This window comes from Streptomyces sp. NPDC001568 (genome assembly GCF_042893755.1).
Classification (GTDB): domain Bacteria; phylum Actinomycetota; class Actinomycetes; order Streptomycetales; family Streptomycetaceae; genus Streptomyces.
In genome coordinates this window covers 125,076-180,897 of record NZ_JBIAVF010000002.1, presented here as the reverse complement: position 1 = coordinate 180,897, position 55,822 = coordinate 125,076, and the positions used below count along the sequence as shown (strand labels likewise).

Annotated in this window: 53 protein-coding genes and 2 pseudogenes (1 of these 55 running past the window's edge); 28 read left to right on the top strand and 27 right to left on the bottom strand. The window is 74.0% G+C overall.

Translation table 11 applies throughout. The features are described 5' to 3' along the window. On the bottom strand, positions 1-229 hold the 5' portion of the coding sequence (locus ACFY0I_RS03935; protein ID WP_388889756.1) for a hypothetical protein. 137 nt of this gene lie to the left of the window's left edge; 229 of the gene's 366 nt are visible here — the first part of the coding sequence; it begins with the start codon at positions 227-229; the stop codon falls past the left edge of the window. 146 nt (positions 230-375) lie between these two features. On the opposite strand from ACFY0I_RS03935, the gene ACFY0I_RS03930 reads away from it, so the two are divergent. Next, positions 376-717 carry a DUF5713 family protein gene (locus ACFY0I_RS03930; protein WP_388889754.1) on the top strand — a complete coding sequence of 114 codons (342 nt, stop codon included), beginning with the start codon at positions 376-378 and terminating at the stop codon, positions 715-717. Between the two features lie 45 nt (positions 718-762). Here the strand turns inward: ACFY0I_RS03930 and ACFY0I_RS03925 are convergent, their stop codons facing one another. The 3 genes from ACFY0I_RS03925 to ACFY0I_RS03915 form a co-directional block, all read right to left on the bottom strand. Beyond that, positions 763-1,116 (bottom strand): PRC-barrel domain-containing protein, encoded by a 354-nt coding sequence (locus ACFY0I_RS03925; RefSeq protein ID WP_388889751.1) that lies wholly within the window; start codon positions 1,114-1,116, stop codon positions 763-765. Between the two features lie 10 nt (positions 1,117-1,126). Next, positions 1,127-1,378: a hypothetical protein gene (locus ACFY0I_RS03920; protein WP_388889748.1), complete on the bottom strand. Its 252-nt coding sequence runs from the start codon at positions 1,376-1,378 to the stop codon at positions 1,127-1,129. A 214-nt stretch (positions 1,379-1,592) separates the two neighbouring features. Beyond that, the gene (locus tag ACFY0I_RS03915) at positions 1,593-2,660 is read right to left on the bottom strand and encodes an alkene reductase (RefSeq protein WP_388889746.1); all 1,068 of its coding nucleotides are present in this window, start codon (positions 2,658-2,660) and stop codon (positions 1,593-1,595) included. Between the two features lie 156 nt (positions 2,661-2,816). Here ACFY0I_RS03915 and ACFY0I_RS03910 point away from each other — a divergent pair, with 156 nt between their 5' ends. Both ACFY0I_RS03910 and ACFY0I_RS03905 read left to right on the top strand, forming a co-directional pair. Next, entirely contained in the window at positions 2,817-3,356 is a 540-nt protein-coding gene (locus ACFY0I_RS03910) for a MarR family winged helix-turn-helix transcriptional regulator (protein ID WP_388889743.1), read from the top strand. A 115-nt stretch (positions 3,357-3,471) separates the two neighbouring features. Next, positions 3,472-4,497, top strand: a complete 1,026-nt coding sequence (locus tag ACFY0I_RS03905) for a phytase (RefSeq protein WP_388889741.1) — start codon at positions 3,472-3,474, stop codon at positions 4,495-4,497. Positions 4,498-4,617: 120 nt separating this feature from the next. On the opposite strand, the gene ACFY0I_RS03900 is transcribed toward ACFY0I_RS03905, so the two are convergent. After that, positions 4,618-5,271 (bottom strand): response regulator, encoded by a 654-nt coding sequence (locus ACFY0I_RS03900; RefSeq protein ID WP_388889739.1) that lies wholly within the window; start codon positions 5,269-5,271, stop codon positions 4,618-4,620. A gap of 151 nt (positions 5,272-5,422) precedes the next feature. On the opposite strand from ACFY0I_RS03900, the gene ACFY0I_RS03895 reads away from it, so the two are divergent. The 4 genes from ACFY0I_RS03895 to ACFY0I_RS03880 all read left to right on the top strand — a co-directional run bounded on the left by ACFY0I_RS03895 (position 5,423) and on the right by ACFY0I_RS03880 (position 9,899). After that, positions 5,423-6,388, top strand: a complete 966-nt coding sequence (locus ACFY0I_RS03895; RefSeq protein WP_388889737.1) for an ABC transporter ATP-binding protein — start codon at positions 5,423-5,425, stop codon at positions 6,386-6,388. Positions 6,389-6,393: 5 nt separating this feature from the next. Continuing rightward, positions 6,394-7,218: an ABC transporter permease gene (locus tag ACFY0I_RS03890; RefSeq protein WP_388889734.1), complete on the top strand. Its 825-nt coding sequence runs from the start codon at positions 6,394-6,396 to the stop codon at positions 7,216-7,218. A gap of 102 nt (positions 7,219-7,320) precedes the next feature. Continuing rightward, positions 7,321-8,946: a sensor histidine kinase gene (locus tag ACFY0I_RS03885; RefSeq protein ID WP_388889731.1), complete on the top strand. Its 1,626-nt coding sequence runs from the start codon at positions 7,321-7,323 to the stop codon at positions 8,944-8,946. A gap of 335 nt (positions 8,947-9,281) precedes the next feature. Then, positions 9,282-9,899 (top strand): sortase domain-bontaining protein, encoded by a 618-nt coding sequence (locus ACFY0I_RS03880; protein WP_388889729.1) that lies wholly within the window; start codon positions 9,282-9,284, stop codon positions 9,897-9,899. 23 nt (positions 9,900-9,922) lie between these two features. Here the strand turns inward: ACFY0I_RS03880 and ACFY0I_RS03875 are convergent, their stop codons facing one another. The 3 genes from ACFY0I_RS03875 to ACFY0I_RS03865 all read right to left on the bottom strand — a co-directional run bounded on the left by ACFY0I_RS03875 (position 9,923) and on the right by ACFY0I_RS03865 (position 11,565). Next, positions 9,923-10,483: a helix-turn-helix domain-containing protein gene (locus tag ACFY0I_RS03875; protein WP_388889726.1), complete on the bottom strand. Its 561-nt coding sequence runs from the start codon at positions 10,481-10,483 to the stop codon at positions 9,923-9,925. Between the two features lie 180 nt (positions 10,484-10,663). Continuing rightward, positions 10,664-10,858 carry a hypothetical protein gene (locus tag ACFY0I_RS03870; protein WP_388889723.1) on the bottom strand — a complete coding sequence of 65 codons (195 nt, stop codon included), beginning with the start codon at positions 10,856-10,858 and terminating at the stop codon, positions 10,664-10,666. An 80-nt stretch (positions 10,859-10,938) separates the two neighbouring features. Continuing rightward, positions 10,939-11,565: a TetR/AcrR family transcriptional regulator gene (locus tag ACFY0I_RS03865; protein ID WP_388889720.1), complete on the bottom strand. Its 627-nt coding sequence runs from the start codon at positions 11,563-11,565 to the stop codon at positions 10,939-10,941. A gap of 123 nt (positions 11,566-11,688) precedes the next feature. On the opposite strand from ACFY0I_RS03865, the gene ACFY0I_RS03860 reads away from it, so the two are divergent. Further along, the gene (locus tag ACFY0I_RS03860) at positions 11,689-12,648 is read left to right on the top strand and encodes an alpha/beta fold hydrolase (protein WP_388889717.1); all 960 of its coding nucleotides are present in this window, start codon (positions 11,689-11,691) and stop codon (positions 12,646-12,648) included. A gap of 62 nt (positions 12,649-12,710) precedes the next feature. On the opposite strand, the gene ACFY0I_RS03855 is transcribed toward ACFY0I_RS03860, so the two are convergent. Continuing rightward, positions 12,711-12,938 carry a hypothetical protein gene (locus tag ACFY0I_RS03855; protein ID WP_385576832.1) on the bottom strand — a complete coding sequence of 76 codons (228 nt, stop codon included), beginning with the start codon at positions 12,936-12,938 and terminating at the stop codon, positions 12,711-12,713. Between the two features lie 149 nt (positions 12,939-13,087). Between ACFY0I_RS03855 and ACFY0I_RS03850 the strand changes: the two genes are divergently transcribed. Both ACFY0I_RS03850 and ACFY0I_RS03845 read left to right on the top strand, forming a co-directional pair. Beyond that, the gene (locus ACFY0I_RS03850; RefSeq protein WP_388889714.1) at positions 13,088-14,131 is read left to right on the top strand and encodes a helix-turn-helix transcriptional regulator; all 1,044 of its coding nucleotides are present in this window, start codon (positions 13,088-13,090) and stop codon (positions 14,129-14,131) included. 59 nt (positions 14,132-14,190) lie between these two features. After that, entirely contained in the window at positions 14,191-14,412 is a 222-nt protein-coding gene (locus tag ACFY0I_RS03845; RefSeq protein ID WP_388889711.1) for a hypothetical protein, read from the top strand. A gap of 40 nt (positions 14,413-14,452) precedes the next feature. Here ACFY0I_RS03845 and ACFY0I_RS03840 read toward each other — a convergent pair whose 3' ends face one another. From ACFY0I_RS03840 to ACFY0I_RS03815, 6 genes and pseudogenes are all read right to left on the bottom strand, one after another. Then, entirely contained in the window at positions 14,453-15,265 is an 813-nt protein-coding gene (locus tag ACFY0I_RS03840) for an ABC transporter permease (protein WP_388889709.1), read from the bottom strand. Positions 15,266-15,408: 143 nt separating this feature from the next. After that, positions 15,409-16,308: pseudogene (locus ACFY0I_RS03835) on the bottom strand (ATP-binding cassette domain-containing protein); the annotation flags it as partial. Positions 16,309-16,404: 96 nt separating this feature from the next. Further along, a complete protein-coding gene (locus tag ACFY0I_RS03830) occupies positions 16,405-16,827 on the bottom strand; it encodes a DUF2809 domain-containing protein (protein WP_388890647.1) in 423 nt (140 codons plus the stop codon). 59 nt (positions 16,828-16,886) lie between these two features. Further along, a complete protein-coding gene (locus ACFY0I_RS03825) occupies positions 16,887-17,252 on the bottom strand; it encodes a hypothetical protein (RefSeq protein ID WP_388889707.1) in 366 nt (121 codons plus the stop codon). Positions 17,253-17,411: 159 nt separating this feature from the next. Continuing rightward, a complete protein-coding gene (locus tag ACFY0I_RS03820) occupies positions 17,412-17,948 on the bottom strand; it encodes a hypothetical protein (RefSeq protein WP_388889704.1) in 537 nt (178 codons plus the stop codon). A gap of 96 nt (positions 17,949-18,044) precedes the next feature. Beyond that, positions 18,045-18,728: a GNAT family N-acetyltransferase gene (locus ACFY0I_RS03815; RefSeq protein ID WP_388889702.1), complete on the bottom strand. Its 684-nt coding sequence runs from the start codon at positions 18,726-18,728 to the stop codon at positions 18,045-18,047. 183 nt (positions 18,729-18,911) lie between these two features. Between ACFY0I_RS03815 and ACFY0I_RS03810 the strand changes: the two genes are divergently transcribed. Together ACFY0I_RS03810 and ACFY0I_RS03805 are read left to right on the top strand one after the other, a co-directional pair. After that, complete coding sequence (locus ACFY0I_RS03810) at positions 18,912-20,081, top strand: winged helix DNA-binding domain-containing protein (protein ID WP_388889699.1); 1,170 nt, start codon at positions 18,912-18,914, stop codon at positions 20,079-20,081. A gap of 141 nt (positions 20,082-20,222) precedes the next feature. Continuing rightward, a complete protein-coding gene (locus tag ACFY0I_RS03805) occupies positions 20,223-20,807 on the top strand; it encodes a uridine kinase (protein WP_388889697.1) in 585 nt (194 codons plus the stop codon). 193 nt (positions 20,808-21,000) lie between these two features. On the opposite strand, the gene ACFY0I_RS03800 is transcribed toward ACFY0I_RS03805, so the two are convergent. From ACFY0I_RS03800 to ACFY0I_RS03760, 9 genes and pseudogenes are all read right to left on the bottom strand, one after another. After that, on the bottom strand, positions 21,001-21,246 hold the full coding sequence (locus tag ACFY0I_RS03800; protein ID WP_388889694.1) for a hypothetical protein: 246 nt from the start codon (positions 21,244-21,246) through the stop codon (positions 21,001-21,003). Between the two features lie 174 nt (positions 21,247-21,420). Continuing rightward, a complete protein-coding gene (locus tag ACFY0I_RS03795) occupies positions 21,421-21,957 on the bottom strand; it encodes a DoxX family protein (RefSeq protein WP_388889691.1) in 537 nt (178 codons plus the stop codon). Between the two features lie 188 nt (positions 21,958-22,145). After that, entirely contained in the window at positions 22,146-23,012 is an 867-nt protein-coding gene (locus ACFY0I_RS03790; RefSeq protein WP_388889689.1) for a hypothetical protein, read from the bottom strand. Continuing rightward, the gene (locus ACFY0I_RS03785) at positions 23,009-23,371 is read right to left on the bottom strand and encodes a PadR family transcriptional regulator (protein ID WP_388889687.1); all 363 of its coding nucleotides are present in this window, start codon (positions 23,369-23,371) and stop codon (positions 23,009-23,011) included. The genes ACFY0I_RS03790 and ACFY0I_RS03785 overlap by 4 nt, the downstream gene beginning before the upstream one ends. 69 nt (positions 23,372-23,440) lie before the next feature. Beyond that, positions 23,441-25,999 (bottom strand): acyl-CoA reductase, encoded by a 2,559-nt coding sequence (locus ACFY0I_RS03780; RefSeq protein ID WP_388889684.1) that lies wholly within the window; start codon positions 25,997-25,999, stop codon positions 23,441-23,443. A gap of 2 nt (positions 26,000-26,001) precedes the next feature. Further along, positions 26,002-27,150: an acyl-protein synthase gene (locus tag ACFY0I_RS03775; RefSeq protein ID WP_388889681.1), complete on the bottom strand. Its 1,149-nt coding sequence runs from the start codon at positions 27,148-27,150 to the stop codon at positions 26,002-26,004. Further along, entirely contained in the window at positions 27,147-28,292 is a 1,146-nt protein-coding gene (locus ACFY0I_RS03770) for a GNAT family N-acetyltransferase (RefSeq protein ID WP_388889679.1), read from the bottom strand. The genes ACFY0I_RS03775 and ACFY0I_RS03770 overlap by 4 nt, the downstream gene beginning before the upstream one ends. A 67-nt stretch (positions 28,293-28,359) precedes the next feature. Further along, positions 28,360-29,640 carry a phenylacetate--CoA ligase family protein gene (locus tag ACFY0I_RS03765; protein ID WP_388890645.1) on the bottom strand — a complete coding sequence of 427 codons (1,281 nt, stop codon included), beginning with the start codon at positions 29,638-29,640 and terminating at the stop codon, positions 28,360-28,362. Between the two features lie 246 nt (positions 29,641-29,886). Further along, positions 29,887-30,249 (bottom strand): annotated as a pseudogene (locus tag ACFY0I_RS03760) (helix-turn-helix transcriptional regulator); the annotation flags it as partial. Between the two features lie 34 nt (positions 30,250-30,283). Here ACFY0I_RS03760 and ACFY0I_RS03755 point away from each other — a divergent pair. The 3 genes from ACFY0I_RS03755 (at position 30,284) to ACFY0I_RS03745 (ending at position 32,535) form a co-directional block, all read left to right on the top strand. Beyond that, entirely contained in the window at positions 30,284-31,327 is a 1,044-nt protein-coding gene (locus tag ACFY0I_RS03755) for an aminoglycoside phosphotransferase family protein (protein WP_388889676.1), read from the top strand. Between the two features lie 218 nt (positions 31,328-31,545). Beyond that, complete coding sequence (locus tag ACFY0I_RS03750) at positions 31,546-31,749, top strand: cold-shock protein (RefSeq protein ID WP_281208001.1); 204 nt, start codon at positions 31,546-31,548, stop codon at positions 31,747-31,749. A gap of 246 nt (positions 31,750-31,995) precedes the next feature. Further along, complete coding sequence (locus ACFY0I_RS03745; protein ID WP_388889673.1) at positions 31,996-32,535, top strand: 2'-5' RNA ligase family protein; 540 nt, start codon at positions 31,996-31,998, stop codon at positions 32,533-32,535. A 23-nt stretch (positions 32,536-32,558) separates the two neighbouring features. On the opposite strand, the gene ACFY0I_RS03740 is transcribed toward ACFY0I_RS03745, so the two are convergent. Next, positions 32,559-33,098: an EF-hand domain-containing protein gene (locus ACFY0I_RS03740; protein WP_388889667.1), complete on the bottom strand. Its 540-nt coding sequence runs from the start codon at positions 33,096-33,098 to the stop codon at positions 32,559-32,561. Between the two features lie 562 nt (positions 33,099-33,660). On the opposite strand from ACFY0I_RS03740, the gene cseB reads away from it, so the two are divergent. From cseB to ACFY0I_RS03720, 4 genes are all read left to right on the top strand, one after another. Beyond that, a complete protein-coding gene (gene cseB / locus ACFY0I_RS03735; protein WP_388890643.1) occupies positions 33,661-34,329 on the top strand; it encodes a two-component system response regulator CseB in 669 nt (222 codons plus the stop codon). A 5-nt stretch (positions 34,330-34,334) separates the two neighbouring features. Then, positions 34,335-35,588, top strand: a complete 1,254-nt coding sequence (locus ACFY0I_RS03730) for a sensor histidine kinase (RefSeq protein WP_388890640.1) — start codon at positions 34,335-34,337, stop codon at positions 35,586-35,588. A 210-nt stretch (positions 35,589-35,798) separates the two neighbouring features. Next, complete coding sequence (locus ACFY0I_RS03725) at positions 35,799-36,566, top strand: ABC transporter ATP-binding protein (RefSeq protein ID WP_388890637.1); 768 nt, start codon at positions 35,799-35,801, stop codon at positions 36,564-36,566. Between the two features lie 222 nt (positions 36,567-36,788). Beyond that, entirely contained in the window at positions 36,789-39,332 is a 2,544-nt protein-coding gene (locus ACFY0I_RS03720; protein WP_388889663.1) for an FtsX-like permease family protein, read from the top strand. A 111-nt stretch (positions 39,333-39,443) separates the two neighbouring features. On the opposite strand, the gene ACFY0I_RS03715 is transcribed toward ACFY0I_RS03720, so the two are convergent. Then, positions 39,444-40,286, bottom strand: coding sequence for a class I SAM-dependent methyltransferase (locus tag ACFY0I_RS03715; protein WP_388889660.1), 843 nt, complete (start codon positions 40,284-40,286; stop codon positions 39,444-39,446). Positions 40,287-40,665: 379 nt separating this feature from the next. Here ACFY0I_RS03715 and ACFY0I_RS03710 point away from each other — a divergent pair, with 379 nt between their 5' ends. Both ACFY0I_RS03710 and ACFY0I_RS03705 read left to right on the top strand, forming a co-directional pair. Continuing rightward, entirely contained in the window at positions 40,666-43,737 is a 3,072-nt protein-coding gene (locus ACFY0I_RS03710) for a LuxR C-terminal-related transcriptional regulator (protein WP_388889658.1), read from the top strand. Positions 43,738-43,940: 203 nt separating this feature from the next. Continuing rightward, entirely contained in the window at positions 43,941-44,534 is a 594-nt protein-coding gene (locus ACFY0I_RS03705) for an RICIN domain-containing protein (protein ID WP_388889655.1), read from the top strand. Between the two features lie 210 nt (positions 44,535-44,744). Here ACFY0I_RS03705 and ACFY0I_RS03700 read toward each other — a convergent pair whose 3' ends face one another. Next, positions 44,745-45,497 carry an NUDIX domain-containing protein gene (locus ACFY0I_RS03700; RefSeq protein ID WP_388889653.1) on the bottom strand — a complete coding sequence of 251 codons (753 nt, stop codon included), beginning with the start codon at positions 45,495-45,497 and terminating at the stop codon, positions 44,745-44,747. 277 nt (positions 45,498-45,774) lie between these two features. Between ACFY0I_RS03700 and ACFY0I_RS03695 the strand changes: the two genes are divergently transcribed. The 7 genes from ACFY0I_RS03695 (at position 45,775) to ACFY0I_RS03665 (ending at position 55,687) form a co-directional block, all read left to right on the top strand. Then, a complete protein-coding gene (locus ACFY0I_RS03695) occupies positions 45,775-47,796 on the top strand; it encodes a protein kinase (RefSeq protein ID WP_388889651.1) in 2,022 nt (673 codons plus the stop codon). Between the two features lie 38 nt (positions 47,797-47,834). Continuing rightward, complete coding sequence (locus tag ACFY0I_RS03690) at positions 47,835-50,330, top strand: PQQ-binding-like beta-propeller repeat protein (protein WP_388889648.1); 2,496 nt, start codon at positions 47,835-47,837, stop codon at positions 50,328-50,330. A gap of 113 nt (positions 50,331-50,443) precedes the next feature. Then, the gene (locus tag ACFY0I_RS03685; protein WP_388889646.1) at positions 50,444-52,609 is read left to right on the top strand and encodes a PQQ-binding-like beta-propeller repeat protein; all 2,166 of its coding nucleotides are present in this window, start codon (positions 50,444-50,446) and stop codon (positions 52,607-52,609) included. Between the two features lie 472 nt (positions 52,610-53,081). Next, positions 53,082-53,624: a type 1 glutamine amidotransferase domain-containing protein gene (locus ACFY0I_RS03680; RefSeq protein WP_388889644.1), complete on the top strand. Its 543-nt coding sequence runs from the start codon at positions 53,082-53,084 to the stop codon at positions 53,622-53,624. A 402-nt stretch (positions 53,625-54,026) separates the two neighbouring features. Then, positions 54,027-54,455: a hypothetical protein gene (locus tag ACFY0I_RS03675; protein ID WP_388889642.1), complete on the top strand. Its 429-nt coding sequence runs from the start codon at positions 54,027-54,029 to the stop codon at positions 54,453-54,455. 91 nt (positions 54,456-54,546) lie between these two features. Then, positions 54,547-55,089 (top strand): hypothetical protein, encoded by a 543-nt coding sequence (locus ACFY0I_RS03670; protein WP_388889640.1) that lies wholly within the window; start codon positions 54,547-54,549, stop codon positions 55,087-55,089. A 1-nt stretch (position 55,090) separates the two neighbouring features. Further along, positions 55,091-55,687 carry a hypothetical protein gene (locus tag ACFY0I_RS03665; protein ID WP_388889638.1) on the top strand — a complete coding sequence of 199 codons (597 nt, stop codon included), beginning with the start codon at positions 55,091-55,093 and terminating at the stop codon, positions 55,685-55,687. Positions 55,688-55,822: the final 135 nt, after the last annotated feature.

The following is a 55,822-nucleotide window of genomic DNA, read 5'->3' as shown; positions in this document are numbered from 1 at the left end:
TCGTGTGCAGGGCCGGACCGAGCGCCTCCGCGACCACCCGTGCCACCTCCCGGGGGGAGGCGTCGGCGGGCACCTTGATCGACGGGAGCATCTCGTTCAGCAGCTGCGAGGCGACCCCGGCGGTCGGTCCCGGGTCGTCGTCCTCTTCGCCGGCCTCGACCGCCCTGCGGATGTCCTGGGCCTCGGTCAGGATGCCGATCACTCGCTTGAGGACTTCAGCGCGTTCCATTCCCGCAGGGTAGCCCCGGGACGGCCGCCGGGGCAGGCCGCGTCCGGACGGTCGCGTGAGCTTCCCCGTGGAGATCGGGGCCCGGGCGTTGTCAGTGGGCTCGTGGATGATCGGCGCGTCGATTCTTCGAAGGGGACGGTGGCGCCATGCCGATCACGAACGAGCAGGTCACGAAGCACGCATTCCTGCGGTTGCTCTACACGGACTCGTACTACCCCGATCACGTCGTCGACAAGGGCAGGGCGATCCTGCTGCGGCTGTGCGAGCGCATCGAGTCCGCACCGCCCTCGGACCTGTCGGCCCTGTACGTGCTCACTCATGCCGCGACGGAGGAGTTCAACCTGCTGGAAGCGGATTTCGAGGAGGCCGGGAGCTGCATCGAGACGGTGGCGCGGGAGGAGATAGCCGAGGACTTCTGGCGCATCGCCGCGGCCTACGGGTTCCAGGACGCGGACATCGAGGAGCTGATCGCGACCCGCGACTGGTGAGGCTCGAGGCGTCCACCGCGTCGTCGACGGACGGAACGTGCGGCGTCAGCTGTGGGCCTGGCCGTAGTGGCGGGCGAATTCCTCCCGCTGGCCCGGGTCACCGTCGTACTTCGCGCGGTCGTACTCCGGCGCGTCCTTGATCTGCTCCTTGGTGCGGGCGACGTACACCACCTGCTCGGTGGTGTCGATCCGCCGGATCGTGCCCGCCGGCAACAGGACGTGCTTACCGAAGATCCACACCCCGGTGTCGACGACGAGGTACGAGGCCCCGACGTCCTCGGAGTGCTTGTCGATCTTCCCGATCGAGCCGTCGGTGGCCTCGACCTTGTAGCCGATCAGGTCGAGGCCCTGCTCGTGGCCCGCGTCCCGGTGGTAGCCCCAGATGTCCTGCGCGGTCATGGCTCCCGCCTCACTTCGCCTGCGTTCCCGGTCCGTCGCCCTTGCCCCGCCGGGGTCCCACCCAGCGCTTGCGGCCCGAGCCCGCGTCCTGTCCGGGCTGCGGCCGGTCGAGCCGGCTCGCCTCGTCCGTGTCGGCGGCGCGCGTGCGCTCGTCCTCGGGGGCGCGCGAGGGCTCGCCATCGGGGCGCCCGGAGCGCGGTGGGCGCGGGGCGTGGTGACCGTCGTGCGGTGGGACGCCTCCGGCGCCGCCCTGCTCTTCCATGGCTGCCTCCTGTGGTGTCCCCCCAGGTCTGCGGGCCCGCCTGAGGGGCGGCTGCCCGCCCGGCCCCCGGCGAAACCCCGCGACCTCATCGAGGGCCATGGCGTTACGGAACGCGACCGACGGGGTAGGTGCGGCGTACGGGGTGCGGCTCGGCCACCCAGGCTGCGACGGGGTCGCACCCCGGCCCCACCCTCCCCGAGTGATCCCCGACGGGTTACGGGCGCGCCGGGTAGTCCGTGTAGCCGCGGGCGTCGCCGCCGAAGAAGGTGGCCGGGTCCGGGGTGTTGTACGGGCCCTCCGTGCGCAGCCGGTCCGGCAGGTCCGGGTTGGCGAGGAAGAGGGCGCCGAAGGCCAGCAGGTCCGCGGTGCCGTCCTCGATCAGCCCGAGCGCACGGTGGTCGGTGGGCCCCTCGGTGGCAGGGTTCAGGACGAGCGGACCGCTGAACTGCTTGCGCAGCGCGAGGGTCGCCTCCCGGGCGTCGGGGCCGAACTCCATCACGTGCAGGTAGGCCAGGCCCAGCCCGTCGATCTCCTTGACCAGCGCTTCGTAGACCGGCTGCGGGTCGGGCTCGGAGATGTCGTTGTACGGGTTCCCGGGGGAGACGCGCAGCGCGGTGCGGTCGGCGCCGATCGCCGCGGCGACCGCCTTGACCACCTCGACGGCGAAGCGGACGCGGTTCTCGGTCGTGCCGCCCCACTCGTCCGTCCGCCGGTTCGATCCCGGGGCCAGGAACTGGTGGATCAGGTATCCGTTGGCCCCGTGCAGCTCGACGCCGTCGAATCCGGCCTCCACGGCGTTGCGGGCGGCCTCGGCGTAGTCGGCGATCGTCTCCCGCACCTCGGCGCCGGTCAGCTCGCGCGGCGTGACGAAGTCCTTGAGGCCCTCACCGGTGAACACCTGCCCCTGGGGTGCGATCGCGGAGGGTGCGACCGGTACCAGGCCGTCGGGCAGCAGGGACGGGTGGCCGATCCGGCCGGAGTGCATCAGCTGGGCGAAGATCCGGCCGCCGGCCGCGTGCACCGAGTCGGTGACCCGGCGCCAGGCGGCGATCTGCTCGGCATTGTGCAGGCCGGGGGTGAAGGGGTAGCCCTGCCCGACGACGGAGGGCTGGATCCCCTCCGAGATGAGCAGTCCGGCCGAGGCCCGCTGGGTGTAGTACTCGGCGAGGAGATCGGTCGCGAGGCCGCCCTGCGCCGCGCGGCTGCGGGTCATGGGAGCCAGGGCGATCCGGTTGGGAAGGGTGTCGCCCGCGATGCGTACCGAGTCGAAAGCGCTGGTCATGTTCGCCTCACATAATGATTGGTCGGCCAATAATCGGCTGTGGAAGCAGCGTACCGCATTACTTGGCCGGCCAAGGTAAAACTTCCGGGCCGGGTAAAGTTCATGGCGAAGGCCATGGACCGGACCCGCCGGTCCCGACCGAGGAGGAGCGCCGCCATGACCGCGGAAGCCGCTCAGGAACCGCGCGCCACCCCCGAGTGTTCGGTGCCCGGCGCCGTACTGGAGGGGCCGGTGAGTCACGCGATCAGCCGGGTGGCCCGCCTCCACCGGATCGCGGCGGGCCGGGTGCTGCGCGACCTGGGATTGCACCCGGGGCAGGAGTTCCTGATGATGCATCTGTGGGACAACGGCGCCGTCCGCCAGTCCGAGCTGATCAAGACGGTCGGCCTGGACCCGTCCACCGTGACCAAGATGCTCCAACGTCTGGAGCACGCCGGGCACGTACGCCGCCGCCCCGACCCCTCGGACCGGCGGGCCTCGCTGGTGGAGGCGACGGACAGCAGCTGTGGGCTGCTCGTCGAGGTCCGCCGGGCCTGGGGCGAGCTGGAACGCCAGACGCTGGACGGCCTCGACGGGGCCGAGCGCACCGAACTGGCCCGTCTGCTCGGCAAGGTGGAGACGACCCTGTGGGCGGAGGTCGCCCGCGGCGGCGGCGCCGAATGCGGCGCGGCGGGCGGAGAACCGGGCCTGTGCTGAGGTCCGTCCGGACCGACGGGCGGGCCGGGTGAGGCCGTTCAGCCGGCGTTCACGCCGTGGCCGCAACGCCTCCCTGGGCTCCCGGGGTCCGTCACACGCAGTGGAAGGGAATCCGGTGTCCTTCACCGTCTCCGTCCGTTCGGCTCTCCTACCCGCCGCCGCCCTCGCGGCCCTGGTCCTGGCGTCCGCGCCCGCGCAGGCGGCGTCCGTCTCCGTCACCGCGACCGTCGAGACCGCCCCGGTCGCGCACGGCGGCGACGCGGCCGACGACCCGGCCGTCTGGGTCCATCCCACCGATCCGGCCGGATCCGTGGTCGTGGCCACGGACAAGAAGGGCGCCCTGGAGGTCTACGACCTGTCCGGGACCCGGATTCAACGGATCAACGGCGACCACGGCAACAACGTCGACCTGCGCGGCAACATCGTCGTCTCGGCCGACGACGAGGCCGCGGGCGGCGACGGCGCCATGCACGTCTACCGCATCGACCCGGCGACGCGGCAACTGCGGCACCTCAAGGACGTCCCCACCGAGGTCACCGCCCACGGCATCTGCCTCTACACCTCCCCGACCTCCGGCAAGCTGTACGCCTTCCCGAACTCGACCTCCGGCCGCGTCGAGCAGTGGGAGCTCGCCGTGACCGGCGACGCGGTGACCGCGACCTCCGTTCGGCTGTGGGACGCGGGCTCCGCCGTCGAGGGCTGCTACGCGGACGAGAGCACCGGCAAGCTCTACCTGGGCGAGGAGGACGTCGGCGTCTGGGTGTACGGAGCCGAGCCCACCGCCGGAACCTCCCGCACCAAGCTCGACTCCACCGGCTCAGGCGGTCACATCACCGCCGACGCCGAGGGCATCACCGCCGCCGGCAACCGGATCTACGTGTCCTCCCAGGGCAGCAACGACTTCACCGTCTACGACCGCACCAGCCGTGCTTACCTCGGCCGTTTCTCGGTCGCCAACGGAACCGCGGCCGACGACTGCGAGGACACGGACGGCATCGACGCGACCGCCGCCAACCTCGGCCCGGCCTTCCCGCAGGGCGTGTTCATCTGCCAGGACGGCTCCAACGGCGCCCCCGGCAGCAGCGGCAACCAGAACTTCAAGTTCGTCCCGCTCCAGCGCGTCACCGCGCTCTTCGGCTGACCGCCGCCGGCTTCCCGAACGGGAGCGGCGGCCACGGCCCCGGCACCGGCTTCCCGCCGGTGCCGGTACCGCCGAAACGCCGGTGCGGGTAGCGCCGAAACGCCGGTGCGGGTGCCGCCGTCACGGACCGGTCAGCCCGGCCTCGTACGCGGCGATCGCCGCCTCCACCCGGTTGCGGGCGCCGAGCTTGCCGAGGATGGCGCTGACGTGGGCCTTCACCGTTCCCTCGACCAGCCCCAGCCGGGCGCCGATCTCGGCGTTGGAGAGCCCGGCCCCGACCAGGGTCAGGACGTCGTGCTCCCGCTCCGTGAGCCGTTCCACCGGCCGCCGGGGCGGCAGCCCGCCCCGCGACCGGCCGCTGCGCAGCCCGGCCACGACCCGCGCGGCGACCCGTGGCGACAGGTACGCCCCGCCCGCGGCGACCGCGTGCACCCCCGACAGCAGTTCCCTGGGATCGTCGGCCTTCAGCAGGAAGCCGCTCGCGCCTTCGCGCAGGGCGCGGTCGATGAACTCGTCCTCGCCGAAGGTCGTCAGCATGACGACGGCCGTCCCGGGCAGCTCGCGATGGATCCGGGCGCACGCCGCGATCCCGTCGAGCCCCGGCATCTGGATGTCGACCAACGCGACGGCCGGCCGGTGCCTGCGCACCGCCTCGACGGCCTCGTGCCCGTCGGCCGCCTCGGCGACGACCTCGATCGCGGTGTCCCGCGCCAGGATCGCCCGTATGCCCGCCCGGACCATCGCTTCGTCGTCCGCGATCAGCACCTGAACCATCGACGCAGTCTAACGACGTGCCGCGGACCGCCCGTTCGACGGGGGACCCCCGACGAAAGTCGGGGGAGAGGCCGCCGCCTCCGGGCCGATGCGCACCCACCACGCCGCTTCCTACCGTCGTTCCGTACCGCGAACGGACGAAGGGAACACCGTGATCACCCTGAGAGGGCTCACCAAACGCTACGGCGACACCGTCGCCGTCGACGGCCTGACGCTGGACATCGAGGAAGGCCGGGTGACCGGCTTCCTCGGCCCCAACGGGGCCGGCAAGTCCACCACCCTGCGGATGGTCCTCGGCCTCGACCACCCCACCGCGGGCGAAGCGCTCATCGGCGGCCGGCCGTACGCGGCGCTGCGCCGGCCGCTGCGCGAAGTGGGCGCGCTCCTCGACGCGAAGGCCCTGCACCCCGCCCGCTCCGCGCGCAGCCACCTGATCGCGCAAGCCCGCAGCAACGGCATCCCCCTCCGCAGGGTGGACGAGGTGCTCGAAACGGTCGGGCTCGCCAAGGTCGCCCGGCGTCGCGCGGGGGCGTTCTCGCTCGGCATGCACCAGCGACTCGGTATCGCGGGGGCGCTGCTCGGGGATCCGCAGGTCCTCGTCCTCGACGAGCCGGTCAACGGCCTGGACCCCGACGGCGTCCGCTGGGTGCGCGAACTCGTGCGCGCACAGGCCGCGCAGGGCAGGACCGTCCTCCTGTCCAGCCACCTGATGAGCGAGATGCAGCTGACGGCCGATCAACTCGTCATCATCGGGAGGGGCCGCCTCCTCGCCGACACCACCATGGCCGACTTCCTCGCCCGGAGCGCCTCGGCCTCGGTACGGGTACGGGTGCCGGACCCCGCCGACCGGCGGACCCTGACCGGCCGACTGGACTCGTACGACGGCGTGAGCGCCGAGCCGGCCGGCGGCGAGGAGGACGAGATCGCCGTCCGCGGCCGGACCGCCGAGGAGATCGGGGACCTGGCCCACCGGCTCGGCATCCGGCTGCACCGGCTGAACGGCGTACCGGCCTCCCTGGAGCAGGCGTACATGGAACTGACCGCGCACAGCGTGGAGTACGGGGTCGCCGGCGGTGCCGCCGCGACCGGGGAACCGAACCGGAAGGCCGGGGTGTGAACCGCATGCCGCAGGTCGAGAACGCCGTCGAGGACGGGGTCGTCGTGGGTACGGTCCCGGGGGAGAGGATCCCCGTCGGCCGCTCCGGCGGGGGCTTCGCCGGAGCGGTCGGAGCCGAGTGGGCCAAGCTGTGGTCCCTGCGGACCCCGTGCGTCTGCCTGCTCGCGGGCGCCCTGCTGACGGCGGTGTTCACCTTCTACTACGGCTCGATCGCCCGCATCAACGACAAACCGGTCCAGCCCCTCGGCAACGCCCCGGTCGCGTCGGTGATGCTCGGCCAGTTCGCCGTGATCGTCCTGGCGATGGTCGTCGTGACGAGCGAGTACGGGACGGGCAGCATCCGCACCTCGCTGCTCTGGGTCCCCGTCAGGCACCGGGTGCAGCTCGCGAAGGCGCTCGTCGCCGCCGGCGTGGCCTTCGCCGCCGGGAGTGCGTTCTCGGTGCTGGGCATGGCCGTCGCCCGGGTCCCGTTCCGGGGGCACGCCTCCTTCGAGGTCGCGGAGGCGGCCGGTCAGACCCTGGCGACCGGCCTCTACTGCGCCTTGGTCGCCGTACTGACCGTGGGCGCGGCGTTCGCCCTGCGGACCGCCGCCGGAACCCTCTGCGCCGTCTTCGTCCTGATCTCCGCCCTGCCGACCGTGTGCACCGGCCTGGGCGGGCCGTTCCTGCTCGCGGTCAACGACCACCTTCCGCAGACCTCCGGCGGCCACTTCATGCTCGGTGCGGACGGCGGGCCCTACCCGCGCCCCGTCGGGCTTCTGATCCTGGTTGCCTGGACGGTGGCCGCCCATCTGATCGGCCGGTTCGTCCTGCGGCGCCGCGACGCGTAGCCGGCGGCCGTGACGCCCCGTCCGGGCGGGGCGTCACGGCCGCCGCCGGTAGCCTCGGCCGCAGGGGTGGGGCGAACACGCGACGAACGAGGGGGCGAACAGGTGACGAGGTGGGGACCGCGCACGGCGTGGGCACGGGCTGCGGGGGACCTCGCCCTGTGGGCGGTGCTGGCAGGGGCCGGTGTCCACGCCTACCGGCAGCAGGCGGACCCCGCGCCGGTGCTCACCGTCGTACTGCCGCTGCTGGTCCTCGCGGCAGTGGTTCCCGGCAGTCGGAAACGGCCCGGCACGGCGGTGTTCGTCGCCAACGCCCTCGTCGCGCTGGGCCTCGCCCACACCACGCCGGTGGCCAGCCCCTACCTGGCGGCGCTCGCCGCGATGGCGTACCTGCTCGGCAGCAGGCGGGAAGCCGGCCCCGGACCGCTCGCCCTCTTCGGCGCCTGCGCGGTCCTCGACCTCGCGGTCTGCGCCGTCCTGGACGTCGACGTCGTGTACTGGTTCTACACGCTGTCGATGGTGCCCGTGACGCTGGTCCTGCCCTGGCTCGCCGGCCGGTACCGGCGGGCCCGGCGGGACCTGGTGCGCGGGGGCTGGCAACGGGCGCGCAGCCTGGAGCAGCGGCAACGGTTCGTCGCGGAGCGGGCCGGCCTCCGGGAGCGGGCGCGGATCGCGGCGGACATGCACGACTCGCTCGGCCACGAGCTGAGCCTCATCGCCCTGCGCGCGGGGGCGCTGGAACTGTCGCCGACGCTCACCGGCCAGGACCGGGAGGACCTCGCCGCCCTGCGGAACGCCGTCGCGGACGCGGTCGGCCACCTGCGCGACACCATCGGCGTCCTGCGGGCCGGCCCCGCGGGTGCGGACGACGCCGAGGCCGCCGGTCGGAAAACGGCCCCGGCGTCGTCTGTTCCCTCGTCGGTTTCCTCGTCGGCCGAGTCGGTGGAGGGCCTCGTCCGCCGGATCCGGGAATCGGGCGTGGCCGTGGAGCTGCACCGCGAAGGCGTTGCTCCCGCCCTGCCGCCACTGGTGGACCGCACCCTGTACCGGGTGGTCCAGGAATCGGTGACCAACGCCGTCAAACACGCCCCCGGGGCCGCGATCCGGATAGCCGTCACGCACCGGGACGGCAGGACCCTCGTCCGGGTGCGCAACGCGGCCCCCGCCACCTCGCCGGCCGGACCCCCGGCGGGCGGCGGCCACGGGCTGACGGGCCTGCGCGAACGGGTCCGGCTGATCGGCGGCACCCTGCGCACAGCGCCGCGCGACGGCGGCTACGAGCTGCTCGCCACCCTGCCGGACCTGATCGCCCCGCCCCACCCGACACCGCCCACCGGGCCCCGCTCCGACCCCGGCGGCGTGGCGTCCCGGCACGCCGAGGCCCGCCGCAATGCCCAGCGGCGGTTCGCCGTCGCCGCCGCCGTCCCGGCGGGCTTCGCCGCCCTGACCCTCGTCTGCGTGGCGTACCTCGCCCAGCAGCTCACCGCCTGCGTCCTGAGGCCGAGCGACTTCGCGTCCCTGCGTCCGGGGCAGGAGCGTACGGAGTTCGCCCGCGCCCTGCCCGCCCAGGAGTTCCGCTTCGTCCCCGACGAGGTGAAGGCCCGACCCGCGCCCGAGGGCACGGTGTGCGCGTTCTACCGCTCGAACGGCAACCTCCTGGACCCGGTGGACGTGTACCGGCTCTGCTACGCGGGATCCCGTCTGGTGGCCGCGGACACCCTGCCCGGGTGAGCGACCGCCTCCGGAGCGCACCCGGTGGTTTCCGAGGACGGTGGCGGGTAGGCGCCCCAGCGGAGACCGCTGACCTCCCCGCTCCGGACGAGACGCGGGTCCCACAGCACCCGCGACGGCGGCCGGGGCGGTCCTCTCCCCGATCGGAGGCCCCACCATGGGCCGTACGCCGTCCTCGACCGCACCCCGACGCTCGGGACCCCGCACCGGATCCGGCGCCTCACGCGTCCGCGACTCCCGTCACGCGACCCCGTACGGCCCCGCGCCCCGGGGCCCACGGCGGGCGACCCGGGCGGCGTGGGCCCCGCCCGTCGCCGCCACCCGGTGAGGCCGCCATGTCACCGCGCCTGCTCCTCGCCGCCGGGGCCGCCTGCACCGCACTGCTCGCCCCCGCCACGGTTCCGGTCGCCGCCGGCGCGGACCAGGCCGGGGCCCGGGCCCGCAGCACCGGGACGGTCGTGATGTCCATCCCCGCCATCGGCCTGGAGGACCTGTCCGTCGTCCCGTACCAGGGCAGCCCCGACGACGCCCCGGGCACCCGGATCCAGGACCGCGGCCTCGCCGCCAGCCCGCACGGCCCCAACGGCGGAGCCGGCCCCGGCGAGGTCGGCAACTACATCGTCACCGGCCATCGCGTCGCCGCGGGGGGACCGCTGCGGGACCTGCCGTCGCTGCCATCGGGCTCCTCCGTTTTCATCACCGCCGACGGGGTGACCTACCAGTACACGATCACCACCACCCGGACGACTTCCTTCCGGCAACCGGCGTCCATGGCGGCTCAGCGCGCCGCGGTGCCCGGTTCGCCCGGCGCCGTACCCGTCCGGGCGATGATCACCGTCACCACCTGCCTCACCCCCGAGGACGACGCGGCGGGCAACTTCTGGCGCGACGCGCAGAACAACCCCGAACACCGCCTCGACAAGATCGGCGTCCTCACCTCCACCAAGTCCTGACCCATGCTCGGGCGGGGCCGGTTTCAGCCGTCCCAGGCGGGCAGGTAGGCGCCGAGGAGGGCGAGCACCAGCACCCACGCGGCGAGCGTCACCGCGGCGGCCCCCACGCGCGGCAGCAGCCGACCGTCGTCCTCGGCTGCCGCGGCGGATCTCCTCGGGGTCGGAACCCGGGCGCCGGACAGGGCGGTGGCGTACGCCGTTACCGGGGGCGCCGGCTGCGGGCGCTCCGGCTCCCCGGAAATCCCCTCCGCCGGGCGGGAGGACTCCATGGATCCCCGCTCCGGCGCGCCGCACCCGGGTGCGCTGCGGGTGGGCGGGGCGGTCGGACGGGGTCGGCCGTCGGCGTGCTGGGCGAGGCCCTGGAGGAAGCGCCGGTAGGCCTCGCGGCGCTTGCCCGTCGGTGTGGTGCGTCCCGACTCCCAGGAGCGGACGGTGGCCGGCCGGACTCCGAAGGCGAGGGCCACCTGGTGGGGCGTCAGGCCCCATGCCTCACGGAGCCTGCGGCGTTCCACGGGCTCGGGGAGGAGAGGGCGGCGGGTCGTGGGGCGGGCCGACGGCCGGGACAGGGTGTGCGAAGTCTTCATACCCGTAGGACAATCCGCCCGGTCGTCCGTGACGAGGACGGTCGCGGATTCACCCGTATGCGCAAACGCCGCTGGTGCGGGCCCTGCGGCGGCCCGGCGGTTCACGGCCGGGGCGCCGCCCGCGACGTCCCCGGCGCCGGCCCGGCCGGCCGAAGGGGGCCCGGGGCGCCCCGCCCCGGTTCAGGCGGGGTGATGCGGTGGGGGCTTCGCGGGTGGCGGGTCGTGTTCGGGCAGCAGGCCCAGGATGTCGAGGAGGGTGTGGAGGTCGGCGCGGTCGGTGGCGTGGGCGGCGACGGCCCTGCGGGCCGCCGCGCGGTCGCCCTTTCCGAACGGGGCGAGCAGGGACGGGTCGTCACAGGCGAAGGGGTCCTTCATTCCGCTGATGCGACCAGGCTCCCGGCCGATCCGCAGCCCGGCTTGCTCCACTTGGCCGCCGGTGCCGCCCCGCGCTCGGGTCAGGCCGCGCCGTCGGCAGGTGCGGCAACGCTGAAGATCCGGTCCAGGTGGTGGTTCAGTACGCCGACGGCCGATGCCGGTTCGCGTTGGCCGACGAGGATGCTGGTGCCCATCGTCGCGGTCATGGCGAGCAGGCTGACCGCCTCCGTACGGGCGTCGGCGCCGGGATCGGCCAGGCCCGCGGCCTGCGCCTTTTCGATCAGGCCGGTCAGGGCGTTCTCGGCGGCGTCGGGGTTCGCGATGAACGGCTGGGCGGCCAGCGCCTCGTCGGTCACCGAGAGGATCGCGTAGGAGGTGTAGAGGAGGTGGAACGTGCGGCTCTCGTCGTCCGTGGGGAGCGAGGCCAGCAGGAGTGCTTCCACGGTCGTCCGGGGGCCCGGGTCGGGGCCGACGGCGGCGAGTCGGGCGCCGACGCGTGCGGTGAACCGCTCGGTCAGGTGCTGGAGCCCGTAGAAGAGCAGGTTCTCCTTGGTCTGGAAGTAGTACTGCACGAGTCGGAGGGAGACGCCCGCCTCGGCTGCCACGTCACGCATGCCGACGGCGTGCAGACCCTGACGGCCGGCGACCCGGATGAGCGCCTCGGCGAGCTGGGTGCGGCGTTCCTCGTGGTCCACGCGCTTCGGCATGTGCAGGGTCTCCGCCCGTCGGTGGTGACCGGACCACGGCCGGCCCGGAATCTTCATGGTACCGCCGTACCATCAATATGGTACGTTCGTATCACGAAGAACGGATCTTCCCGGAGGTGCCCCGTGCCCGAGACCACGACGACCACGACCTCGACCCGACCGCGTCGCGACGTCGGCCGCTACGTGAACGACACCTTGCGCGACCGGTACTTCGCCGCCTGCGACGCGCTCTACGCACTCGGAGCCCCGGCCCGCTCCGAGACGGACGTGGAGACCGCCTTCGGCACCACGCGCGTGTACCGGTACGGGCCCGCCGACCCCGCCGCCGAGTCCCGTACGCCGGTCGTCCTGATCCACGGCGCGGGCTACTGCAGTGCCATGTGGTACCCCAACACCCCCGGGCTCAGCGCCGAACGCCCCGTCTACGCGCTCGACACTCCCGGCGACGCGGGCCGCAGCCTCCACCGCGAGCCGATGTGGCAGCCGGAGCGCGCCGCGCAATGGCTCGACGAGGCCCTCGACGCGCTCGGTCTCGACCGCGTCCACCTCGTCGGCTCCTCCTACGGCGGCTGGCTGGTCCTCAACCAGGCCCATCGCAGGCCCGGCCGGATCGCCTCCGTCACCGCCCTCGACCCCGGCGGCCTGGAGCGGGTGGGGCTGCGCTTCTTCGCCTGGGTCTTCGTGAGCCTCTTCGCCAGCTTCGCGCCCAAGGCTCTCCGGCCCCGCCTGGCCGCCTGGTTGGAGCAGCCGGTACTCGTCGTCCCCGAGCTCCGTAAGTTCGTGCAGACCGGCGCCCGGGCGTTTCGGATACGCCGCCCGGCGCCGCTCCCGCTGGCCGAGGACGCGCTGCGTTCCATCCGCACCCCGCTCTACCTGATCATGGGCAAGCGCAGCCTGCTCGTGCACCCGCAGCGCCAGTTGGAGCGGGTGCCGCGGCTGGTCCCGGGTGCCCGGGCCGAGATCATCGCCGCGACCGGACACGGGCCCCAGATCGACCACCCCGACGTGGTCAACGCCCGGATGCTGGCCTTCATGGAGGGCGTCGACACCCTCGACCCGCACCACGGCCGCGTCGAGGGCTGACCCGGCGCGGCGGACGCCCGACGACGTGCGCCTCGGGAGCCGGTCGGGCCCCTGGAGCACCCTCAGATGATGTGGATGCGCTCCAGGGCGCCGGCCGTGTCCCGGATCATCAGGTCGTTGCCCTTGGCCCGCTCGCGCTCGATGAAGCCGAGGAGCAGGACCGCCCGGTTGATGACGTCGGACTTGCTGACGCCGCTCTCCGCCGTGAGCTCGGAGACGATGGTGACCGCCGGCGGGCAGAGGGTCACCGAGTAGCGCTCGCTGTCGGGATGGGAGGGGAGCTGGTCCATGGGATTGCCTTCCGATCGAGGGACGTGCGCACCAATGCTGCACCAAAGGCGTGCGCATCCGCACCGGATTTACGGCAGATCCGCGCGCTGCTGCACCAAGGCCGAGGAAGAGGACAGAAGCTGACCGCTTCCCTCGGCAGCATGGCGGCATGCAGAAGACCTCAGCGCGCTTGCTGTCCCTGCTCTCCCTCCTCCAGGCACGCCGGGACTGGCCGGGCGCCCTCCTGGCGCAACGGCTGGACATCAGCCCGCGCACCGTGCGCCGCGACGTCGACCGGCTGCGCGAACTCGGCTATCCCGTGGTCGCCTTCAAGGGCCCCGACGGCGGCTACCGGCTCGACGCCGGCGCCGAACTGCCGCCGCTGCTGTTCGACGACGAGCAGGCCGTCGCCCTCGCGGTCGCCCTCCAGAGCGCCGCGGGCAGCGGCGCGGGCACCGAGGAGGCCGCGGCGCGTGCGCTGACCACCGTCCGCCAGGTCATGCCCGCCCGACTGCGCCACCGCATCGACGCGCTCCGGATCACCGCCGTGCAACAGCCCGACGCCGGTACGGACGCCGTCGCCGGGGGCGTGCTCGTGACGCTCGGCGCAGCCGTCCACGCCCAGGAGGTCCTCCGCTTCGACTACGCGACGCCGGGCCTGACGGAGGAGGGACCCGGACGGCCCCCGGCCGCGAATCCGCCGCGCCGCGCGGAGCCGCACCACCTCGTGACCCGAGCGGGCCGCTGGTACCTCGTCGCCTGGGACCTCGACCGCGAGGACTGGCGCACCTTCCGCGTGGACCGGATCACCCCGCGCATCCCCACGGGGCCCCGCTTCGCCCGGCGGGAGCTACCCGGCGGCGCCGACGTGGCCGCGTTCGTCGCGGGCCGCTTCAGGGGGGCGGGCGACTCGGGGGAGTGGCCCTGCCGCGGCGAAGTGATCCTCGACCTGCCCGCTTCCGTGGTTTCCCGCCACGTCCGCGACGGCCTCGTCGAGGCGCTCGGCCCCGACCGCTGCCGGCTCGCCCTCGGGTCCTGGTCGTGGTCCGGCCTGGCGTCCCTCATCGGCAGGTTCGACGCCGACATCGAGGTGATCGCGCCACCGGAACTGCGAGAGGCCTTCGCCCGCCTGGCCCGCCGCTACGCCGCCGCCGCAGGACCCGTAGCGGCCGCCCACGTGGCGCGTGGAGGCGAAGGGGAGTCAGCCCGCTGATCGGCGGGTAGTCGTCTTTCGAACGGATTCGGAACGGCGGCGGTCAGGGGGTCGCGCACATGTCCCGGAGCAAGGTTCCCGACTACGTGACCGGCAGGCACGGGCCGCACTGGACGCATTCCCTGCGCGCGGCCCAGCGGGCGGGGGCCGTGATCATCGCCGACGATTCCGGCGAGCCCGTCCGCTACGCCCGGGCGGATGGCGGCCCGGGCCGCTTCCGCCCCTGGGTCGACGCCCACGGCACCCGCTACGACAGCCACGACGTCCACCCCGAGTGGTGACGCCCCGCGCGCGGCCACCGAGCACGACCCTCCGCCGGGGTCAGCGGTCCTGCGAGCGGTACGCGCGCATCGCCAGGGGCATGAACACCACCGCGATGCCCACGGCCCAGACCAGGGACCACATGATCGGCCGGCCCGCCGGGGTCCCCAGCAGGAGCCCGCGAACGGCGTCCGACAACTGCGTGACGGGGTTGACCTCCACCCATGCCTGGAGCCAACCGGGCATGGTGTCGACCCGGGCGAAGGCGCTGCTGGTGAACGTGATCGGGAAGATGAAGGTGAACGCGTAGACCTGCACCTTCTCCGGGTCGCCCGCCAGCATCCCGATGAGCACCGCCGTCCACGAGACGGCGGCGGCGAACACCAACAGCAGCGCGGCCGCACCGAGGAACCCGGCGAAACCCCCGGTGACGTGGAAGCCCAGCAGCACCCCCAGGGCGATCATCAGGACCATCGCCCACAACTGCTTGACCAGGTCGGCCGCTATGCGCCCGAACAACGGCGCCGACCGGGCGATCGGCAGACTGCGCAGCCGGTCGAAGACGCCCTTCGTGAGGTCCGTGTTCAGGGACATGGCCGTGTACGTGCTCATGAAGAGGGTGTTCTGGACGATGATCCCCGCGAGCGCGTACTGGAGGTAGTCCTGCGGGGACCCCGCCATCTGCCCGCCGAAGACATAGGTGAACAGGAACACGAACATGATCGGCGTGATGCTGTAGTCGACGAGCTCCAACGGGTTGTGCTTGACCGATACGAGGCTGCGCCACGCCATGGTGGCGGTCTGCCGCACGGCGGCCGGCGGGCGCACCCGGCCGCCGCGGCCGATGCTCCGATCGATCGGCGTACTGGTCATGACGGGTTCACCGTCCTCACGGGCGTGCCGTCGGCGTCCGTGGTGGCTTCCTCCGTGCGGACGGAACCCGGGCCGCCGTCACCGGGCTCCGTGTCCCGCGCCGAACCGCCGGGCTGCGCGCGGTGGCCGGTCAGTGCCATGAACACCTCGTCGAGCGAGGACCGTCGAAGGGTGAGCTCGCCGACCTCGATACCGGCCCGGTCCAACCGGCGCACGACCGCCGGCATCAGCGCCGGGTCGGTGACGGGCACCGTGATCCCGTCGCCCTCGATCTTGGTCTGGGGCCCCGCCTGCTCCGCGATCAGGGCGTGCGCCGCATCCAGATCGGCGGCCCGGGCCGGCCGCAGCTCCAGCACCTGACCACCGACCTGCGACTTCAGCTCGTCCGGGGTGCCGTCGGCGATCACCGTTCCCTTGTCGATCACCACGATGTGGTCGGCGAGTCGGTCGGCCTCGTCCAGGTACTGGGTGGTCAACAGCGTCGTCATGCCCTCGGCGACCAGGATCCGCAGCATGTCCCACACCTCGCCGCGGCTGTGCGGGTCGAGGCCGGTGGTCGGCTCGTCGAGGAAGAGGACCTGCGGTCTCCCGACGAGGCTGGCCGCGAGGTCCAGGCGCCGCCGCATCCCTCCCGAATAGGTTTTGGCGGCCCGTCCCGCCGCGTCGGTCAGGTGGAACCGGTCGAGGAGTTCGGCGGCCCGGGCGCGGGCGTCACCGCGCGGCATGCCGAGCAACCGGCCGATCATGAGGAGGTTCTCCGTGCCGGTCAGGTTCTCGTCCACCGCCGCGTACTGGCCGGTGAGCCCGATCAGGGACCGGACCCGGCCCGCCTCCCGCACCACGTCGTACCCGCCGACCTCGGCGCGTCCCGCGTCGGGCAGGAGCAGCGTGGCGAAGACGCGGACCGCGGTCGTCTTGCCGGCGCCGTTGGGACCCAACAGTCCGCACACCGTCCCGGCCGGGACCTCCAGGTCGATGCCGGTGAGCGCGCGCGTCTCCTTGAACCGCTTGGCCAGTCCCTGGGCCCGGATCGCGTGCCTCATGAGATCACCTGATTTCCCCGCGGGAAGGGCGGACGGTTCCTCCCACTGTGACCCATGCCACCGACAGCGCGCCTCCCGCCGGGTGGGCCCCGGACTTCAGGCCCGCGGACGCCGCCGGCGCAACGCGGTGTGCGCGAGGCAGCCGACCGCCGCGCCGACCACGTACCAGAACAGATCGGGGGCGTTGAAGGTGGAACCGAGTACGAGGCGGGCGATGACGCTGCGCCGGGACAACTCCGCCGGCACCGGGCCGAGTTGCAGGAACTCGACCGCACAACTCGCGGCCAGGGCCACCGCGGCCGCCCGCAGGGGCGTCACCCGCGGGGCGACCAGGACGACGAGCGTGAGCAGGAGGACGGTGTACAGCGCGTCCCCGCCGTACTTCGCGACGTCCCCGCCGGCCACCGCCCTGAGCCCCAGACCCGCACCGACGGTCGCCGACGCGGCCAGGGCCGCTGCCGCACGGGTCCACGCCGGGTCGGCGACGGCGGGGAGGTCGGGGCTGATGGACGTGGAGATCACGGGCCCATCCTGCCGGACGCCCGCCTTCGTACGTCTCCCGGATGGGCGGCCCCGCCTCAGTGACGGCCCCTCCACCGGGCGAGGAGCTCGGCGGGAGTCCGCGGCGAGGGGTTGCGTTCGGCGGGCCACTCCTCCTGCGGCGTGAGCGGGACGTTCGGCATGAGGTAACGCATGCCGTCCTTCTCCAACACGCACAAGGGCTCGCCGCCCGGGACGTCGGGACGTTCGAGACGGATCAGGAACGGCTGCGGGCCGGCGCCCGCGATCTCACCCCGCAGGAGGGTGGCCTCCGTGCGGCTCGTCCGCCCCGAGCACACGGTCTTCCCGTCGACGAGGACCTCGGCGTATCGGTGTCGGAGGTCCCGGACGACGGTGATCGAGTGTCCGTCCTGGTCCAGGTGGAAACGGTGACGGTCCACCACGACGACCTCCCGGGGGATGTGACTGCCACCAGCCTAGAACGCCCCGGGTCGCCCCACCCGCCGGTCAGCCGCCCCCGGCGCCGCTCGGCCCCCGGCGGCGACCTCTGCGCCCGCTACCGAGCGGGACAAAAGCCGCGGGCGGCGCGGGCTGCCTCCGGATCAGTAGCGCACTGCCCTGGCGGTCTCGGCCTTCGCCGTGCCCGCCAGCTTGTGCGTGCTGCGGGCGCTGCCCTGCCCCGTGCCGTTGCCCGCGACATCGGAGACGGTCACCACGACCGTGTCGAGCCGGTTGCCGCTCTCGTCCTTGTAGTCGACCTGCACCGCGAACGACTTCGTCGAGGCGTCGGTGTTCTTCACGGTCACCGGGACGACCGTGTACCCCTCGCCGTCGGTCGACACCGTGCCCAGCGTCACCTCGTCCTTGGCGTCCACACCGTTCTTGATCTCGGCGAACTTGTCCTGGGCCACCGCCGCCGCCGACGACGCGGCGTCCGCGGCGGCGGACGCCGCGGAGGACACCTTGGCCCCGGCCGATTGCACGGCCGACGCCGCCTTCGACGCGGCGTCCGACGCCGAGCCCGACCCGTCGGAACAGCCCGCCGTGCCGCAGATCGCCATCACGACCACCGTACCCGCCGCCAGACCACGCCTCACCACGACCACCAGCCTCTCCACGACACTCTGCTTGCCGCCCATCCAACGTCCCCCCGTGCCCGGACCCGGGCCGACCCGGCGGCGCAACCGGGTGAACGCCGCACCGCCGGCCGCGACGGACGGTGTCGTACGGGTGGCTCAGCCGCCGTGCCGGGGCCGGGCTCCGGGCACGGGACGGGTGGCCGGGTCCGGGTCGCGCCACATGGGCCAGAGGGTCGGCCCGTTGCCCGGTAGCCGGATCTCACCCGTGACGCGGAATCCGAGCCCCTCGTAGAAGGGGACGTTGGCGGGCTTGCTCGACTCCAGGTACGCCGGTTGCCCGAGCCGGTCGCAGTCGGCGAGCTGCTGGCGGACCAGGGCGGATCCGACGCCCGCCCCTTGGACCACCGGGTCGCATCCCAGCGTCGGCAGGTACCAGTGCGGGACGTCGGGATGCGCCTCGTGCATCGTGTTCTGCACCTGCGCGGCGCGCCCCAGCCCACCCGGGCCGAAAACGCGTACGTACGAGGGCATGGCGGCCAGCTCCCGTACCGAGGTGGTCCTCCACCGCCCCGGCGCCGACCACAGCGCGGCCCCCAACAACCGCCCGTCGCCGGTCGCGGCCACCCGGACCCCGCCCGCACGCGGCCGCTGCTGCCGCTGGGCGCACCTGAACCAGCGGGCGACCCTCTCCTCCCGGTCGGCCGGTCCGGGGATCAGCCACGCCATGACGGGATCCTCGTCGAAGGCTCGGGCGAGCAGCGTGGCGACCGCGCCCGCCTCGGACCGTCCCGCGCACCGGATCCCGTACCCGGCGGACAGCAGTGCTGCGCGTGCGTTCATGGGGCCACGGTAGGGAGTGCGCCCGCTCGCCCCCGCCGTGCGCGCAGGGACACGCCGGACCGCCACCCGAGGTGGCGTTCGGGCGGGTCCGGTGGCAGCGGCCGTCGAAGGCGGCGCTGTTCGGCACGGAAGATCGGATGGGGAGGTACCCGTCGGGCCCGCGGTCGGGGCAGAATCCGCGGTGTGATCATCACCGCGCGCGAACTGAACCGGGCGACCCTCGGCCGCCAATTGCTGCTCGGCCGCGAGCCGCTGTCCGTGCCTGAGGGGGTGCGGCGGGTGGTCGCGCTCCAGGCGCAGGAACCGGCCTCGCCGTACCTGGCCCTGTGGAACCGGCTCACCGACTTCACGCCGACCGAGCTCGACGGCGCGTTCACCGGACGGTCGGTGGTCAAGGCGACCCTGATGCGGATCACCCTGCACGCCGTGCACGCCGAGGACTACCCGGCGTTCCGCGCGGCGATGCAGCCCACCTTGTACGCGTCCCGGCTCGGCTCCCGCTTCGCGGGCGCGGGCCTCACCCCGGCGGACGCCGACGAACTCCTACCGGAGCTGCTGGACTTCGCGCGTCGGCCGCGGACCTCGGCGCAGATGCAGGCCTGGGCCGAGGAGCGGCTCGGTGCGGGGAAGCGGGACGGGGCGTGGTGGGGGCTGAAGGGGTACGCGCCGCTGCACCACGCACCGACGGGAGCCACCTGGTCCTTCGGCCCCCGCCCGTCGTTCGTCGCGGCCGGACCCGCGTCGCAACCACCGACCGGACCCGCCCCCGTACCCGTACCGGCGAGCCGGGAGGCGGAGTCCGGGGCGCTGCGCGCCCTGATCCTGCGCTACCTGGGCGGGTTCGGGCCCGCGTCGATCGCTGACGTGGCGCAGTTCGCCATGGTGCGGCGCACGGCCGTCCGCGCGGCGCTCCGAGACCTGGACGGTCTGGTCGAGCCGCTTCAAGGGCCGGGCGGAGCAGCACTGTTCGACCTCCCGGGCGCCTCCAGGCCGCCCGCCGACACCCCTGCGCCGCCCCGGCTGATGGCGATGTGGGACAGCGTCCTGCTGGCCTACGCCGACCGCGGCCGGGTCATACCCCCGGCCTACCGCCCGCTGGTGATCCGGCGCAACGGCGACGTACTGCCGACCCTGCTGGTGGACGGTCACGTCGCCGGGGTGTGGCGCCCGGTGGACGGCGGCGTCGAGGCCACGGCCTTCCACCCCCTGTCATCCGCCGACTGGGAAGGCCTGGCCGAGGAGGCCCGCTCGCTGACGACCCTGCTCGCCGCCCGCGAGACGACCGTCTACCGCCGCTACCACCACTGGTGGTCGAAGCTGCCCGAAGCCGAGACGCGCCTTTTGCGGGCGTAGCCCGGGCCCGCCACGGGGTGTGCGGCCGGCCGACGGGACCGTACGGGCGCCGTGGCGCACCAGGGCGTCCACCGATCAGCGGCGTACGGGCTATCGGCTCGTGCGGCCGCATCCGCGCAATCCAGGGGTGAACCACCGACCATGACCGGAGCCTTCCCCGACATCGAGGAACTGGCCGCGACCGTGCGCGCCGCCGCCGCCGAGCAGGGCCGAGCCGTCCTGGTCGGCATCGACGGCCCCGGAGCCGCCGGCAAGAGCACCCTTGCCGCACTTCTGGCGGACCGGCTCGGTCCGGCGACCGTCGTCCACATCGACGACTTCTACCTCACCTCGGCCGATCGACACCTCGTCGACGCCGGCGCCATCGCCGCCCACTTCGACCTGCGGCGGCTTCACGAACAGGTACTGCGCCCCGCCGCCGCCGGCGCGGGGGTGAGCTACCAGCGCTACGACTGGGACCGGGACCGCCTCGCCGAGTGGACCGCACTGCCGCCCGGAACGCCCCTCGTGGTGGAAGGCGTCCACGCCCTCCACGCGGACCTGCGCCACCTCTACACCTACCGGGTGTTCTGCGACGCGCCCCGGGACCTGCGGCTGAGCAGGGGGCTCGAACGGGACGGGGAGGAGGCCCGTTCCTTGTGGGTCGACGAGTGGATGCCGGCCGAGGACCGCTACCTCGCCGCCCACACCCCGCACCACTGCGCGGACGTCGTCCTCGGCGGTTGAGGCGGCTCCCGACGGTCGGTCCCGGGCGCCGGGGCAGCGCATCGGGGGATGTGGAACTCCTACGCCGCAGGGGCGGCCGACCCGGTGGTCGACCGCCCCTGCCCGCCGTTCCCCCGCGACGGCCCCGAGGCACCGGCCTTGCGCCGCCGGCGAGGCGTCGGTTTCCGGCGCGGGACCGGTTTCGGGCGCGGCGTCAGCCGGCGGCGAGGCGACCGAACTCCGCCCACTGCGACTCGCCCTCGCTCGCGCAGGTCGAGGTGTAGACGGGACCGAACGAGGCCGGCACGGCGGCGACCGACGAGCAGGTGGACGCGAAGCTCTTGTGCCCGCCCGAGAAGTACTCGCCCTCGACGCCGTCGTGCGCCAGGGCGGCGCCGGCGCCGGCCAGCAGGATGCCCGCGGCCAGGACGGAGGCGGTGAGGGCAGAGCGCATGCGCATGGTTTCTCCCAGGAGGATCATCGGGTGACGCGCCAGGAATGGTGCGCGTCGGGCGGCTCAACGTCACGGAAAGGTCACGGGCAACGCCGCGTCACTCCAATGGCCCGCAGCGTTCCCGACCGCGCCCGCGCCGTCCCTGTCCGCGCGGTTCCCGACGGGCGGTGGGCCCGCGGCTCAGTCCCGCAGCAGCAGCACCAGGGCCGCCAGCACGACGGCCAGGGCCAGCGCGAGGATGCCGTAGGACACCCGGTGGTGTCGGAGGACCGGCAGGAACCGGTCCAGGGCGAAGCGACCCGGTCCGGTGAGGGCGAGGGTGACGGCGGCCGCGGTGATCAGGGACTCGAACTCGACGCCCTCCATGCCGACCACGTCGCCGGTCCACTTGATGGTGATGGCGTTGATCATGATGCCGACGACGGCGGCGGCGGACAGGGGAGTGAGGAGGCCGAAGACGAGTCCCAGGCCGCCCAACGTCTCGGTCAGGCCCGCGATCGCGGCCATGGTTTCGCCGGCCGGGTAGCCGGCCTTGCCGAAGAACATGCCCGTGCCCTTGACGCCGGGGCCGTCGAACCACCGGAACAGCTTCTGGGTTCCGTGGACGAACATGATCGCGCCGAGTACGAGGCGCAGGACGGGCAGGCCGACGTCGTACGGGGTGGTGGTGTTGCCGGTTCCGGCGAGGGGAGCGGCGGGGTAGGCGGTCGTGGCCATCGTGGCCCTTTCTGTCGGGGGAGTGGTGCCAGCCGTGCCCACACTGACGAAGGATCGCCCGAAATGCCCGCTATCCGGATGTGCGAGTCGCCGTCCGTCCTGCCGGACGGCGACCACCGGCCGCCCCGCGGGAGGTCCCCCGGACCCGCCCCGACCACCTCACCCCCGACCACCTCACCCCCGAGGCGTCACACCGATGGCCGCGAACCGCCCCGGCGGCGTCGGATGCTCACCGTGGCCGCGGCTGCCAACAGCATGCCGAGCGCGACGGGGAGGAGCAGGGCGTGCAGCGCCCCGGTGAAGGAGACCAGGGCGACGAGGGGCAGGCCCGCGACCAGGACCGCGGGCGCCGTGCGGAGCCGGGCGAACGCCGGCCGGCCGGCCAGCAGCAGCCCGGCCGCCACCGGTGCCGCCACGCGCAGCCCGTCGAGCGGGTACGGCAACTGCCACCATGTCGACGCGAGGGCCGCCACTGCCACGACGGCCGTCGCGCCGACCGTCACGGCCGCGGTCTTTGGGCGCAGGGCCGGTCGCAGGTCGGGCGGGCAGAGCGCCGGCATCAGTGCCAGCAGGAGCAGTGGCCCGCTGGTGACGGCCGCGAACTCCAGGCCCATCCCGAGCCGCAACGCCATCGCGGCGAACGTGGCGACGGTACCCGCCAGCGCGACCCACGCGCCGGCGCCCCAGCGACCGGTCAGGGCCAACACGGCGCCCACGAGCGTCACGACGGCGCCGGACCCGTGCAGGAACGCGAGGCCGAGCTGTCCGGTCACCCCGACCACCTGGAAGGCGGCGATCACCAGTCGGGTGGAGGACAGGGCGTGCACGCCGACCGCGAGCACCGCGAACGGCGCCACGGCCGCCAGGAACCGTCCGGCGCGTCCCGCCGAGCCCAGTCCGAGCCGCATGCGCAGCGCGTGTCCGGCCACGTCACCGGCCTCGCGCAGCCGCGCCGCGCGGCCCGCGCCCTCGGTGGCCTCGCGGTACGCGTCGGCGATCTCCTCGCCGAACTCCCGGCGGTAGGCCGCCGGGTACAGCTTCATCAGCGCGCTCATGCCGTCACCGCCGAACCGAAGCCGTCGCGCCCGCCCGGTGCGCCGAGCCCCAGGCGGCGGGTCGCCTCCTCGGCGGTCCGCGCGATCCGAGCCGCCTCCGCGGTCAGGACCTGGCGCCCGCGCGGCGCCAACGCGTAGCTGCGCCGCCTGCGCCCGTCGACCACCTCCTCCTCGTGGACGGCGATGAGTTCCTGTTCCAGGAGCCGCTCCAGAGCCCCGTACAGGGTTCCGGTGCGCATCTTCGTGCGGCCTTCCGAGATCTTCTCGACCTCTTGGGCGATGGCGTATCCGTGGCGTGGCGCGTCGGCGATCGCGGTGAGGATCAGCAGGGTCGGCTCGCGCAGTGGTTGTTCGGTCACGATGATCACGATAGCTCGGTCACCGATATATGTCGATGGCCGAGCTATCGCGATTCCCGGCCGGCGGTCCTAGCGGCGGGTGTCCACCACCGCGAGGAGCTTGCCGCTCGTCGGGCTGCGGTCCAGGCGGGCGCCGTCGACCGTCTCGACCAGGAGGTCCAACAACCCCTCCGCCACGGCCGATCGGAGCTCCGGATACCCCGCCAGGAACACCTCCCGCAGCCGGACCGGATCCGTGGCCCCGGTCCGCTCCGCCCGTACGGTCAGCCGCTCGCGCGCGGCGCCGCCGTCGAGGCGGACCTGCAACTCGCCCCGGTGACCGCCCTGCTCCTCCGCCAGCGTGAGGAAGCGGCGGTGGTTGAGGAAGTGCGTCGCCACCCGCATCACGTCACCGGTGCGCCCCCTCAGCTCGAAGCGCGGCGCGTGCCGGCCGCAGGGGCAGCGGCCCGGAACCTCCCGGCCGAGGTCGCCTATCAGGTACCGGCCCAGGTGCTGGCCGCGCCGGGCGTGCGTGGTGAACACCAACCGGCCCGTCTCGCCCGGGGCGACCGGTCGGTCCTCCGTGAGGTCCAGGACCTCCATCGTATGGAGGTCGGCGTGCAGGTGGTGGACGCCACCGGAGCTCTCCGTGCACTGGTACCCCAACGGGCCGAGGTCGGTGCTCCCGTAGGTGATCGAGCGGACGCACTCGATCCCGAACTTCGCCTTCAACGTCCGTTGTTGCTCCGGCGTGAAGTGCTCGCCACCGTAGAAGACCTTGCGCAGGCCCCCGTACGCGCGCAGCGCCTCCTCCTCGGCGTGCAGCAACTGCCACAGGTAGGAGGGCATGCCGAAGAGGGTGTCGGCCCGGTACTCGACGATCGCCCGCGCCGTCGCCCGGTGATCGAGCCCTGCGGACAGCGGCAGTTGGACTCCGCCGAGGCGCTCCAGGACGGAGAAGAAGCTGATGAAGCCGCCGTACATGCCGCCGCAGTAGAACAGGTTGGCCGTACGGTCCCCGACCGGGTCGTAGCCGGCGGCGAGCAGGCCGCGGGCCGCGGCGTGCATCTGGGTGTCGTAGTCGTCGTAGCTGAACACCGACAGGGCCGGCGCGCCGGTGCTGCCGCCGCTGCGGAAGTACAGCTCGGCGTCGGCCCGTGCCGGCTCCCGCACGTCCTCCTTGCCCTGCAACGGGCCCGTGGGCCGCGGCAGGGCGACCGGCCCGGCCAGGTCGTCCAGGCAGGCGGTCGTGGCGAAGCGGACCGGGTCGGTCCGCACGGCCACGCGGCGGCTGTAGCGCTGCAGGGCGTACACGCCGTCGTGCGGCTCGCCCGCGTAGCTCGCCGGCATGGAGCCGACCGGCGTGACGCGGGTGACGCCCGCGGCCAGGACGGTACGGGACAGCTCGGCGATGTCGGACCCGCTGCCCGCGAGGCCCGCGGTCTGAAGGAAGCGCCGCATCGGGCGCAGCGTGGCGATGATCCGTTCGCGGGGCAGCGGCTTGACCCACACGCTGCGGTGCAGCGGTGAGGCGGTGAGCGGGGACCGGGTGTCGGCCATGACCCGCCACGAGCCGTCGGGGGCGGCGAACACCTTGGTCAGCCCGATGTGTTCCTCCAGCCGGGCCACCAGTTCGGTCGTGGTCGTCTCGGCCTCCGCGGCATGGTCCGGCCCGCCTGCCGCCGGAGCGGTCACGGCGGGCGGCCGGGCCGCGAGCGCCCCGGCGAACCGCTCGGCGAACGCGAACACCTCGCCCGCGTCGGCCGTGTCCAGGTAGACCACCTGCGGGCTGGAACAGGCCTGCTGCTCGTGCAGGCACACGTCCCGCGCGAGGGCGTCGAGCGTGCCGGCGTCGGACCAGGCGGCGTCCGTCAGGTAGGCGAACGAGATCCGGTGCCCCCATTCCACCAGCCGACAACCGGCCGGTACGTGCGCCGCCACCCCCTCGACGGCGCCCTCCCCGCCCCACACGGCGACCGCATCCGCGGGCGCGCACATCAGGCGCAACCACTCCTGCCGAGAGGAGGGGAAGCGCAGGACGACGATCCGCGCGGCCACCGCGCCGCTGGGGTCCAAGGCGGCCAGCTCGGCCATCAGGTGTTGGGTCAGCAGGGTGTCGTCGCCGCTGGTCTTGAGGACGTTGACGTTTCCGGCGAGCAGGCCCTCGACGATGCTCAGCGGCGCCACCGTCAGCGCGTTGCCCGGGGCGATGTGGGCGACCATGCCGACCGGCGCCCAGGCCTCGTACACCGTCTCGCGCGGATCGGCCCGGTTCAGCCGGCCCGGAGAGGCGCCGCCCAGTTCGCGGCGCAGCTTGCGGGTCAGCTCGCGCCGGTCGAGGAGGCCGCCGAGTTCGGCCCACAGCGACGGGTCCTCCCCCTCGGGCAGGTGCGCGGCGAGCCGGGCGCGCACCGGGTGGTCCGGGTCGCGCAGGGCGGTGGAGAGGGCGTCGCAGGCGGCCAGCACGGTTCCGGTGTCCAGCACCGAGGCCAGCGCCGACTCGACGGCGGCCGGCAGGCCGTCGAGCAGGCGCCGGGCCTTCTCGTCGTCCACGAAGGCGCCCTGCCAGAAGTGCGGCGCGGACACGGCTTCGTTCAGGGTTCCGGTCCCGGTCCCGGTTCCGGTCCCGGTCTCGTTCGTCTTGGTCATGGTCACACCATTGCCTTCATCAGTTCCGCCGCGGCCACCGCGCAGCTCCGGTTACGGCTCACCCCGGCACGGCCGTGGACGGTGAACCAGGGGGTCGCCAGCTCGCAACCGCAGTCCTCGCCGGGCCGAAGGGAGGCGAGATCGCCCATGACCACGCTCTGCGCCGGCACCGAGGTGATGTACGGCGACACCAGGTGCAGGTAGCCGGGCTCCCCGTACGGCAGCGGCTCCAGCGTGCGGGTGGAACGGATCGTCACCCGGGACCAGACCGGGGCGTGCAGCCGGTGGTGGTCGCACTCGACGTACGGGACGCAGTGCTCCACCGACCCGAACGTGTCCCGGATCCGCTCCCCGGGGATGCCGAGCTGCTCCGTGACGCGGGCGTACAGCTCCTCCTTGCCGATGCGCCGGTCGGCGTGCCCCTTCCAGCCGCCGCCGAGGACCACCAGGGAACCCTCGGGCAGGCGCAGCGGGGGCAGCCCCATGGCCCGCATCCGCTCCAGGGTGAAGAACAGGAAGGCGGGGAAGCCGAGGATGCGCACCGGGGCGTCCTCCCGTTCGAAGCGCCGCAGCGCGGCGACGCAGCCGAACGGGTCGAACTCGTGGTCGCCGCCGGTGTCCCGCAGGGCGTACGCGACACCACGCGCCGGGGCGAAGTCGCACAGGTAGTTGTCGGTGAAGGCGGTGCCCAGGTTCAGCGAGGGCGCCGGCTCGTAGCTGTACAGCAGGTAGTTGACCTCCTGCTCGGGGGTGATCCAGCCGTTGCGCTCGAAGATCCGGGCGACCATGCGCTGCGCGGAGCGGATGGTCCAGCGGTCGAAGAACATCTGCGACTTCTGGCCGGTGGTCCCGGAGGAGGTCAGGTGGAGCTCGACGTCCTCGCGCGGGACGGAGAGCACCTCGTGCCGCTTGAAGAAGTTCGCGTGGACGAGCGGCGCGCGGTACGGCTCCGCCGGGGGAGTGGCCTCGTACACGGAGCGGAAGAAGGGGGAGCGCTCGGCGTGCCAGGCGTTGGTCTCGGCCATGGCGGCGGCGAACAGCTCGTCCTCCGCGGGCCCGTGGGCGTACGGATCGGTCAGGTCGCACAGCCGTTGCACATGCGGCAGGAGGGCCGGGTCGGGTACGGAGACCGGCAAGAGATGGGGGTTCACGGGGCAACCTCGGATGGTGTGGGCAGGTGTGCCGACGCCCAGGCCGACACGTAGCAGTCCAGATAGGGCTGGAGGGGTGGTTCCACGGCGACGCCGCGGAAGTCGATCCGTTCCCCGGAGCGGGACAGGACGGCGTAGTCGTGGAAGCCGTCGCCGTCCGCCCGCATCGCCGGATAGAGGGCCCCGGCGACGAACCCCTGGGACAGGAAGGCCGAGAGGGCCTCTCGGTGCGCGAGTGGCACGAGGGCCTCGATGTAGCCGGCGCCCGCGCGGGCCAGGGCCCGGGTGACGGGTTCGAGGTACCCGGCCGCGGCGGCCGGGTCGGGGTGGACGGTCAACAGGGAGCAGTAGCCGCCGGCTCGGTTGAGGTAGGCGTACACCTCGAACCGGCCGTCCTCGGGGGTGAGCAGTACGTTCGGGGTGTGCAGCGGGTAGAACCAGCCCTCGGAGCCGGGGAACCGCTCGCGGAACCGGCGGCGTACGAAGGCCGGCGCTTCGACCAACTCCAGCCTTTCGAGCGGACCTTGCGGCGCGGTCGCCGGAGCCGGGCCCGCGGCGGCCCGCACGCCCGGGTAGCGGATGCCGAGCGCGCCCTCTGCGGTACGGAGCAACGGCAGCAGCGGAGCCGGTACTTCGGTGACCGGGATCCGGCGCTCCAGCACCCCGGCGGAGTGACGCGCGTAGAGCGCGAGGCTCTCACGGCTGCGCAGATCCACCGCGTTGGGCAGGATGCCGAGAGGGCGGAACCCGTTGCGTGCGACGACGCGCTGCGGACCGGCGCTGACGGTGCGCACGGTCGCGTACACCGAGTCCAGTCGCCCGGTGTCCAGCATCCCGGCGCACAGGGCGTCGGTGAGGGCGGCGGCCAACCCCGTCGAGCGGTGGCCGGGATGGACCGCGATGCCCTCCAGGCGGCCGATGCGACTGCCCGCCTCGCCGTGGACGGCGGCGGACGCGGTCAGGGCCCCGCTACCGGCGCACCGGCCGACGAGCCACAGGGAGTGCGGGTCGGCCATGAGCCGGGCCATTTCCGCCGGGTCCGTACCGAGTGCGACGGGATAGTGCGGACCGTAGACGGCGTAGTAGAGCTGGCGCAGTTCGGCGATGTCCGCCGGACCGGCCCGGGCGATGAGGGGATTCACCGGGCGCCCACGCCGGCGAAGGGGAGGGCGCGCGGGACCGGCGGCCGGCGTCGTACGGGCGGGGCGCTCACGTGGTCGGCCTCTCGTCCAGGACCCGGACGAGCTTGCCCGAGCGCGGATTGACGACGAGGTCGCGGTGACGTGCCCACTCCACGGACAGGGGGTGCACGAACCCGGCGCGCACGCTGTCCGGATACAGCGGCCGTGCGGCCTCCAGCTCCCTGACGACTGCCTCGGCCAGGTCGTCCCGGCCGGTGGACGCCTCGTCGCACGCCACGCCCGGGGCCGTGGCCAACCGCAGGACGAGTCCGTCGCGGCCCTCCCAGCGGCGGACGACGAGCTGCATGCCGACCACACGTCCCGCGGTGTCGGCCGCGGCGACGGCGTCCTGGGCGTCCTGGGTGTGGAGCGACACGGGCCCGACCCGTACGCCCTCCTCGGCGCGGCCGAGGATCCGGAAGTGGCCGGGACCGGTGCCGGTCCACTCGGCGCGGTCACCCGCGGGGTAGCGGATGATCGGCATGAGCCGGCGGAACAGGCTGGTGACGACCACCCGGCCGGGCCGGCCCGGTTCGGTGACGGGCTCACCGGTGCAGTCGTCGAGGATCTCCACGGTCGCGTACGGGGTGAACGCCCGGTGCACCCGGGCGTCGGAGCCGGGGACGGGACGGCCGAGCAGTCCGGCGTCGACGCTCGCGTACCCGAGGGAACGGACCTCGGCGCCGGGGAACGCGGCGCTCAGCAGACGGCGTTGGTCGTCGAAGAGGGCCTCACCACCGAAGAGCAGCAGCTCCACCGCGCCGAGCCGGACGCCGGTCGAGACGACCTGTTCGGCCAACCGGCACAGGGTGGTGGGCGTGCCGGTCAGTACCTGGGCGGCGAGGTCCCGCAGGGTGGGGATCGTCGATTCCAGGGGCGCGCCGCCCCCGATGGGCAGGCGCACGTTGTCCACGGGCGCGTGGGCCAGCGAGTCGAGGACGAAGAGGAAGCTCGCGTACAGCTCCCCCGCGTAGAACAGGTCGGCGACGCGGTGCCCGGGGCGCACGCCCGCGTCGACGAGTCCCTGACCGAAGGAGGTGACGAACGTGCGCCACTCGTCGCGCGTGTAGACGGAGAACTTGGGTGACCCGGTGGTGCCGCCGGTCCGGAAGACCGTGGCCTCACCGAGCGGTCCGGTCAGCACCCGGCTCTTCGGGAGGGTGTTGGCCGCCCAGAACTCCCGCTGGTCGATGACCGGCAGATCACCGAGGCGGTCGACGCGGGGCGGGAGGGACGCGTAGAGGTCCCGGTAGAACGGTGAGTTGTGACGGGCGAAACGTATGAGGTCCGAGAGGTGCAGGGCGGACATGGGCCTTTGCCTGGGTGACGTGGATGGTGGTGATGACGGGAGCGGGAATCCCCCGACGCCCCCGCCGCCTCGACGCACGTCGGGAACTGACGTGCGGTCACGATGATGAAACATCGTCACTCTTGTCACCAAATCGACCAAAGATTTCCGGCCATTGTGGCTAAGGCCCTCAATATTTCCGGAATTGATCGACGGGTCGATCGACCTCGGCCGGCTTCCCGAGTGCCGCCCCGGCCTCCGGGGCCAGGGGAGCGGAGCGGCCGCGGCGCCCATTGCCTCCTGCGAACGGGCCGCGTCCTGACCGGGCGGGGCGCCGAACAGGCGGCGGTACTCGTGGCTGAACCGGGACGGGCTGTCGGACCCCACGGTGTGGCCGATGCTCGCGACGTCCTTGGGACGCGAGGCCGGCGGGAGCCGGGCCTCCTGGAGCCGGATCTGCTTCTGGAACCGGATCGGGCTCATGGCCGTGACGGCCTGGAAGCGACGGTAGGAGGCGGGCGGACTCATCCCGACGAGCCGCGCGACGTCCTCCACCCGGAACGACCTCGCGCGGTTCTCGCGGATCCACTTCACCGCACGGGAGACGGAGACGAGGTCCCTGTCGGCCATGTCGGGCCGACCGGACCCGTGGAACCATGAACGCATGTGGTCACGAACGGTGTTCGGGGACGAGTTGCGGGCCGAGCTGGGAACTCCCAGGCACCCCCGCAGACTGGGCAGCAGCCCTCGCTCGCGCGTGTGGCGCGTCGAGCTGCCGGGGGCGAGGGCGGTGGTCAAGCAGCTCGTCGACGGCCCGGAGGCCGACGACCGCTACGCCCGCGAGGTCACCGGGCTGCGGCTCGCCGCCCGGGCGGCGACTCCCGTGGCGCCCGCGCTCCTGGCCACCGATCCGGCCGCCCGCGTACTCGTACTCGAACACCTGGAGCACCGGCCGCCGCCCGAGGACTGGACCGTCGCCTACGCGGCGGCACTGGCCCGCCTGCACGCCACCACCGGCCCGGCGGACGCCGGGGTTTTGCCCCGTTGGATCGGGCCGGACCGCGCCGACGTCGACTCCTTCCTCGCCCTGGCCGCGACCCTGCGCGTACGGGTCGCCGCCGGCGTCGCGGAAGAGCTCGACGCGCTGGTGGCGCGGCTCGGTCGGGCGTCCGGACACGCCCTGCTGCACGGCGACCCCTGTCCCGGGAACGACCTCCACACCTCCATCGGCACCCGGTTCGTCGACTTCGAACAGGCCTCGCTGGGCAGCGGCTTGATGGAGTTGGCCTACCTCCGCATCGGATTCCCCACCTGCTGGTGCGTCACCGCGGCGCCGGCGCCGCTGCTGGAACGTGCGGAGAACGCCTACCTCGGGGCATGGCACGCCGCGACCGGTGCGGAGTTCGGGGACGCCGAGCTCCGGGACGGCCTCGCCGACGCCTGCGTCGGGTGGCTGCTGCGCGGCGACGCGCTCGTGGAGCGGGCACGCCGCGAGGGCGCCGACCACCTGGCCCGGGTACCGCACCGGGACTGGAAGTGGGGCACGGTGACGGCCCGCCAACGGCTCGTCCACCGGCTCGGGGTGGTCGCCCGGACGACCGCCGGTCACCCCGCGCTCGGCGGTGTCGGCGGCTTGACCAGCGCCATGCGGGACCAGGCCCTCGCCCGGTGGCCCGCGCTGCGGCCGGTGCCGACAAAACGGCCGTAGCGGTCGCGGCCACGGCAGTCCATGATCCCCCGTCCGAAATTCCGTGCTCGTTGCTCTCTGGTGATGGGCGGTTCCGGCGTGTAGCTTCAGCTCAGCTGTCGTGGTTCGCAGTTCCTGCCCGCGCCCTGGCGTGGGCGTTTTGCTGTGCAGTGCCGGACCAGGGCGATCACCTCCGGGTCCGCGCGGTGCGGATCCGACATCGACTGAGAGGCATGAACATGGCCAGCGGAACCGTGAAGTGGTTCAACTCCGAAAAGGGCTTCGGCTTCATCGCGCAGGACGGCGGCGGTCCCGACGTCTTCGCGCACTACTCCAACATCAACTCCACCGGCTACCGCGAGCTCCAGGAAGGTCAGGCCGTGACCTTCGAGATCACCCAGGGCCAGAAGGGCCCGCAGGCGGAGAACATCACCGCCGCCTGATCCGACTCGCAGGTGTCCACCCGCCCCGGAGCCCATGGCTCCGGGGCGGTCCTGGATCCGCCGCCGGATCCGTCACGAGTCACCGGATCCGCCGAGAGCGGCCGGATACGTCAAGGCCGCCGGGGCCGGCGAGGCCGCCGCCCGGGCCGGTGGACACCGGCTCGAATCCCGCTCGGGCACCGCTCGCGATCCGTCTCTGAGTGAACCCGCTGCGCCGGGCGGACCGTGGATGGCACCATCCGTGCCATGGCAGATGACAGCGGCGACGTGTTCGAGGCGGGTCAGACGGGACTCATCATCCTGACCCCGGAGGCGGAACCGACCCTCCGGGGGTGGCGTGAGCGGCTCGATCCGTCGGCCCGGGCCGGAGTACCGGCGCACGTCACCGTGCTCTTCCCCTTTCTCGACGCGAGCCGGCTCGATGCGGGCGTCGACGCCGCACTCGCGGACCTTGTGGGACGCCACCGGCCGTTCGACCTGCGGTTCGCGAGCAGCGGACGGTTCCCGGACGTGCTGTACCTGGTGCCCGAACCCGACGCACCCCTGCGCCGGCTCACCCGGTCGATCGCCGAACGATGGCCGGAAGCTCCGCCGTACGGGGGCCGGTTCACCGACATCGTGCCGCACCTGACCGTCGCCCAGGGCCAGGACGACACCGTCCTGGACGCGATCGAGGCCGACCTCGCCGGCACGCTCCCGTTCACGTCGCACGTGTCCGCGGTCGAGCTGATGGTGTACGACGGCTCGCAATGGCAGGAACGGTCGTCGTACGGGCTGGGCGGCTGAGCGACTCGCCCGCGGTGGTGTGCTCAGTCGGCGAAGCGGCCGCAGAGCCAGTTACCCGGCTCCGCCGGGTCGTCGCTGGTCCAGAACTGGAGCCAGAGCTGTGCGAACTCCTCGCGGCTGAGGTGGCCGTCGCCGTTGAGGTCGAGGAGTTCGAAAACGCCCGTGAGGTCCGTCGGTTGCCCGTTCCAGGTCTCGACGAGACCACGGTGCTCCTCCGGGGAGATGCGGCCGTCCCCGTTGGCGTCCACGGCGTCGAATACGGTGTCGGCCGTCGCGGTGACGTCCGAGACCATCGCGGGGAGCTGGTCGACGAGGGACAGCAATTCCCCCATGTCGACCGCACCGTCCCCGTTGGCGTCCCCCGCTTCCAGCAGCGCCGCCCACCAGCCCATCAGCAGGGCCTCCACCCGCCTGCGCAGATCCGTCCCCGGCCCCACGGCCGGCAGTCGGCTCCAGCGGGTGACCAATGCGGTGAAGTCCTCTTCGCGTAGGTAGCCGTCACCGTCCGCGTCGAACGCGGCGAACATCCCCCTGAGCTTGCGCTCCTGAAACGCACTGGCCACGAGCGGCCTCCCTCGACGCCGAACCGAACCATGAACGCCGCTCCACCAAAAGCGAGTTGGTGGGCGGCGCGCGTAACTATAGGTCGGGACGCGGGCCCGCCCCCACGGGCACATGCGGACGAACGTTCACCCCGTCGGTCGGGAGCCGTCGCCGCGGAACGACGCGGAGGGTCGGGGCGGGCCGGAGCGGGGGCGCCCCCGAAGGCCCGGCCCGGGTTGTGTATCGGGCGGGTATCGGCGAGCGCTTGGTCGTGCATCGATCCGGCGCGGACAGGCGGCGCGGACGGGGCTCCCGGGGCCGGATTCCCGGGGCGCTGCCTGCGCCCGCCCGACCGGCGCCGTCCGTCCCACCAGGGCGGGAAGCGGCGGACACCGCTGTCCCGGGGGTGTGGGGCGTGTCCACACGCGGGCCGCGGTCACCATCCCGGCGCCTGCCCTATGGTTCCAGACAGATCACCGTCCGCCACCCGAACAGGAGCCGTCCCCCGTGTCCTCGTCCGCCCACCCTCCGGCCGTTTCCCCGCGCCCCGTGCGCGTGCTGCTGGTGGAGGACGACGATCTGATGCGCCGGTCCTTCACCGTCGCCCTGGAGCGGTACGGCTACCTGATGCGGACCGCGGCCGACGGGCTGACCGGGCTGGAGCTCTTCCGCGACGAGGACTTCGACCTACTGATCCTGGACGTGATGCTGCCCGGCCTCGACGGCATCGGCCTGTGCCGCAAGGTCCGGGAAACCAGCCTGGTGCCCGTCCTGATGATGTCCGCGCGCGGCGACGGGCTCGACGTCGTCGCGGGTCTGGAGGCCGGCGCCGACGACTACGTCGTCAAACCCGTGGACACCTTCGTGCTCGTGGCGCGCATCCGTTCGCTGCTGCGCCGGGCGACGTACGCACCCACCCCGACGCCCGGGCCGCCCGCGGCGGACGGGTCGCCGGCATCCGCCGGCGAGCTGCTGGTCTTCGGGGACCTGACCATCGACACGGGTGGTCTGGAGGTGCGGGTTGCCGGCAGCCCGGTGGCGTTGACCCCGACCGAACTGAAGCTGCTGCTGGAGTTCGCGGCCCGTCCCGGGATCGTTCTGGAGCGGCACACCCTGCTCCGGGACGTGTGGGAGTACGGCTGGGACGGCGACAGCCGGGTCGTGGACCTGTGCGTGCAGCGGCTGCGCGGCAAGCTGGGCCGCGACCGGATCGAGACGGTCCGCGGCTTCGGCTACAAGCTCAGGCGTTGAGAGCGGTGCCCTCCTCCGAGCAGCCCGGGCAGCGCCGGGTTCCGCTGCGCTGGAAGATCGCCGCACTGGCCGCGGCCACCGCATGCCTGGTCGTGGCGGCCGTGGGCGTACTGGTCCACCTGTGGACCGTGCAGGACATCCACCAACGGGCCCGGGCACAAGCCCTCAACACCCTTTACTCCGCCATGGACGTCCACCGGCGCACCGGAGCGCTCACGGACGGCGCCGAACTCGACCCGCCCGCGCTGCCCGCGCCCCTGCGGCACCTGGCGGACGGCGCCCGGCACACGGCCCAGGACGACCGCGTCGACGGGAACCTGGGGCCGAGCGTCTGGGCCGCCCAACGGGTCGACGGACCGGACAGCCCCGTGCTGGCCTTCCAGGTCAACATGAGCCCCGAACTGCACGAACTGCGACGCCTCGACGTCGCCATGGCCCTGGCCTCGCTGCTCGCACTCGCGGCGGCCACCCCCGTGGCCGTGTACGGGGCCGGGCTGCTGGCCCGCCGGCTGCGGGAGGTCTCCGCGACCGCGCGGCGGATCTCCGCGGGCGACCTGGACGCCCGGACCGGGCCGACCGGGGGCCGCGACGAGGTGGCCGACATCGCCGCCACCGTCGACCTCATGGCCGACGACCTCAGTCGACGCCTGCGCACCGAACGCCGGTTCACCGCGGACGTGGCCCACGAACTGCGCACCCCCGTGGGTGGCCTCCTGGCCACCGTCGACCTGCTGCCCGCCGGGGAGACGGAGGACCTGCTCCGGGCCCGGGTACGAGACCTGCGCGCACTGGTGGAGGACCTGCTGGAGATCTCCCGGCTGGACGGCGGAGCCGAGCGGCCGGTCACTGCCAGGGTCCCGCTCGGAGCGGTCGTCACCGAAGCGGTGGCCCGGGCCGGTCCGCAGACGGAGGTCGTCGTGACCACGTCCGGGACCGTGGCGGTCGTGGAGACCGACCCGCGTCGCCTCGAACGGATCGTCGGCAACCTCGTCGTCAACGCCCACCGGCACGGGGCGACCCCGGTGCGGGTCACCGTCGACGGCCGGACCGTCGTCGTACGCGACCACGGGCCCGGCTTCCCCCCTGACCTGCTGCGCGACGGCCCCCGCCGGTTCCACACGGGCGCGGCGGAACGCGGCTCGGGCCACGGGCTCGGCCTGACCATCGCCCTGGGCCAGGCCCGGGTCCTCGGCGCCGACCTGCGCCTGGACAACGCCCCGGACGGCGGGGCCGTCGCCACGCTGAACCTCCCTGCCTGACGGGTCCCCACGCGAGAGCTGCACGAAAGCCACGCAGCCGAGCGGCAGCCGATACGCGGCGGCTCAGGCGCCGATACATCCCCCGGACACCCTTCGAAGTGCACGTCGCGCACCTCGCGCCTCACGCGTCCTTGCGCGCCTCCCGCACTCGAAGTGGAGTCCTCCGTGACCGTCGACCCCCTTGCCCCGCAATCCCCGTACGTCCCCTACATCCCGCAGGGGGCGGCCGGCGGCGCCGCTGCCGCCGGCACCACCGACCTGTCGAAGGTGTACGGCAGCGGCGACACCCGTGTCGTCGCCCTGGACCGGGTCAGCGTCTCCTTCCGGGAGGGCGCGTTCACCGCGATCATGGGCCCCTCCGGCTGCGGCAAGTCGACCCTGATGCACTGCGCCGCCGGGCTCGACTCGTTCACGTCCGGTTCCGTCCGCATCGGCACGACCGAGCTCGGCACGCTCGGCGACCGGCAGCTCACCCAACTGCGCCGCGACCGCATCGGGTTCATCTTCCAGGCGTTCAACCTGCTGCCGACCCTGACCGCGCTGGAGAACATCACGCTGCCGCTGACCATCGCCGGGCGCCGCCCCGACCGGCAGTGGCTGGACCGAGTGGTGTCCATGGTCGGCCTCTCCCAGCGCCTCGCACACCGGCCCGGACAGCTTTCGGGCGGGCAGCAGCAGCGGGTCGCGGTGGCCCGCGCCCTGGTCTCCCGTCCCGCGATCGTCTTCGGCGACGAGCCCACCGGAAACCTCGACTCCCGTGCCGGGGCCGAGGTACTCGGCTTCCTGCGCGATTCGGTGCGCGAGCTGGGTCAGAGCGTGGTCATGGTCACCCACGACCCCGTCGCCGCCGCCTACGCCGACCACGTGCTGTTCCTCTCCGACGGCCGGCTGGTCGACGAGATGACCCAGCCGACCGCGGACCGGGTGCTGGACCGGATGAAGGCGTTCGACGCCGGCACGCGCTCGCGCACCAGCTGAGACCGGTCGACGTTGATCGAGACCGGTTGACGTCGTTCGGTCCGGCCGTCACAGGCCGGGACCTGCGTCTTCGACCGACATCACCGGGACCGATCGACACGACCCGGGACCGACCGCCATCAGCCGGGACCGCCGAATCATCCGCCCGGTCCACTCGGCCCCGCCCCCCCCGGACAGCCACCCGCTCGCAGTTGCCGAGCCCGTATCCCAGGATCCGCACCCATGTTCCGTACCGCCCTGCGCAACGTGTTCGCGCACAAGGCCCGCCTGTTGATGACCGCGTTCGCGGTCATGCTCGGCGTCACCTTCGTCACCGGCAGCCTCGTCTTCGGCGACAGCCTGAACCGGGCCGCCGCCGCCCGCGCGACCGATGGCTACGAGCGCCTCGCCGTCAGCGTCTTCCCCGAAGGCTCACCCGCCGGTGGGGCGCCGCCCGGCATCGACGCCGCCACCGTCGCCACCCTCGCCCGGGTCCCGGGTGTGGCCGTCGCCGCGGGCCGGGTCGACGGCTTCGCCGCCGTGGCCGGCCGCGACGGCCGCCCGATCGCCGGCGGCACGTCCCACCGGGGCGCCAACTTTGCTCCGGGAACGGGCGGCATCGACCCCGCCTACCGCTTCACCCGGGGTGCCGGCCCGACCGGTACCGACACGATCGCCCTCGACGAATCCACCGCCGCCAAGGGCGGGTACCGCGTCGGCGACACCGTGCGCGTCGGCACCCACCAGGGCGCCGCCTCCTACACCCTCAGCGGAGTCTTCCGCACGGACGGGACCAAACTGCCCTCCGGCGGCAGTCTGACGCTGTTTCACGAGGCCACCGCGCAGCGACTCTTCCTCGAGCCCGGCCGCTACGGGACCGTCGAGGTGACGGCCGCGCCCGGCACCGACGCCGCGCGACTGCTCAGCCGCGTCGAAGCGGTGCTCCCCCCGAACACCGGCGCCGCCACCGGGGCCCAACTCGCCCGGATCCAGGAGAACCTCGCCACCGGCGACGGCGACACGATGAGCCAGATCCTGCTGGGGTTCGCGGCGGTCGCCCTGTTCGTCGCCACCTTCCTCATCTCCAACACCTTCACCATGCTCGTGGCCCGACGGACCAGGGAACTGGCCCTCATGCGGGCCGTCGGAGCGTCCCGCGCGCAAGTGCGGCGCATCCTGCTGACCGAGTCCCTCCTCGTCGGCGCCCTCGCCTCCGCGGCCGGCCTCGCCGCAGGCACCGGGGTCGCCGCCCTCCTCCGTACGCTGTACGCGCCGGCCGACGGCCCGTCCGGCCCGCTGGTCCTCGCCCCGGGCACCGTAGTGACGTCGCTGCTCGTCGGCACCGCGTTGCCCACTATCGCCGCATGGCTTCCGATCCGCCGCGCCATGGCCATCGCGCCCGTCGCCGCGCTCGGCGCGGCCGAGCCGCAGGCGCCCGCCCGCACCGGGTCCCCGCGCACCGGCCTCAGCGCCGCCCTGCTGCTCACCGGCACGGCCGGCTGCCTGTACGGGGCCCTCGGCGCGGGCAAGGACGCCCGGATCGTCATCGGCCTCGGCGCGGCCCTCACCTTGAGCGGGGCGATCGGCTTCATCCCGCTGCTGTCCAGGCCGTTCGTCGCCCTGCTCCGACCGCTGTTGACCCGCCTCCACCCGGTGCACGGCGACCTCGCCGCACGCAACACCGTGCGCGATCCGCGTCGGACCGGCGCAACCGCCGCGGCCCTCGCCATCGCCCTCGCCCTCGCCTCGGGCCTCTCGGTCCTCGGGGCCTCGGCGGCCCAGTACCTCGACCGCGCGACCACGCACGACTTCACCGCGGACTACCTGATCAAGCCCGCCGAGGGCGGCATGCGGATGACGCCGGCCACCGCCGAACCCCTGAAGAAGCTGTCGGGTGCCAGGTTCAGCCCGCTCAACCAGTCCACCGGGTACCAACTGGCGGGCGTCCCGTCCGTACTGACCGGGGTCGACCCCGCCACCATCGGCCGACTGCTCCGCTACGACGTGACCGAGGGCTCGCTCGACTCCCTCGCCCAGGGCCGGATCGCCGTCGCCGACTTCAAGGCGGAGAAGGCGGGTTGGCGCGTCGGCCAGACCCTTCCCCTGCGGCGCGAGGACGGCGGGCAGGGCCAGGTCGGCAACGTCACGATCGGAGCCGTCTACCGGGCGGACGAGCAGAGCAACCTGCTGCCCAGCATCACCGCTCCCGACGCGCTCGTCGCCCGCTACGACCCCGATCCCAGCACCGCCGGGATCCTGCTCGCCACGGATGCCGGGCCGGGTCCGGCCGCGCTCGGCGCCGTCAGTCGCGCCCTCGGCGACAACCCCGCCCTCGCCGTCCTGGACGAGTCCGCCATCCGGGAGCAGGAGAGCGGCTCCATCGGTGACCAACTCAACATCTTCTACGCCCTGTTGAGCATGGCCATGGTGATCGCCGCGCTGGGGATCACCAACACCCTCGCGATGTCCGTCCTCGAACGGCGCAAGGAGATCGGGACCCTGCGGGCCCTCGGCATGGACCGCGCCGGCGTGACCCGGATGATCCGGCTGGAGGCCCTGCTCCTCGGCGGACTCGGCGCCGCCCTCGGTACGGTCCTGGGCGTCTTCCTGGGCTGGGCCCTCGGGCGCACCCTCCAGGAAAGCGTCGTCGGCTACGCGTTGGTGATTCCGTGGGGCCGCCTCGCCCTCGGCGCACTCATCGCCCTGGCCGGCGCACTCCTCGCCTCGCTCTGGCCGGCCCGCAGGGCCGCCCGCGTCGACATTTCCGCGGCGACGGCGGCGCAATGACGACGCTCCACCCGCGCGGACGCGAAAGGTTCGGACAGCGCGGACTCCCGGTGGACGGAGGTCACCGGCGGTCGCCGACGGAAGCGGTCGCCGGACCGGGGTGCGGGGTCGTCAGGGAGCGGCCGTGCCGGTTCTGTGAGCCGTGAGGAGGAGGTACTCCCACTCCATGACTCCGTCGCGGGTGTTCTCCTCGGCCAGCGCGTCCAGTGCGCCGTCCAGCTCCGCCGCCCGGTCGGCGTCGTCGCCGAGGGCGCGGTAGACCGCGATCGTCGGGCCGTAGCAGGCCTTGAAGAAGGTACGGAAGGCTCCTGGCTGGGGGAAGGCGTCGACCCGCGCGGTCCGCCGCTGGGCGTCGACGTCCGTGACGCGGTCGCCGAGGAGCTCGTACACGTGCTCCGCGTCCCCCCAGAGGGGCGGCGGCTGGGCTCCCGGCGGCGGGGGCGGCGCGTACGGCTTCATCGTCGCGAACATCCGGCCTACGAACCCCTGTGGTGTCCAGTTCGCCAGGCCCACCGTTCCTCCCGGGCGGCAGACGCGCACCAGCTCGTCGGCGGCGGCCTGATGGTGCGGGGCGAACATGATCCCGAACGAGGACATCACGACGTCGAACTCCCCGTCGGCGAAGGGCAAATGTTCCGCGTCCGCCTCGCGCCATTCCAGACGGGCGCCGCGCACCCCGGCCAGGTTCCGGCCGACTTCGAGCAGCTCGGGGGTGAGGTCGCTCGCCACGACGTCCGCCCCCGCGAGGGCGGCGGGGATGGCGGCGTTGCCCGCGCCGGCCGCGACGTCCAGCACCCGGTCCCCCTGCCGCACGCCGCACGCCCCGACGAGCTCGGCACCCACCTCCGGAATGACGTGGGAAGCCACGGACGGATAGTCGCCCCAGGCCCACATGGCCCGGTGCCGGGCCTTCAGCGCGCGATCGGCCCCGACCGCGTCGGTCCCCTCGGACATGACCCACCTCCAGGGCTCGGATCGACCCTCCATCCGAGCGTATGCGCCATGCGCCGCCCGCGCAGTCCGGCCGCCGCGGTCGGACCGCGGCGGGCGGCGGTGGTGACGGCGCCACCCTGCGAGCGGGGACGGTGCGGTCCGCCGTCCGGACCGGGCGGGCGCCACCGCGTGCGCCGTCCTGCGACTCCGGGTTTCGGTCAATCCCGCGCCGGTTTGGCTGGTTTGGCCCAACTGATGCCCTTTCAGGCAAATCTGACCGAAGATCATCCCACTTCTCGCGCTCCGTCCCTCCATGATTCTCACGGGAGCCGGCGGCGCCGTCGGCGGTGCCGTCACGAGCGCGGCACGCAGCCGTCGGCAGCAGTGTGGGAGGGCGGAAGTGACGCAGGTGCTGGTCGAACGCGACGACGTACTCCGGGCCGCGGCCGCCGCCCTGGCGCGGGCACGCACCGGTAGGGGAAGCTGGCTGATGCTGGCCGCACCGCCCGGCCGGGGCCGGACCGCGGTCCTCGACGCCGTCACCCGTGGCGCGCGCGCCGACGACGGCGTGTGCGTACGGTCGGCGCGGTGCGCACCCGAGGAGACGGCCTTCCCGTTCGCCCTCGTACGCCAGGTCTTCCCCGCCGTCGGCGGGATCCCCTTCAGCGACCCGGCCGGCGGGGAGGAGCAGCAGGTCTTCCACCGACTGCTGGACCTGCTCGCCCGAAGCGCCGTCGACCGGCCCGTCCTGCTCGCCGTCGACGACCTGCACTGCGCGGACCCGGTGTCCCGCCGCTGGACCGGGTACCTGGCCCGCCGGATCGCCGGGCTGCCGGTCCTGCTCCTGGCCACCGCCGAATGCCGTGAGCACGCCGACGCCGGTTGGCTGCCCCGGGCCACCGGCGTGTGCCACGCGCTGCCCCCGCTCGGGCCGGAAGCCGCGGCGCGGCTGGCACGCGAGCGAGGGTTGCCACCCGAACGGCACGCGATGTGCTGGGACGCGACCGGAGGCAACCCGGCCCTCCTCCAGGCGCTCCTCGCCGACCTGGCCCGTCCGCCGGGCCCGGGCCGCCCGGTCGGCGGCACGCCGGACTCGGAGGGCCCTGCCGGAGACCCCTTCGATCCGGTCGGTCCTGCCGCCGGTCCTGCCGACCCGGTGCGCCGTCCCGCCGGTCCGGGCGACCCGGTCCGTCCCGACGACCCCGGGCCCGAGGCCCCCCTGTCCGACCCCGACCCCGACGCCGCCCCCGGCGCCGACCCCGCCGACCCCGACCCCGGCCGTCACCGGCGCCAGGCGAGCACCGGCCGACACCAGCGGGACCCGGACGTCGCCAACGGGCCCCGGCCCATCCGGTACCGGGAAGCGATCGCCCGCTGGATCCGCCACCGCGCCGACGACGAAACCCGGCGCACGGTCCTCGCGCTCGCCGTGACCGCCCAGTGCTCTCCCGCCACCGGCCCGGCCCTGCTCCGGGAAGCCCGGCCGTTGCTGCCGACCCGGCAGGCGGCGTCGAGCGGACCGAGTGCCTCGCCGCTGGCCCGGATGCTCTCCCACCCGCTCGCCCTGGAAGCCGTACTGGACGCGGCCGAACCCGCCGAACTGGCAGCCCTGCACACCCGCGCCGCCCGGCTGCTCCACGACGGCGGAGCCCCCGCCCCGCAGGTCGCCGCCCGGCTGCTGCGCCTGGACCACCCCCGCGAGGCGTGGATGGGCCGCTGTCTGGAGGACGCCGCCGACGCCGCCGTCCGCGCCGGGCACACCGAAGAGGCCGCCGCGCTGCTGCGCCACGCCCTGCGGGCAGCGCCACCGCTCGCCCGGGAACGGCATGCCGACCTCACCCTGCGCCTGGGATCGCTGGAGTTCCCGTACAGCGCCGAGGCGGGCATCCGCAGGCTCCGCGCGGGCCTCGACCTGCACCCCGACCGTCAGGAACGCGCCGCCGCCGCGCCCACCCTCGGTGCGGCCCTCGCCGCCACCGGCCGCACGGACCGTGCGCTGAGAGTGCTGCACCGGGCGAGCAGCGGCGCCGGCGACGAACTGGTGCACATCCTGCGCACCGTCACCGCCCTCATCTCCTCGCACGACGCGGTCGCCTGGCGCCACGCCGTGGCGGGCCTGCGCGCCTTCGCGCCCACGGCCCCGATCACCGTCGAACCGTTGGTCTGCTCGCTGATCACCGAGTACGAGACCGGTGCCGGGCTCCTCTCGTCGGCCGAGGTGCTGGCACGGATCCGGCCCCGGCTCGCCGCTGCGGCCGTCCACCCCCTGCTGCGCACCGCCTGGCTGGGCAGCGCGGCCACCCTGTTGCAGTGGGCGGACCGGTTGGAGGACGCCCGGGCACTCGCCGAGCGGGGACTTCCCGTACCGCCCGCACCACCGGACCTCACCGACGCCGGCCTGCAGTGCCTGCTGAGCGCCCGGGCGGAAGCCGCGCTCTGGGCCGGGGACTTCCGGCGGGTGATCGCCGAGAACACCCACCTGGCCCACACCTGTACCGGTCGCGGTATCCGCGCGCCCCACCTGGTCTCCATGGTGGCGCTCGCCCGGTACGAACTCGGGCAGCGCGACCAGGCCTGGCAGCTCCTCTCCACCCCCGACACGACCACCGCCGACAGCTCCTGGGAGTGGAACGAACTGCGCTACGCCCGCGCCCTGCTCCACGGCATCGAAGGACGCGGCGAGGCGGCCCTCGCCGAGTACCTCGCCTGCGGCACGGGCCAGAGCGCCCGCGACTTCGTCAGCCCCGTGGCCACACCGTGGCGGTCAGGCGCAGCCCTCGTCCTGGCCCGCCTCGGCCGCGCGGCCGAAGCCCGAGAGCTGGCGGAGGAGGAACTGCACCACGCGCGTCGCTGGGGCACCCCCCGTACGGTCGGCAGGGCGCTGCGGGCCCACGCGGCGGCCGTCGGCGGTCGCCGGGGCCTGGACTCGCTCGTCGAGGCGACCGCCCTGCTGGACGGGGCGCCGGCGCCCGTGGAACGCATCGAGGCGCTGATCGACCTGGGACGGGCCCGCATCGCGGCCGGGTTCGGCCGCCGGGGCCGTGACGACCTGCGCACCGCCGACGCCGAGGCCGTGCGCCTGCTGTCCCCGGGGCCGGATGCCGGTGACGCCCCGTACGGCCTCCTCGGCGAGGAACGCGACCCTCGGGTCGGGGACGGACGACTCGGCGCGGGCCCGGAGCCCGCGCCGACCGGCCGACTGCTGCGGGCGACGCGCGCCGCGCTGCGCGCCGCGAACGCCCGTGGCACGACCCGCGCCACGACCGGACCGAGCGCCCTCACCGGCGCGGAACGCCGGGTCGTGGACCTCGCCGCCCTGGGGCACACGAACGCGCAGATCGGCGAAGCGCTGCACCTGACGCGGCGCACGGTGGAATCCCACCTGACCAGCGCGTTCCGCAAGCTCAAGGTGACCCGCCGGACCCAGCTCGCGGTCGGCTTGGCCGGAGCGGACACCGCCGGGGGACCGTGAGGGGCCGGGGCGTCGACCACGAGAGCGGGTCGGGCGCCGTGTTCGTGGTCTTCCACGATGTGCGGGTCGGGTGCCGGCGGACAGAGTGAGCACCGCGCCGGCCCGCCCCCACCGGTCCGGCGCCACCTAAGCCACCTACGCCACCTACGGCACCTCCGGCGCCGACGCATCCGCGGCGGGGCCGCGTACGAAAGGTACTCGGGATGAACTTCACGAAGCGTACGTCCGCGCGCTCGGCGCTGGTCGCCCTCATCGCGGTCGCCGGGACGTCCCTCCTCCCCGCGACCGCCGCCGAGGCCCGACCCGTCGCGCCTCCCACGGCACCGACCGCCTCGGACATGGGCGCGAGCCTGGCCCCCAACCAGCTGTGGCAGCTGCGCAAGCGGGGCAGCCGGTTCGAGATCGTCAACAACCACAGCGGCATGTGTCTGAAGGTCAAGAGCGGCTCGAACGACAACGGCGCCCCGGTGGTCCAGGCCGAATGCGGTACGCCGAGCGAGGGGTTGTGGAAGTCGGAGGTCACCGACGGCGGCAACTTCATCCAGCTGCGCAACGCCAACTCCGGCAAGTGCATGGACATTTCCGGGGGCAGGGCCATCAGGGGCGCCAAGATCGTCCAGTGGGACTGCAACGGCGGTCTGAACCAGAAGTGGTGGGACACGGACAACATCGACGGCAACAACGGCTATTGGATCAGTGGCACCACCCCGAGCGGCGCCCCCACCTGGATGTGCCTGGACATGCCCGGCCTGAGCACCAGCCCCGGCACGCAGGCCGCGATGTGGGAGTGCTCCTAGACAACCGGCGCCCCACCTGCCCGGCAGGGGAGGGCAGGATCGCGGGCGGGCGCCGATGAGGGCGCGGGCCGGCGGGGGAGACGGGCGCGGATCGCCGCCCCCTCCGCCGGCCGGGCTCGCCGCATCCGCCGGCTGCCCCAGGTCCCGTCGTCAACCTCCCGTCCGCCTCGCGACGGCGGGAGTCCGACGACAGGCCCGAGCGGAGCCCGCTCAGGCCTCGGGCCGGTGCGGGGCCCCGGTGCAGCGGCGTACGAGGGGCTCCAGGTAGTCCACGTGCGGTCCCGCAAGGGCGGCCAACTCGGCCGGTGAGCGCACGAAGGCGATCGCGTCGAGTTCGGCATCGCGGCCCGCCGCGCGCTCCGCCGCCACCAACGCGGCGAACCGCTCGCGCACATCCGCTTCCGGGCGGCTCGGGGCGAAGTGGGTCAGCCCGACGCTGCCGTGCGCGCCGCGGGTGGCCGCCCACAGCCGTAGCCGCGTCGGCTCGACGTCGACCCCGATCTCCTCGACCAGTTCGCGCGCCGCGTGTCCGCGCAGCGAGGCCTCGTCCAGTACCTCACCGGCCCCGGGCGGCTCGACGGACCCGCCGGGAAACTGCCACCGTCCCGGAGTGGCCGTCCAGGCAGCCATCCGCACCACGAGGACCCGCCCGTCGGGCGTCGGTTGGACCGCGTTCACGAACAGCGACGGCAACGCCTCCGCACCGGGAACACGACGCAACGCCCGGTGCCGGTACGTCACCGCGGCCCAGCGCAGGAACAACGTGTCCGGATCGACCCGTCGGAGTTCCACGCACGCGACCGCGGGCCCGTCGAACAGGGTCGGGTTGCCCCGCACGGCGTTCTCCCACGCCCGGTCCCGCGCGGCTTCGAGGGCGGGGGACAGTGCGGGCGCCGCGCCCTCGGCGAGCCGAAGGCGGCTGACATCGAAGAGTTCCGGACCGGGATGCGGAGTATCGATCACCCGCCTCATCCTAGGGGCGACGTGGGCGACGTGGGTGGCGTGGCGGCGGCGTCGGACGTGCCGGTGCGCAGTGGACGGATCCCGTGGGGTCGTGGTCATCCCGCCGGCAGCAGGGGGTACCTGACGCCGGTGGATGAGCATCGGTACGCACGGCGACGCCACCGGGGCCGGTGCCTTGGTCGCCCCGTTCTCGAGGGTCGCGCGAGCCGGCACAGGCGTGCCCCCAACTTCCTTGATTGTGACGCCCCTTGGCGGCGGCGCGCCTACGATCAAGCGCATGAGACCAGTGATCGCCCCCCTGCCGGGCGGCGCGCCCGCGGAGCTCGGGGGGTACCGGATCCTGGGCGTGCTCGGATCCGGCGGCATGGGGACGGTCTACCTCGCGCGCCGCCGCGGCCGTCCCGCGGCCCTCAAGACCATCCGGCCCGAACTCTTGCGGGACGCGGACCTTCGCGCACGGTTCGGGCGCGAGGCCGCGGCGGCGGCGGCGGTGCGCAGCCCCTTCGTCGCCGCGGTGCTCGGATCCTCGGCCACTGATCAAGTTCCCTGGCTCGCAGCCGAGTTCGTGCCCGGACCAACCCTCGCGGAGGGCGTGCTGCGGCACGGGCCCCTGCCGGCGCCGGCCGTGTGCGTGCTCGCCTCCGCCCTCGGCAGGGCGCTGACCGCCCTGGGTGGGGCCGGTGTCGTGCACCGCGACCTCAAGCCGTCGAACGTCATCCTCGGCGCCGACCGGCCCCGCGTCGTCGACTTCGGGATCGCCCGGGTGGCCGGCGACGCGACCTTGACCGCGACCGGCCAACGTCCCGGAACTCCCGGTTACATGTCGCCCGAGCAGGTCGTGAAAGGGTTGCTCGGCCCGCCGAGCGACGTCTTCTGCCTCGGCACGCTGCTCGTGTTCGCGCTGACCGGTCGGCACGCCTTCTTCGAAGGCGACCCGGTCCGCGCGGACTTCCGGATCGCCTACGAGGAACCCGACCTCACCGCGGTGCCGCCCGCACTGCTCCCCGTGATCCGCGGCTGCCTGGAGAAGAGACCGGCCGACCGCCCCACCGCCGCCGAGGTGGCCGGGGAGCTGGACCCGCGGGGCGCGGCCCTGCGTCCCGCGAGCCGCTGGCTCCCGGCCGCCGTGACCGCCGACGCCGCCGAGATGGGACGGGCCGCCGCCGCGCTGGGCGCCGGACCCCGGTTCCCCACCCGGCGTCGACTCCTCATCGGCGCCGGCGCGCTCCTCACCGCGACCGGCTCCGGCGCCCTGCTGAGCCGCCTGGACGGCAACGGCTCCGACGGGCCCCCCGCCCCCCGCTGGAGCGGCCCGCCCGGCACGGTCGCGCAGCCGCTGTGGGCCTACGACGGCGCCGCGGTCGAGCCGGCCTTCGGACCGGTCGGCGCCGGTGGGACGGTGTGGTTCGCGGACGGCGACGATGCAACGGCCCTGCACGATCCGGTCTCCGGAGCACGCCGCGGCCGCGGCCCGACGGCCGGCGCCCTCGTCGGCGGACGCCGACCGGTCGCCCTGACCCCGGACGGCGCCCTGCTCTTCCTGGACCCCCTCACCGGCGCGGTCCGCCACCGCTCGTCCGACGGGGTGGGGGCCCTGCTCGCCGCCGACGAGGACCAGGCGTACGTCCTCGACGACGCCGGACGCGTCGCCGCGGTGAAGCCCGGGGGCCGGGGCACGCGCTGGCGGGTCCCCGTTCCCGTGCCCGGCCCGGCGCTGGTCCCGGCCATCGGGCACGGGCTGCTGCTCCTCGCCTCCGCCACCGGCGGAGTGGCGGCCCTGTCGGTCTCCGACGGCCGCCTCGCGTGGCGACGCCCCGCCGGGAGCGACGGCCGGTGGACGGCCCTGTCCGCGCGCGCCGTGGTCGTGGGCGGCGGCGGTCACCGCGCCCTGAACTGCCTGAGCAGAGCCAACGGCGAACAGCTGTGGACCCTCCCCGCCGACGACACGACCGGCTTCGGCGCGCCCGCCCTGGCCGGCGACACCGTGTACGTGGCCGACGGCCGGCAACTGCGCAGCGTCGACGCGAGGACCGGAGTCCCGGCCTGGACCGTGCTCGCCCCCGACGAACTGGCGCAGGACCAGGCCCCGTTGATCTCCGGATCCGGCGTCTTCGTACCGTTGCGCAAGCCCGAACTCGGCATCCTGGTGGTGGACACCGCGCGGGTGGCCGAACAGTACGTCTTCGCACCGACCCCGGCGCAGGGCGTCCGCGCCGAGACGCCCTGGCGGGGAGCGGTCGTCCGGGGCGGCGTCATCTGGCAACGCGGCAGCACCGTCCGCGCCCTGCCGGGCATGTGAGCGGTTCCGACCCGGGACCACGAGGGGGAGGGGAACGCATGGGACGCGGACAGCTGGGGGCGGGGCTCTTGCCCGAGGACCCGACGGCCACCGGGCCGTACCGGTTGTTGGCCCGCTGGCCCGGCCCCAGGCCGGCCCCGCCGCACCACGGCATGTACGTCGGCCGCGACCGGGCCCACGGGCACGCCGTGGTCTGTCTCCTGCCCCCGGCCGCGCACGCGGCGGCCGAGGAATTGCACCGCGCTTCCGTGCCGGGAGTTCCGGCCGTACTGGACCTGCGGACGGAGACCCTCCCCTCCTGGGCGGCCCTCGCCTACACCCCTGCCGTCTCCCTGGCCGACGTGGCGGGCCGGCCGGGGCCGGCTGCCGGAGTCCTGTCCCTGGAGCGGTCGGTGGAGATCGCCGGGGAGGTCGCCGCCACGCTGGCCGCCCTGCACGCCCGGGGCGTCGGGTACGGCGCCGTGGCACCCGAGGGGGTGTGGCTCACCACGGGCCGCCCCCTGCTGATGGCCCTGCACGCCTGCCGCACGCTCCCCGCACCCGGACCCGCCCCGGGCGACGGCGACGGCGGCGGCGACGGGCCGGACCGGGACGGTCGGCCGCCACGCCGGCCCGCCGGGCCCGCGCGGCTGGAACCGCAGAGCCGGGTATCGACCGTGCCCGCCGCCTTCATGGCCCCGGAGGTGGCCGCGGGCCGCCCCTCCTCCGCGACCGCCGACGTGTACGCCCTCGCGATCCTGCTGATCCACACGGCCACCGGACGACTGCCCTTCGGGGACGGCCCGCCGCCCGTCCTCGCCTACCGCGCCGTCCACGACCGCCCCGAACTCCCCGCGCTGCCCGCAGAACTGCACCGGGCCGTGGCGGCGGCACTGGCCCCCGCCCCGGCCGACCGCCCCACGGCCGCCGAACTGCACCGGGCGCTGGCGCTCCGGAGGCCCGAGCCGACAGGGCCGGGTGCCCCGCCGCCCGCGGGCCCGCTGCCCGGCCGGGTCGTGGCGGCCCTGGCCGTACGCGCCCAGGAGATCGCCGACCTGGAGGCGGAAGCCCCGGCCGCCGACAGCCCGCACGCGCATCCCGATCACACGGACGACACCCCCGACTCGGACGACCGGCGCCCGGCGGACAGCCCCGCCTCCACCGACGAGGCCTCGCCACGGGCCCACGTACCGCGCCCCGTCGGTGCCCCTCGCACGGCAACGCACGGTGATCCGGACGCCGATCCGCCGGAACCGCCACAGGCTCCGCCGCACCGCGATCCGCACGGACACTCCGCCCCGCCGAGGGGCACCCGGCCGCACGCCCCCGCCACCCGGCCCCCCACCCGCCGCCGTCTCCTGACCCACCTGCTCGCCGGCGCGGCCCTCGGAGCGTCCGGAACGCTCGCCTGGTCCGCGCTCACCCGGGACGACGGCCGCCCCGAGCCGACCGCCGGGGCCGGCGCCGCGACGGGCACGGGTCCCCGGGTGCGCGGCATGCCGCCGCCCGCGCTGTGGCGCTTCGACGACAACACGGCCCGTACGCGGCTCCTCCCGGTCAGCGGCGCCGACCGGTTCCTGACGCTGCGCGGCGAGGTCCTGTACGGGCACGACCTGCGCACCGGCAAGGAGGTGTGGCAGATGCCCGGAGTGAGCGAAGGCACCCCACCCGTCCAAGCGCCCGGCGACCGCGTCCTCGTGGTCACGCGCGAGGGCCTCTCGCTCTGCTCGCTGAGCGAGGGCCGGACCCAGTGGCTGCAACGCGTGGAGAACCTCTCGACGGTGCTCGCCGTCGAGGGCTCCACCGCGTGGCTGGTGGTGGGCGACGGCAACCCGTCCGGTGGACACCTGCTGGCGGCCTTCGACCTGGACCAGCGCAAGGAGCTGTGGCGCACGCCCATGCCGAGGGGGTTCGACTACCGGTTGGGTTCCTTCGTCGGTCCGCGGATCGTCGTCGTGGAGGTGCAGGTGCCCCGGCAACCGTTCCAGGACGTGTCGGCCGTCCGAACGCTGGAGATCGCCGGCTTCGACCGGAGCGACGGGCGCATGCTCTGGAACCGCACCTTCGCCGACGTCCACTCCGGGCCCGCCTCCACGGTGGATCCGGCGGGCGGCGGGCGGCTGTTCCTCCTCGCCAAGGGCCACGCGCAGGCCTACGACCTGGAGTCCGGCGCCCGGCTGTGGGAATCGCAGGCCGTGGTCGCCGGCACCAACGCCCCGCCGCTCCTCGCCGGCGGCACGCTGTACCTGACGGACGACGGCCGCGGCCCGCTCGTCGCCGTCGCACCGGACACGGGACGGACGCTGTGGGAGCAGAGCCTCGACGAGAACCTGGAATGGTTCATGCTCGGCGCGATGGCGGCGAGCGCGTCCGGGCGCACCCTGTACCTGTCGACCCTGAACCAGATCACCGCGACCTCCCTCCCCTCGGGCAAACGCCTGTGGCAGGCGGGACTTGCCGGGGTGGAGGCCCGCGAGCCGTTCCAACTCGTCACGACTGCGGACGCGTTGCTCATCGCCCGCCCGTCGGTGGTGGTGGCCCTCCCGGTGGACTGACCGTGCCCCGTGCTGTGTGCCCCGTGCCGCCCGTACGCCCCGCCCGTTCGTACGCCCGCCCGAACACCCCCGTTCCCGCCCAGCGGGCCCCGTCGCGAAGGATCCCACCGGCCATGTCCACGCTGCTGCCCCTCCTGCCCGACGACCCCGAACGGCTCGGGGGGTACACGCTCCTCGGGCGGTTGGGCGGCGGCGGCATGGGAACCGTCTTCCTGGCCCGCACCACCGGCGGCCGGCTGACCGCCGTGAAGACCGTACGGGCCGACCTGCGCGACCGGCCCGGCTACCGGGAGCGGCTGATCCTGGAGGCCGAGGCCGCGCGGTCCCTGGGAGCGGAGCACACCGCCGCGTTCCTCGGAGCCGATCCGGACACGGCGACGCCGTGGCTGGCCACGGCCTACCTCGTCGGTCCCTCGCTGGCCGAGGCGGTGGCGGCCGCGGGGCCGCTGCCCGAGGAGGCCGTCCGTGGACTCGGCTCCGCGCTCGCCACCGCCCTCGCGGCCCTGCACCGCGCCGGACTCGTCCACCGGGACCTCAAGCCGTCCAACGTGCTGGTCACCGCCCAGGGCCCCCGGCTCATCGACTTCGGGCTCGCCCAGGCCCCCGGCAGCCCCCGCCTCACCGCGGCGGGAGCCGTGGCCGGCACCCCGGCCTACATGTCCCCCGAGCAGGCGCGCGGGGGGCCGCCCGGCCCCGAGGGCGACGTGTTCGCCCTCGCCGCCGTCCTGGTGTTCGCCGCCACCGGGCACGGACCCTACGACGCCCGCGGCCGGCAGAGCACCCTGCAACTGCTGCGCGACGGCGCCGCCCCCGACCTTACCGGCGCCCCCGACGGGCTGCGCGACACGCTCACCGCCTGTCTGTCACCGGAGCCGGGGGAGCGGCCGAGTCCGGACCAACTGTGCGCGCAGTGGGGGCCGTTCGACGACGGCGAGTTCGCCGACCTGCTGCCGCAGCGGTTGCTCACCGACCTGTCGCGCCGGATCGAGGAGGTCGCCGCCGTCACCACCGCCCCACTGCGGGCCCCCGCCCCGCCGCCCGGCATCTCCCGCCGCACGGTGATCGCGGGTACGACGGCCGCGGCGCTCACCGCCGTCGGCGGCGTCTCGGCGCTGTGGCTCACCGGCAACCTCCCCGGCATCGGGTCGGGCCCGGACGCCGCTGTGGGGGGCCCGAAGGCGAGCCCCGGCCCGAGCCGCGGCACCCGCCCGCCCGGCACCCCGCCGGCGCCGCTGTGGTCGGTCGCCACACCGTTCACCGCCTCCCCGGCGGTGGCGATCGACAAGGTCCTGATCCAGGTGGGCGACGTCATGCGCGGGATCTCGACGGCCGACGGCCGGATCCTGTGGGAGGCCCAGAAGACGAAGGCCGACACGGCCGTGGCCGGTGACCGCCTCGCGGGGCTCGTCTTCGACGAGGACGGCGACGCGAGCGCGGGCTGGATGGATCCGCTGACGGGCCGGCTCGCCCCCGACGCGTCCGGCCCGGCCGTCCTCGGTGAACTCACCTTCACCACGGGGCTGCTGGCCGCAGACGCCGAATGCCTCTACCTGAAGGCGTACTACCGCTCCGGCGAGCCGGAGGACCAGCCCTGGCTGGTCGCGTACGACCTGGGCGCCCGGAAGGTGCGCTGGCGTCAACGCATCGAGGGTGCGGTCCTGGACCGGGACGATGCCCTCATGATGTCCGCGATCGTCTCCGGCGGCCGGCTGATCGCCTCCGATCCCGGCCGCGTCCTGGCCTTCGACCTGCGCGACGGCCGGCTGCTGTGGGCGACCAGGGTACGGACCGACCAGCAGGCGAAGTCACCGAACGAGTCGGGCGGGTTCAACCGCCCGGTCGCCTCGGACCGTCACGTCCTCGACTTCGAGGAGAGGATCACGGCGGTGGACCTGGCGACGGGGGCTCTGGCCTGGACACTGGAGCCGGAGGACGCGAAGTTGCTGAGCGCGCCCGTCTGCGTGAACGGCGCGGTGTACCTGGCGGACGGCTCGTTCCAGGCCTTCGACGAGGCGACCGGGAAGAAGTTGTGGACCCACGACCCGGGCGGGTACGTCTCCATGCTGGCGCCGCCCGCCCCCTTCGCCGGCGAGCTCTACGCGGCGATCGGGAGCGGCGATCAGGCCGTCGTCGCCGTGGACGTCGAAAAGCGCCGGACCGCGTGGACCGTGTCCGCGGGAGCCGTGAACATGCCGAGCGGACCCAGCATGATCGTCCAGTACGGCAACCGGCTCTACCCCCAGGACACCGACCGCATCGCGGCCATCCCTCTGGACTGAACCCGCCGTGCCCGGCCACGACAGGGCGTGCCGGCCGTGAACCGCCGGCCGGCGGCGCTCCCGCGCCCGCCCGGTTGAGGCGCGTGCGGCAGGGCAGGCGCAGGGGAGCACGGACGTGCCCGCACCCCGCGCGGAAGGAACTCCCAGGTGAACGCGATGGACAGGACCGTGGAACCCCGATCCGAAGGACCCGGGCGCCCCGGTGGACCCGAACGCCCGGGACCCACACCGAGCGGTCCCGATCCGACCCCCAGGGAGCCGGCGACGCCGAGCCCCGGCGGGACACCGCGGGACCCGGGACCTTCACCCGCCGGGCCCGCGCCCGGCCCCGGTGAGCAGCCGGCGGTTCCGGAACCCCCCGACTGAGTCCGAGCCGACGTGACGCGGCACGTCCGAAGGCCCGTTGAAATCGAGGGAACCCCGTAGAAGTCCGGAGACCCCCACAGAGGTACGAGAGAAGGAGGTGGCCCTGGTGCGCATCGCTTTTCTGACCGCGCTCGAAGGCGTCGAGGAGATCGAACTCACCGAACCGTGGAAGGCGGTCGAAAAGGCCGACTGGAACCCGCAACTGGTCTCGACGGGACCCGGCAGGGTGCAGGCGTTCCGTCATCTCGACAAGGCGGGCACGTATCCCGTCGACCACGTGCTCGCCGGCGGCAGTTCGGACGGCTACGACGCCCTGGTGCTGCCCGGTGGCGTCGCCAATCCCGACGCCCTGCGCATGGACGAGAAGGCAGTCGGTTTCGTCCGGGACTTCTTCACGGCCGGCAAGCCGGTGGCGGCGATCTGTCACGCCCCCTGGACGCTCGTGGAGGCGGACGTCCTGCGCGGTCGCACGCTGACCTCCTGGCCGAGCCTCGCCACCGACATCCGCAACGCCGGCGGCACCTGGGTCGACGAGCAGGTGAAGGTCTGTCGGGCGACGCCCGCGACGCTGGTCACCAGCCGGAAACCGGACGACCTGGAGGCCTTCTGCACGGCCTTCGTCAAGGAGTTCGGCAACCACGGTTCCTGACGGGAGCCCGCCCCACCTGCCCCCGCACAGCAACGGAGAAATCATGGGAACCCCTCCCAACGACCCCGTCCCCCCGTCTCCCACCCCCTCACCGGGCCCCGGCCCCGGCCCCCGGCCGGGGCCGCTCCCCGGCCCGGTGCCCGCCCCCGGCGGGCCGGACCCGGTGCCTCCGGCGCCACCGCAGCCCGGGCCCGATCCGCAGCCCTCGCCCGCCCCGGGCCCCGACCCCTTCCCCCGGCCGGGCCCGCTTCCCGGACCGGGACCGGCTCCGGAGCCCGTCACCTGAGCGGGTCCCCGGGCCCTCGGGGCGCCGCGCCGCGAGTGGTCGACGTCCGCCCGGGTAGGCGCCCCTTGACCGGAGTCCCACCAGTGGCCCCGGCCCGACGAAACGGAGTGATCGGTATGCGCACCGCAGCGGCCAGGGCGATGGGCGTGGCCACCCTCGGGTACGGGGTGGCGGTCGCCTGCAGCCCCCGCGTGTTGGCCCGCCCCTGCGGCCTGTCGGACAAGGGCTCCTCCGCCCTGCTGATCCGGGCCCTGGGAGTCCGGGACGCGGTGATCGGCGCCGCGATGGTCGCGCTCCCCGAGGGCGCCGCCCTGCGCACGGCCGTCCTGTGCCGGGTCACGGTCGACGCCGGGGACGCCCTGCTGTTCGGCACGTTCCTGGCCGGACGGCGGGAACGCTCCGTCGCGGCCGCCGCCGCCCTGGGTTGGGCGGCCCTGTGCGGATGGACGCTGACCGGCGACGGCCGGCCGACGGCGCCGCTCCTCGAGGACGCGGCCAATGTCGCGGTGCGCGCCGCCCAGTCGGTGGCCCGCGCCGAACTCTGACCGTACGGACTCGCCGTGCGCGGTGGGTTTGTACGACTGCAAGGCGGGCAGCCGCGTCATCAAATGGTAGGCCCCAGGACGGAGGCCGGAGATGTCAACAAGCATGCTGATCGTCATCATCGTCGTCGCTGTGATCGTGGTGGCGGCAGTCGCCGCCCTGGTATCGATGCAGGCCCGACGACGCCATCTGCAAAGCCGGTTCGGACCCGAGTACGAGCGCGCGGTCGAGGAGCAGGGCGGTCGGATGGCCGCCGAGCGCGACCTGCGCGCCCGTGAGGAACGGCACGACAAGCTCGACATCAAGGAACTGCCCGCCGAGCGGCGGCAGCAGTACGCGCAGGAGTGGAGCGGCGTCCAGGAGCACTTCGTGGACCGCCCCGAAGGCTCGCTGTCCGAGGCCGACGACCTGGTGTCGCGGCTGATGAAGGAGCGCGGCTACCCCACCGAGGGGTACAGCGGTGCCGTACGCGACCTGTCGGTCGAACACGGCCGCACGCTGGAGCACTACCGGGCCGCGCACGGCGTCAAGGAGCGCAGCGGGAACGGACAGGCCACGACCGAGGAGCTCCGAGGGGCGATGGTCCACTACCGCGCCCTGTTCGAGGAACTGCTCACCGACCAGAGGAGCAGGTGACATGCGGATCCAGGACGAGAACGCAGGCGAAGGTCGGGGCGGCGAGCCCGGTCTGACCACCGAGGACCTCGCCCATCCGGGCGGGGCGGAACGCGGCCAGGCGCCCGTCTACCCGGGCGAGGCGACCACGGCCTTCGGCGACGGGGGCACCCGCACCGACGAGTACGACCGCTCCCGGACGGACCGGACCGACCGTGCGGCCGAACCCGTCACCGCGGACGCGGACGTCGACGCGACCGCGGACGTGGACGCGACCACGGACGCGTACGGGACCGGGAACCGCGACGCGGCCACGGGCACGACCCATGACGTGGCCGAGGCCGACGACACCGACCCGCTGCTCCCCGGCGCCGAGGCGGAGGGGTTCCGCAAGAACTGGAGCGACATCCAGAGCCGCTTCGTGGACGACCCGCAGGAGGCCGTCAGGTCGGCGGACACCCTGGTCGCCGAGGTCATGCAGACGCTGGCCGGTTCCTTCGCGGCACACAAGCAGGGGCTGGAAGGCCGCTGGGACCGAGGCGAGCAGGTGGCGACCGAGGACCTGCGGTTGGCCCTGCAACACTACCGATCGTTCTTCAACCGGCTGCTCAAGACCTGAGCCGGCGCACCACCGGAGCAGAACCGAACACGGCCTCGGGGGGGCGGGGGCGGCCCGCCCCCCGGGGGCGGGGGGGGGGGGGGCCCCGCGGGGCCCCCCCCCCCCCCCCCGGGGGGGGGGCGCCCGCCCAAAACG

What these genes read in the sequence shown, in the direction of transcription:
- ACFY0I_RS03930 (WP_388889754.1), top strand. Translation starts at nt 376, where the DNA reads ATGCCGATCACGAACGAGCAGGTCACGAAGCACGCATTCCTGCGGTTG.
- ACFY0I_RS03715 (WP_388889660.1), bottom strand. Translation starts at nt 40,286, where the DNA reads ATGTCCGAGGGGACCGACGCGGTCGGGGCCGATCGCGCGCTGAAGGCC.
- ACFY0I_RS03925 (WP_388889751.1), bottom strand. Translation starts at nt 1,116, where the DNA reads ATGACCGCGCAGGACATCTGGGGCTACCACCGGGACGCGGGCCACGAG.
- ACFY0I_RS03800 (WP_388889694.1), bottom strand. Translation starts at nt 21,246, where the DNA reads ATGCGCATGCGCTCTGCCCTCACCGCCTCCGTCCTGGCCGCGGGCATC.
- ACFY0I_RS03845 (WP_388889711.1), top strand. Translation starts at nt 14,191, where the DNA reads ATGTCCCGGAGCAAGGTTCCCGACTACGTGACCGGCAGGCACGGGCCG.
- ACFY0I_RS03820 (WP_388889704.1), bottom strand. Translation starts at nt 17,948, where the DNA reads ATGGGCGGCAAGCAGAGTGTCGTGGAGAGGCTGGTGGTCGTGGTGAGG.
- ACFY0I_RS03790 (WP_388889689.1), bottom strand. Translation starts at nt 23,012, where the DNA reads ATGAGCGCGCTGATGAAGCTGTACCCGGCGGCCTACCGCCGGGAGTTC.
- ACFY0I_RS03670 (WP_388889640.1), top strand. Translation starts at nt 54,547, where the DNA reads ATGTCAACAAGCATGCTGATCGTCATCATCGTCGTCGCTGTGATCGTG.
- ACFY0I_RS03795 (WP_388889691.1), bottom strand. Translation starts at nt 21,957, where the DNA reads ATGGCCACGACCGCCTACCCCGCCGCTCCCCTCGCCGGAACCGGCAAC.
- ACFY0I_RS03675 (WP_388889642.1), top strand. Translation starts at nt 54,027, where the DNA reads ATGCGCACCGCAGCGGCCAGGGCGATGGGCGTGGCCACCCTCGGGTAC.
- ACFY0I_RS03875 (WP_388889726.1), bottom strand. Translation starts at nt 10,483, where the DNA reads ATGAAGACTTCGCACACCCTGTCCCGGCCGTCGGCCCGCCCCACGACC.
- ACFY0I_RS03850 (WP_388889714.1), top strand. Translation starts at nt 13,088, where the DNA reads ATGCAGAAGACCTCAGCGCGCTTGCTGTCCCTGCTCTCCCTCCTCCAG.
- ACFY0I_RS03755 (WP_388889676.1), top strand. Translation starts at nt 30,284, where the DNA reads ATGTGGTCACGAACGGTGTTCGGGGACGAGTTGCGGGCCGAGCTGGGA.
- ACFY0I_RS03765 (WP_388890645.1), bottom strand. Translation starts at nt 29,640, where the DNA reads ATGTCCGCCCTGCACCTCTCGGACCTCATACGTTTCGCCCGTCACAAC.
- ACFY0I_RS03750 (WP_281208001.1), top strand. Translation starts at nt 31,546, where the DNA reads ATGGCCAGCGGAACCGTGAAGTGGTTCAACTCCGAAAAGGGCTTCGGC.
- ACFY0I_RS03685 (WP_388889646.1), top strand. Translation starts at nt 50,444, where the DNA reads ATGTCCACGCTGCTGCCCCTCCTGCCCGACGACCCCGAACGGCTCGGG.
- ACFY0I_RS03865 (WP_388889720.1), bottom strand. Translation starts at nt 11,565, where the DNA reads ATGCCGAAGCGCGTGGACCACGAGGAACGCCGCACCCAGCTCGCCGAG.
- ACFY0I_RS03840 (WP_388889709.1), bottom strand. Translation starts at nt 15,265, where the DNA reads ATGACCAGTACGCCGATCGATCGGAGCATCGGCCGCGGCGGCCGGGTG.
- ACFY0I_RS03915 (WP_388889746.1), bottom strand. Translation starts at nt 2,660, where the DNA reads ATGACCAGCGCTTTCGACTCGGTACGCATCGCGGGCGACACCCTTCCC.
- ACFY0I_RS03720 (WP_388889663.1), top strand. Translation starts at nt 36,789, where the DNA reads ATGTTCCGTACCGCCCTGCGCAACGTGTTCGCGCACAAGGCCCGCCTG.
- ACFY0I_RS03880 (WP_388889729.1), top strand. Translation starts at nt 9,282, where the DNA reads ATGTCACCGCGCCTGCTCCTCGCCGCCGGGGCCGCCTGCACCGCACTG.
- ACFY0I_RS03900 (WP_388889739.1), bottom strand. Translation starts at nt 5,271, where the DNA reads ATGGTTCAGGTGCTGATCGCGGACGACGAAGCGATGGTCCGGGCGGGC.
- ACFY0I_RS03805 (WP_388889697.1), top strand. Translation starts at nt 20,223, where the DNA reads ATGACCGGAGCCTTCCCCGACATCGAGGAACTGGCCGCGACCGTGCGC.
- ACFY0I_RS03815 (WP_388889702.1), bottom strand. Translation starts at nt 18,728, where the DNA reads ATGAACGCACGCGCAGCACTGCTGTCCGCCGGGTACGGGATCCGGTGC.
- ACFY0I_RS03705 (WP_388889655.1), top strand. Translation starts at nt 43,941, where the DNA reads ATGAACTTCACGAAGCGTACGTCCGCGCGCTCGGCGCTGGTCGCCCTC.
- ACFY0I_RS03745 (WP_388889673.1), top strand. Translation starts at nt 31,996, where the DNA reads ATGGCAGATGACAGCGGCGACGTGTTCGAGGCGGGTCAGACGGGACTC.
- ACFY0I_RS03855 (WP_385576832.1), bottom strand. Translation starts at nt 12,938, where the DNA reads ATGGACCAGCTCCCCTCCCATCCCGACAGCGAGCGCTACTCGGTGACC.
- ACFY0I_RS03910 (WP_388889743.1), top strand. Translation starts at nt 2,817, where the DNA reads ATGACCGCGGAAGCCGCTCAGGAACCGCGCGCCACCCCCGAGTGTTCG.
- ACFY0I_RS03890 (WP_388889734.1), top strand. Translation starts at nt 6,394, where the DNA reads ATGCCGCAGGTCGAGAACGCCGTCGAGGACGGGGTCGTCGTGGGTACG.
- ACFY0I_RS03665 (WP_388889638.1), top strand. Translation starts at nt 55,091, where the DNA reads ATGCGGATCCAGGACGAGAACGCAGGCGAAGGTCGGGGCGGCGAGCCC.
- cseB (WP_388890643.1), top strand. Translation starts at nt 33,661, where the DNA reads ATGCGCCGGTCCTTCACCGTCGCCCTGGAGCGGTACGGCTACCTGATG.
- ACFY0I_RS03690 (WP_388889648.1), top strand. Translation starts at nt 47,835, where the DNA reads ATGGGACGCGGACAGCTGGGGGCGGGGCTCTTGCCCGAGGACCCGACG.
- ACFY0I_RS03780 (WP_388889684.1), bottom strand. Translation starts at nt 25,999, where the DNA reads ATGACCAAGACGAACGAGACCGGGACCGGAACCGGGACCGGGACCGGA.
- ACFY0I_RS03695 (WP_388889651.1), top strand. Translation starts at nt 45,775, where the DNA reads ATGAGACCAGTGATCGCCCCCCTGCCGGGCGGCGCGCCCGCGGAGCTC.
- ACFY0I_RS03870 (WP_388889723.1), bottom strand. Translation starts at nt 10,858, where the DNA reads ATGAAGGACCCCTTCGCCTGTGACGACCCGTCCCTGCTCGCCCCGTTC.
- ACFY0I_RS03920 (WP_388889748.1), bottom strand. Translation starts at nt 1,378, where the DNA reads ATGGAAGAGCAGGGCGGCGCCGGAGGCGTCCCACCGCACGACGGTCAC.